This window comes from Enterobacter sp. 940_PEND (genome assembly GCF_001059415.1).
Lineage (GTDB): Bacteria > Pseudomonadota > Gammaproteobacteria > Enterobacterales > Enterobacteriaceae > Enterobacter > Enterobacter cloacae_M.
Genome location: NZ_JUMS01000117.1, coordinates 1 through 56,358, shown reverse-complemented (window position 1 = coordinate 56,358; position 56,358 = coordinate 1). Strand labels below are relative to the sequence as shown.

Below are 56,358 nucleotides of genomic sequence, written 5' to 3'. Positions count from 1 at the left end.
ATCGACCAGCACGTCGCGATCCGCAGAGGCCGGGTTGCCCGCCTTATCAGACACGGCGGCGCTGATGGTGTAGTTGCCGTCGGTAATGCCGCTCAGATCCGCGGTCGGCACGGTCACGCTCCAGCTGCCGTTTGCCTGCACGGTGGTGGTGTAGTCCACGCCGTTCAGCGTCACGGTGACGGTCTGGCCCGCTTCGGCGTTGGTCACGCCGTCAATAACCAGATCCTGCTGCGCTTCGGCCGCATTGATGATGTTGTTGTCGCTGACAATCTCGATAGACACCGTCGGCGCGGTCGCGTCCACGCTGTACTCGCGGCCTGCCGACGCGCTGTTGCCGTTCACGTTGGTGACGCTCACCTGCACGCTGGCATCGCCGTCTTTCAGGCTGCCCAAATCGGCAGACGGTACGGTCGCCGTCCAGTTGCCGCTGGCATCGACCGTCGCGGTGTACGATTTGCCGCCGAAGGTGATGGTGACGGTCTGGTTTTCTTCCACGTTGGAGGTCGAGCCGGACAGCACGAGGTCCGCGCCTTTCTCAGCCGCGTTGATCACGTCGTCCGAGGCAATCGGGTCAATGCTGATGGCGACTGCCGCCAGATCCACCTTCACGTCATGGCTGATGGAAACAGGATTGCCCGCCGCGCTCTGGCCTTCCACGGTCACGGTGACCGTGCCCGCATTCAGCGCGCTGACGTCTGCCGCCGGAATGGCCGCCGTCCAGGTGCCGTCCGCCAGCACGGTTGCGGCGTAGGTTTTGCCGTTGACGGTCACCGTTAACGCCGCGCCCGTTGCCAGGCCTTCGCTGGAGCCGGTAATAATCAGGTTCTGAGCGTGCTCAATGCTGTTGATCACATCGTCGCCCGCCACGGTATCGACGCGCAGGCCAGGCAGGTTAGCGTCTATAACGATTTCGCGCTCGCCCGTTCCGGTGTTGCCGTGGCCGTTGGTGACGCTGGCTGACACGGTCAGATCGCCGTTACCGATGGCGGTTAAGACCGTGGACGGCACGTTGACCGACCAGCTCAGATCGTCCTGAACCGTCGCGGTCCAGGTATTGCCGCCGATTGAAATCGTGACAGTGTCACCGCTCGCCGCGCCGCTCACTTTCCCGCTCAGAGTCTGCCCGGCAGCCACTTCCGCCGCGTTAATGACATCGTCCGTGGCGACCGGGTTGATGGTGACCTGCGGCAGCGCGCTGTCGACCAGCACGCTGTGGCCGGTGCTCGCACTGTTGCCCGCCGCGTCGGTTACGCTCGCCGTCACCACGTAGCTTGCTTCACCCAGCGCGGAGACGTTTGCCGCCGGAACGGTGATGCTCCAGCTGCCGCTGGTGCCGGTGGTGGCCGTATAGCTGATACCGTTCAGGGTCACCGTAATGGTGGTTCCGTCCGGCTGGTTGCTGGTGCCGGACACCAGCAGATCCTGTCCTTTCTCGGTCGCGTTGATCACGTCGTCAGCCGCCAGGGTATTGATGGCAATCACCGGCGCGGTCAGGGAGACGTCAAACTCGTGCGTAGCGCTGGTGCTGTTACCGGCTTTATCGGTGAGGGTCGCGGAGATCGTCTGCTCGCCGTTAACCAGCGCACCCACGTCCGCCGCCGGAACGCCCACGCTCCAGCTGCCGGACGCGTCCAGCATGGCGGTATAGTCTTTGCCGTTCAGGGTCACGGTAATCACGTCGCCCGCCTGCGCGCCCGTGACCTTGCCGGAGACGATCAGCGCCTGGCCGTGCTCGGCAATATTCACGACGTCGTCGCCCGCGACGATGTTGAAGCTAATCTGCGGTACGGTGGTGTCGACCAGCACCGAAGAGCCCGCGCTGGCCGGGTTGCCTGCCTTATCGGACACCGTCGCCGTGACCGCCGCGCTGCCGTCGGCGATGCCTGCCATATCCGCCGCCGGAACGTCGAGCGTCCAGCTGCCGTCCGCCTGCACCTGCGCGGTGTACTGATTGCCGTTGAAGGTCACGGTGACCGTCTGGCCCGCTTCGGCAGTAGAGGTGCCGGTCAGGGTCAGATCCTGCGCCGCCTCTGCCGCGTTCAGCATATTGTCATTGCTGATGGTGTTGATGGTCACCGTCGGCGCGGTGGTATCGACGCTGAATTCCTGCGCCGAAGACGCCGCGTTGCCGTTCACGTTGGTGACGGTTACCTGCACGCTGGCGTCGCCGTCTTTCAGGCCGCTCAAATCGGCTGCCGGAACGGTCCAGGTCCAGTCGCCGCTGGCATCCACCGTCGTGGTATAGGTTTTACCCGCAAAGGTAATAGTCACGGTCTGGCCCGCTTCCACGTTGGAGGTGGTGCCGGAAAGCAGCAGATCCTGGCCTTTTTCCGCCGCGTTGAGCACGTTATCGTCGGTCACGCTGCTGATGGTGATGGCAACAGGCGCGAGATCGACGTCCACAACGGTGCCGATGGTTACCGGGTTGCCGGAGGCATCCTGCGCGCCTGCCTTGATATCCAGCGAACCGTCCGCCCACTGGGAGACATCGGCCGCCGGTACCGCCGCCTGCCAGGTGCCGTCCGCCAGTACCGTTGCAGAATAGGTTTTGCCGTTGATGGTCACGGTCACGGTGCTGCCCGCCGCCAGATCGGTGCTGGTACCGGACACAATCAGGTTCTGAGCGTGTTCAATCACGTTGATCACGTCGTCACCCGCCACGGTATCAATACGCAGTCCCGGGAGCTGGGCGTCGATGGTGAAGTCGTGAGAAGAAGAGCCGATATTGCCGTGCGCGTTGGTCACGCTGGCGGATACGGTGAGGTCGCCGTTGCCGAGCGCGGTTAACTGGCTCTCGCTTAACGGCAGGCTCCAGCTCAGATCGTCCTGCACGGTAGCCGTGTACGTCTGGCCGCCAAGGATAATAGTGACAGTGTCACCTGCCGCCGCGTTCGTCACCTTACCGGTCAGGGTTTGCCCTGCCGCTACTTCCGCTGCGTTAACGATATTGTCGCCCGCCAGGGTGTCGATCGTTACCACCGGCAGCGAGCTGTCCACCAGCACATCGTGCGAGGTTGAGGCGCTGTTGCCTACGCTATCCGTGACGCTCGCCGTCACGGTGTAATGGGCTTCTCCCAGCGCGCTTACGGCCGAGGCCGGTACGGTCACGCTCCAGTTTCCGCTGGCGTCAGCGGTTGCGGTGTAGTTAATGCCGTTCAGGGTCACCGTAATGGTCGTGCCTTCCGGCTGGTTGCTGGTGCCGGAGAGAAGCAGATCTTCGCCCTTCTCGGTCGCGTTGATCACGTCGTCCGCCGCCAGCGTGTTGATACCGATGACAGGCGTCACGGTATTCACCACCACATCCAGCGAACTGCTTCCGGTATTACCGGACCTGTCGGTCACGGAAACGTCGATTGTCCAGGTGCCGTCAGTCAGCCCCTGCACGACGGACGCCGGCAGGCCAAGGCTCCAGTTCCCGGCCGCATCCACCACGGTGGTGTAGTCGACGCTGTTAATGGTGATGGTGACCAGATCGCCCGCCGCCGCACCGGTGACGGAGCCGCTCAGGATCTGCGCCTGTGAATGGGCGAGCTGGTTAACGGTGTTGGTGTCGGTGACAAAGTCGTTAATGGTCACCTGCGGTACGGTTGCGTCCACCAGACCCACGCGGTCCGCGCTGCTGGCGTTGCCCGCCACGTCGCTCACGGTGGCCGTCACGGTCACAATGCCGTCCGTCAGGGCACCCACGTCAGCCGCAGGCACGCTCAGCTGCCACGTACCGTCCGCCTGAACCGTGGTCTGATACGTTTTGCCGTTCAGCGTCACGGTGACCGTCTGGCCCGCTTCCGCAGTGCTGGTACCGCTTAAGGCTAAATCCTGCTGCGCTTCAGCCGCGTTGATGATGTTGTCGGCGGTCAGGTTATCGAGCGTAATCGCCGGAGGCTGCGTATCCACCGTGACCACGCGCGCGGCGTCGGCGCTGTTGCCGCTGACGTTAGTGACGCTGACGCTCACCTGCGCGCGCCCGTCGATCAGGCTTTCCATGGCGCTGGCGGGTACGGTCAGGCTCCAGGAGCCATCCTGCTGCACCTGCGCGGTGAAGGTCTGGTCGGCGAATTTCACCACCACGGTCTGCCCCGCCTCCACGCCCTGCGTCTGGCCGGAAAGGGTTAAATCACCGCCTTTTTCTGCCGCATTCAGCAGGTCGTCGCCGGAGACGGTATCAATAGTGACCGCCACGGCGTTCAGATCGAGTTCAATCGGGTGTTCAGCCGCAACGGGATTGCCCCAGGCATCTACCGCACTGACGTTAACCGTCATGCCGCCCGCCGTCCAGGCCTGCAGGTCCGCCGCCGGAACGCCGATCTGCCAGCTGCCGCTGGCGTTAACCGCGGTGACGTACTCCACGCTGTTGATGGTGACAATAATCTGTGTGCCCGCGGCCAGATGGGTGCTGGAGCCGGTGACGCTCAGATCCTGCTGCTGTTCTATGGCGTTGATCACGTCATCGCCGGAAATGGTGTTCACGCGCAGACCCGGCAACTGCGCGTTGATGTTGATATCGCGCTCGCCGGTGCCGGTATTGCCGTGCGCGTTGGTGATGGACGCGGTGAAGGTTAAATCGCCGTCGCCGAACGCCTGAAGATCCGCTGACGGAATTTTCACGCTCCAGGTCAGATCGCTACCCACCGTGGCGGTGTAGCTCTTGCCGCCCACGGTGACAGAAACGGTATCGCCCGCCGCCGCGCCGGTGACGCGACCGCTGAGGGTTTGTTCGACGCCCGCTTCGGCGTTATTGACCAGGTTGTCGCCCGCAAACGTATTGATAATGACCTGCGGAAGAACGGTATCCACCAGCAGATTCGCCTCGGCAGAACCGCTGTTACCTACGCTGTCGGTCCCGCTGACGCTGACGGTATAAAGCGTATTCGCCAGATTCAGAACGTCGGAAACCGGCACCTGGACCGCCCAGATACCGTTTTCGACGGTGGCCTGATAGCTGACGTTGTTCAGCGTCACGGTGACGGCAGTGCCGTCCGGCAGATTGCTGGTACCGGTCAGGCTCAGCGGCTGCATCGCCTCCTGGGCATTCAGGACGTTATCCTGGCTGATGGCGTCAATCGTAAATTCCGGCGGGTGTCCGCTCAGCGTAATGCCGTGCGTGGCGCTGCCGGTGTTGCCTGCCGCGTCAGTGACGGAAACCGAAAGCGTGTGGTTGCCTTCACCCAGCGCGCCCAGCACGGACGCCGGAACGCCCACGCTCCAGCTGCCGTCCGCCAGCACCACGCCGGTGAAGGTCTGGCCGCCAAGGGTCACGGTGACCACATCGCCCGCGGCGGCACCGCTCGCCTGGCCAGAAATAATGTGCGCCTGGCCCTGCTCGCTGATATTGAGGATATCGTCGCCCGCCACGGTATGTATGGTGACGACCGGCGCGGCGGTATCCACCGTGAAATCTGCCGTCACGGACGAGCCGTTGCCCGCTTTGTCGCTCACGTTAACCGTCAGGGTGTGATTACCCTCATTGAGCGCCTGCACGTCGTTCACATCAAGCGTGACGGACCAGGTGCCGTCGCTGCCCACCGTGGCGTTATAGTTTTTACCGTTCAGGGTGACCGTGACGATCTGACCGGCTTCCGCATTCGTTTTACCGGTCAGGGTCAGCGGCTGATTGTGCTCAGCCGCATTAATGATGTTGTCCTGTGCGAGGGTATCGACAGAGAGGGTTGGCGCGGTGGTATCCACGCCAATCGTCTGGCTTCCGCTGACGGTGTTACCCGCCGCGTCTTTACCGCTCACGCTAACCGTCCAGGTTCCGTCGCCCAGCGCCTGCGCGTCCGCCGCAGGCACGTTAACACTCCACGCGCCGTCTGCCCCGACTTCAGCCGCGTAGGTTTTGCCGTTCAGCGTCACGGTGAGTTCGGTACCCTGCGCCAGGTTTTTGCTGGCACCGGAAAGCGTAAAGCCCGCAGATTGCTCGCTGGCGTTCAGCACGTTATCGCCCGCCGTGGTGGCCAGCGTAATGGCGGCATCGGCGGTAGAGACCGTCACGGTGATACTGCCCGCAGAGGTGGTTTTACTGCCGTCGATCTGCACGACCGACCAGGTGTGCTCCCCGTCCGTCTGGGTCGGTAATATTACCGTCCACGTGCCGTCTGTACCGACCATGGTGCTGGCAATGGTGCTGCCGCTGCTGTCTTTGATCTGGATGGTCGCGCCCGGCTGGCCGGTACCGCTAAAGGTTGGGGTGCTGTCGTCCGTGATCTCGTTTGCGCTCAGCACGCCCTGCTTGTCACCCGCTTTATCCGACAGCAAGAAGGTCGGCGTGGCGCTTTCAACTTCTTTCGTATTATCAATGACTTTTGTTTTAGTTCCGCCGTCACCGCCGTTTGCCAGCAGCGCCCCGATGGCACCGCCGCCTAACGCCGCTCCCGCAACCCAGCCCCACGGCGCGTCGCTTAAAACGCTTTCCTGCTCGAGGAAAGGTTGAATGCTGCTAATCGGTGTGGCCTGCGCGGTTAATTCAGTCACCGCAGCGCCTGACGCTTCCCCGGCATCGGCAAAAGAAATATGCGTCAGTTCCTGACGGTCGTTGAACACCAGCTCTGACTGATTATGCGTTTCTGGATCTTCTGCGAAATAGTTATTGCAGCGAATAACGCTGCCATCTTTCATATAAATGAGGAGGTCTTTACCCTGGCGGACATAGCGCGCCACATCCTGAGCAGAGCCCTGAATTTCAATCACGCTCGGCGATGAAATAGAGACCGACAAATTTCCTTCGCCGGTTAATTTAGTTTTCTCCGCCGTTTTGCGAATGATGACATCAACAACTTTTATGTTACTCATATTCTTCTCCTTGCAGGTGTACGGATTCCTGTGGATATGTCCACCAGACGGATGTAGCTATCCCTGGGAAAAAACACCCATTATTTTCAGTCTTACTTTGCGCAATACTGCGCGTCTTTTATTAACTCAAGTCGGGTAATTTTGCGGCAGCGTTTTTCTCTATTCCAATAAGCGGCATTAAATTATCAACCGCGGAAGCATAATTAATTGCCGAACTCCAGCCGTCATACTCAGCGATTATTTTCGCAGATGTGGCCTGCCAGACATCCTGCTCAACGCTGAGCAGATCGTTAATGCTCCGCTTGCTCAGGGTGTATTCATTTTTATAAACATCGCGGGCCCGCAGAGCATTTTCCAGCTGTTGCTTCCCCGCCTCCATTCGTCCCCGTGCGCCGGTCCAGTCAGCCTGCGCGACGGAAGCTTTTTGCAGTACATCGAAACGCGCCTGATCGACCTGAGAGGAGGCCATGGCCCGCGCGCCTTCCGCCTGCCGGACGCGTGCAGAAACCGCGCCCCCCTGATACAGCGGCGCGTCGATATTGAGCTGTATCTGGTCGTCCCAGTAGGAACGGTTGTCCGATTCATAACGGGTGCGCCCCCCCTTCAGGCTTAGCGTAGGCCAGTGCTGGGACTTCGCCGTTTCCACGCCATACTGAGCCGAGCGTTCCATGTTTTGCGCGGCCATCACTGCCGGTATCAGGGAATAATCGATGCGGTTGAGCGAGTCCGGCTCCACGGCAAGATTCGCGGGCACCGGCGAATAGGCCTCTGCCTGCATCCCGGTTAATACCGCAAGCCTGGCGCGCGCGCTGTTTAAGGCGGCGTGATACTGCGCGACCGTCGCCTGCATGCCGGCAATGCGCGTGCGGGTCTGAAGCTCATCGGAGGTGGAACTCACGCCCGCGTCTGCGCGCAGCTTTGCCAGCTGTTCGACGTTTTTGAGCGCCTGCACGTTATCTATTGCCGCCTGCAGCAGATCGGAATAGCGTTTGACCTCGACATAGCTCAGCGCCGTTTTTTCCGCCACGTCCGAAAGCGTGCCCATCAGCTGGTAGCGGTAGCTATCGCGCTGGGCGGAGGACTGGCTGATGCTGTTATTGGTCTTGCCAAAATCGTACAGCAACTGCGTCAGGCTCAGCCCCCAGGCGGCTGAATTCTTCAGCGACCCGCTGGAATCGGTGGTCTGGCTGTGCCCTGTACTCCCGTTCAACGATATTTGCGGCATCCAGCCGCTGCGCGCTTCATCTATTTGTGCCTGGCCAATACCTAATTGTGCGGCCTGCTGGCTAATTGACGGATCGCGATCGATAGCAAAAAGAATACTTTCTTTTAAGGTTGTTGTTGAAACGGGGGCAATACCCACCTGCCCACTATTGGCGCAGGCAGTATTTATGGCTATCGAAAATAGTGCCATCGCGGCGGTATATCGAAGTAACATAGAATTTCTCAATATCGTCATTTTATCTCCCTGACTCTGAGTGATACTCATGCAAATACCCAAAAAGAGGTACAGATAATTAGACAAATATCTTCTTTGGTTTCCTCTCCGAATTTTAGGTAATACTCCCCATACCCATGTCCATTGGAGATGAGATCTGCCTGCGTCTTATTTCAATTAAGAATTTACTTATTTCTTAAACTGGTTAGCAGCATAACAAAATGCGGTATACCCCACTACACCCACAATGTTAACGCGGTGTTACAGATAAGAAAAAACATGGGGTTTCTGGACAAAACTCTGAAAATGGAGTTTCAAATGAAACATATAAAACCACTGTTATTTAAGGAAAATTCTTAATTCGTAATATGCACATTTTTGCGTTAATTTCAGAGCGGGTCAGACACAAAGATTTTCAAAGAAGTGTCAATTTACGTAGCTTATGGGATATATTTAAAATTAAGCGCCTTTAAAAAACTAATTAAAGCAATAAAAGCCTTCATAATTTTAATTACACAGCATTTAAACCTACCCAGTGACAGTACACTGGTTGTATAAACCAAATCGTTAAATAAAACATAACAATAACATTGTGATTAACATTCAAAACGGCTTCCTTATACCTGCTTAATAAAATTTTAATAATCACCTATGTGAATCATCACACCGCTGCACATCGTCATGGCCACAATCCCCTTCTCTCTGCGGCAAAATGCTGTATTATGCAAACTATTGCGACATTTTGCAGGAATGTACCCCGATGCACAAAACCGCTCGTCAACGCTATGTCCTGGATATCCTCAGCGAGCAAGGCCAGGCCAGCATCACTGAACTGGCCGAAAAACTTCAGGTTTCAGCGGATACTATCCGTCGGGATCTGACCGATCTGGAAAACCAGGGCCTTGCACAGAAGAACCACGGCGGAGCCATCGCGCTCAACCTCTCCGCCATGAACCGTCAGGGCCGCAACACGCTGCTGCCGGAGACCAAACAGCGCCTGGGTAAACAGGTCGCACAGCAGGTTCCGCCCGGCTCCACCCTGTTTCTGGATGCCGGAAGCACGGTGATGGCCGTCGCCACCTTTCTTCAGGGTCCGCTCACCGTCATTACTCCCTCACTGGACATCGCCCAGCATTTTAGCGACCGGGAAGATATTGAGCTGATCCTGCTCGGCGGGAAATGGGACCACAAGCAGCGACTGTTTGCCGGCAGCGCCACGCTGTCTTTGCTGTCCCGGTATCGGGCAGATATCGCCATTCTTGGGGCATGCGCCATTCATGCCGAGCTCGGGTTGAGCGCCGGTAAAGAAGCGGATGCCGAGGTTAAACGCGCAATGCTCGACGCAAGCCACGCGCACTGGATTGTCGCCGACCACCTGAAAATTAACCGCTGCGAGCCGTACCTGGTGTCCGGGTTATCCAGCATCCAACAACTCTTTTTAGATCGTCCCTGGCCTGAGCTTGGGGACCATAGCGCACTGCAGGTTACGGTGTGCGCGAATTAACGTGGAGAAGGTCATGAGTAAAGTTCAAACAATCAACATTGCGCTGATCGGGTATGGATTTGTCGGTAAAACCTTCCATGCCCCGCTGATCCAGTCTGTGGACGGGATTAAGCTGGCCGTGGTCTCTTCTCGTGATGAAGAGAAAGTTAAACGCGATCTGCCGGACGTACAGGTAGTAGCGACACCGGAAGAGGCCATTCAGCATCCTGATATCGATCTGGTGGTGATTGCCTCCCCCAACGCCACCCACGCCCCGCTGGCGACGCTGGCCCTGAACTCGGGGAAACACGTGGTCGTGGATAAGCCTTTTACCCTCGACATGCAGGAAGCCCGCGACCTGATTGCGCTGGCGGATGAAAAGCAGCTGCTGCTCTCCGTCTTCCACAACCGCCGCTGGGACAGCGATTTCCTCGGCATTAAGCAGATTATTAAACAAGGTACGCTCGGCAAGGTTAAACACCTGGAATCGCACATTGACCGCTTCCGCCCGGAAGTGCGAGTGCGCTGGCGCGAGCAGAACGTCCCCGGGAGCGGTCTGTGGTTTGATCTGGGCCCTCACCTGATTGACCAGACGCTACAGCTCTTTGGCCTGCCGGAGTCGGTTCAGGGGAATATCGCCACGCTGCGCGACGGCGCAGAAATTAACGACTGGGCGCACGTGGTCTTAAACTACCCGGAGCATAAGGTCAATCTGCACGCCAGCATGCTGGTTGCTGGCGGTACGGCACGCTTTACCGCCCACGGGGACAAGGGCAGCGTGGTGAAAGCCAGAATCGACCAGCAGGAAGCGCAGCTGCTCGCAGGGGTGATCCCCGGCAGTGAAACCTGGGGCGAAGACGGCGACAGCATGGTGTTCTTTGGGGCCGACGGCGCACCGCAGACGATCCCTACCCCGAAAGGCGATCAGCGCCAGTATTACGTCAACGTACGTGATGCGCTGCTCGGGAGAATCACCAATCCTGTCCACCCTGTTGAAGCACTGGCGGTCATGGCCGTGCTGGAAGCGGCGGTGAAGTCCTCGGAGACGGGGTCAACGCAGCCGCTGGCGTTAACTGCTGAAGAGCGTGCGCTGCTGGGTTAAAAAATAAGCCGGGTGGCGCTGCGCCACCCGGCAAGCGTTAAAGACTACGAACGCTTTTTCGGCATCATGCGCAGGAGGGTATTATCTTTCCAGAAATAGTGATGCATCAGCGCCGCCGCCGCGTGCAGGCCAATCACAAAATAGCCCAGGTTCGCCAGCGTCTCGTGCCACTCTTTCAGCATATCAACCAGGTCGAAATTAGACTCCGCCGCATGCGGCATCGCCAGGCCAAACGCAAACCAGTCGCTGCCCCGGTTATACATCATCACAATGCCAATCAGCGGCAGCGCAATAAACAGCAGATACACCACCAGGTGGCCAAGATGGGACATCCCCGTAACCATCGCTTTTGGCTTCGGCTGAATCGGCGGCGCGCGGAATTTCAGGCGAACCAGCAGACGCGTCACCATCAGCACCAGGATACTGATACCGCACGAGACGTGGATCATATTGATCGCTGGACGCGCGGTGCGCGGGAAGAAACCTTTGAACTCCATGGCGCAGTAGGCGACGATGATTAACAGAAACACCAGCCAGTGGATGCCGATTTGCAGGCTTGTATATTTAGTGCGCATGTGATTTCCCGATTAAAAACAGTTATCGCGCCAACATAATCTCCTTTCCTTAAAAATTCATTAACTTTTCTGTATGGTTTTTCAAATACTTCCTCCCGCATGAAGCATCTTCAATTGCCGCCCTGCCCGTGATGGTCTAAGCCTGGATGAGTTCAAACTGTCGCATCGACACGTTTACAGGAGAACACCATGAGTAAAATTGGCATTAACGGCTTTGGACGCATTGGGCGCCTTGTACTGCGTCGCCTTCTTGAAACCCAGGACAGCAATACCGTCGTCGCCATCAACGACCTCACCTCACCGAAAGTGCTGGCCTACCTGCTCAGGCATGATTCCAACTACGGTGGCTTCCCGTGGAGCGTCGATTTCACCGAGGATGCGCTGATTGTGGACGGTAAAACCATTGCGGTGTACGCCGAAAAAGAGGCGAAGCACATTCCGTGGAAAGCCGCAGGCGTGGATATCGTCGTGGAGTGCACCGGTTTTTATACCTCTGAAGAGAAATCACGGGCGCACCTGGACGCCGGCGCGAAGAAAGTGCTGATCTCAGCCCCTGCGGGTGACATGAAAACCATCGTCTACAGCGTGAATGACGACACCATTGACGCCAGTGACACCATTATTTCCGTCGCATCCTGCACCACCAACTGCCTCGCCCCGCTGGCGAAAGCCCTGAACGATGCGTTTGAAATAAAAGTGGGCACCATGACCACCATTCACGCCTATACCGGTACGCAGGCGCTGGTGGATGGCCCGCGCGGGAAAGACCTTCGCGCCTCGCGGGCGGCGGCAGAGAATATCATTCCCCACACCACCGGTGCCGCAAAGGCTATCGGTCTGGTGATCCCGGCGCTCAGCGGTAAACTGAAAGGCCACGCGCAGCGCGTGCCGGTAAAAACGGGTTCGGTCACCGAGCTGGTGGCGATTCTGGGCAAGAAAGTCACCGTTGAGGAGATCAACGCCGCGCTGAAAAAGGCGACGCAGGGCAATAAATCGTTCGGGTATACCGACGAAGAGATTGTGTCGTCCGATGTGATTGGCTCGCATTACGGTTCGGTGTTTGACGCCACGCAGACGGAGGTGTCAGAAGCGGGAGAGCTACAGCTGGTGAAAGCGGTAGCGTGGTATGACAACGAGTACGGTTTCGTGACGCAGCTGGTGCGGACGCTGGATAAGTTTGCGGCGCTGTAATTTGTTCCCCCTCTCCCCTGAGAGGGGTATTTACTGAATATTCAGAGAAGCGAGCGCCTGGACAACGCATCCGCGAGGACCGGATCCTGCTGCAGCTGTTTCCACGCGGCAATCACCGCATCAGGGAATTCAACGTGCGCGATAAAATCCCGCCCGGCCGGGCCATAGCCGTTAACGTCATCATACAAACGCGGCAGCTCCCCCAGAACCAGTGAAAGATAACGGTCAACGGGCCACAGTCCGCTATTGCCCGCGCTAAATTCAAGGCCCTCTTTGCCATTGTGCAGCGTTGGCGTAAACCCGGGATGGCTGATCCACTGCGGCGAAACGGGCTCATCCCGGCACACGCGGGCAAGCGTCGCCATCGTGCGGCGCTGCATCGTCGGATCCTGCACCACCAGCACGCGCCCGATCGCGCGCTGATGCTGTTTCAGCATATTCCAGCTAAAACGCGCATTCTCACCGCAGTTGGTGGAGCGATCCTCAATCCACAGGCGCGCATCGGGGATCTGCCAGAACTCCCGCGCAATGTCGGCAAGAATGCTCGCTTCGGCCCGCCCTTCGACCTGTAAGGTGTGATAACGCGGATGACTGCCGATAGCTGAATATAAAAACGCGGTTGAATGACCAATACCGCCGCTAATCAGGAGCGGGATTTCTCTCTGCGCGGCAATACGGCAGGCCGCCTCAATGGTCGGGATCACCGCGTTTCCTGCCAGGATCACCGCATCGACGTCCGGGGGCTGGCGGCTGTCGCTCAGGTCGTCCTGCGCCAGCCATTCACCGACAGTATTGATGGCCGCCAGGGTGGCATCCGGCAGGATGGGAAAATGGGGCTGAACCATGGTGAACTCCTCATTTATGTCTCTTCAGGGTAGCGGCTTCTTACCGATAACGCAGAGGCGGGCTCTGAAATCAGACGTTGTTTTATCGCCCAAATTGTCATTTTTCTGAAATAACCAGAAACATCCAAAAACAATCGGGTTGCACCTGCATATTATGCTTTTGGTTTTCCATCATACAAAACATCCTGTTGCACATGTTCTCTGCAAAAGCACCCAACGCTGCATATTTCACCGTGATCTGACCAGTTTTATCCCCCCTGCGCTTGCCAAACACAATATCCAACCCTAAGTTGCTTAACAATTTCACAACCTTTTTTATCATCACGGGTTGCACCTGAAGCGCGCCAGGTGGCACCTCTCTCAATATCAACGTAGCGGGGTTTCAGGTCATGACAGAACATGAAAGTACGACGACGGTATTACGAAAAAATAAGAAGGTGTTAATCGCCAGCCTTACCGGGAGCGCCATTGAATGGTTTGACTATTTTCTCTACGGTACGGCGGCCGCGCTGGTCTTTAATAAGATCTTTTTCCCGATGGTCGACCCGGTGATCGGACTCATTCTCTCGTATCTCTCTTTCTCATTAACCTTTTTCATTCGTCCCATTGGCGGGGTACTTTTCGCCCATATCGGCGACCGCATCGGCCGTAAAAAAACGCTCGTACTGACCCTCTCTTTAATGGGAGGTGCAACCGTTATGATTGGCCTGCTGCCCACGTATGAGATGATTGGCCTGTGGGCGCCCGCTCTGCTGATCCTGATGCGTATCATTCAGGGGATGGGCATAGGCGGTGAATGGGGCGGCGCGCTGTTGCTGGCCTATGAATACGCGCCCGAAAAACGTAAAGGCTTCTTCGGCAGCATTCCGCAGGCGGGCGTGACCATCGGCATGCTGATGGCGACCTTTATCGTCTCGCTGATGACGCTGTTCAGCGAGGAAGATTTCCTCTCCTGGGGCTGGCGCATTCCGTTCCTGCTGAGTTCGGTTCTGGTGTTGCTCGGCCTGTGGATCCGTAAGGACATCGACGAGACGCCTGATTTCAAGAAGGTAAAACAATCGGGCCAGGTGGCGAAAGCGCCTCTGCGCGATACCCTGAAACATCACTGGCGCGAAGTGCTGATTGCCGCCGGTCTGAAGGTGGTAGAAACCGCGCCGTTCTATATCTTCTCGACGTTTGTCGTGAGCTATGCCACCACGACGCTGACGTATCAAAAATCTCAGGCGCTGGAAGCCGTGACGCTGGGAGCCCTGGTGGCCACGGTGATGATCCCGTTAATGGGGCTGCTCTCGGATAAAATTGGCCGTCAACGCATGTATGCCGCGAGCGTCTTCATCCTGGGTTTGTTTATCGTGCCGTGGTTTATGCTGCTCAATACCGGAACAACCTGGGGCATTGTGCTTGCGACGGTCATCGCCTTTGGCGTGTTGTGGGCACCGGTAACGGCGGTACTCGGCACGCTGTGCTCTGAAATTTTTAGTGCAAACGTACGCTACACCGGCATTACTCTCGGTTATCAGCTGGGTGCCGCGCTGGCAGGCGGTACCGCGCCGCTGATTGCCACCGGACTGCTGGCAAAATATGACGGCGACTGGGTTCCGGTGGCCTGGTATCTTGCCGTCACGGTGGTCATTTCATTAATCGCGATTTTCTGCGCCAGCCGCGTCAAGCGAACGACCCTTCTGCAGGCACAGCCCGAACATCTCTGATCGTTGTCGGCCCGACTCTCGGGCCGCTCTTTTTCCTTAAACTTCCCTTCTACATTTGATTAACATGCGTAAATCATATTCACTTGAATTATCATTTGCGGCAGACGTAGAATCGCTAGCCCGCTAATTATTCAATTATTTCTAAGGTAAACGACGTTATGCGCCTGCCCGAACGCGACCCTTATGCTCCTCGCGAGTGGCAGCCACATGAGAAACCCGCCCTGCTGGGTTCGCCTTCCACACCCGAGCACAGTACGCCAAAACGGATTGCCTACGGCGTCGTTGGCCTGCTGGTGTGCCTGACGGGAGCGCTGGGAAATGCGGTGGTGACCGCCAATCTGCAAAACCTGCAGGGGACCTTCGGGGCCTGGTCGACCGAAATCGCCTGGCTGCCCGCGGTCTACGTCATGACCAACATCTCTATCAACCTGCTGCTGGTCAAGTTCCGCCAGCAGTACGGTCTGCGCGCCTTTACGGAAGGGTTTCTGGTGCTGTACGTGCTGGTGACCTTTTTCCACCTGTTCGTAAACGATCTCAGCTCGGCGCTGATGGTGCGCGCCGCGCACGGCATGGTGGCCGCCGCGCTCAGCTCGCTGGGGATTTACTATCAAATCCAGGCCTGGCCTGCGAAGCACCGCCTGAAGGCGCTCACCATCGGGATTACCGGGTCGTCGCTCGCCATCCCTCTGGCCCGCCTGTTTTCCACCGAACTGCTGCAGCTGGACGAGTGGCGCGGGCTCTATTTCTTCGAGCTGGGGCTGGCGCTGATCTCCCTCGCCTGCGTGATAGCCTTAAAACTGCCGCCGGGCGACAGGCGCAAGGTCTTTGAGAAAAAAGACTTCATCACCTTCTTTTTAATGGCCCCCGGAATGGCCCTGCTCTGCGCCGTGCTCTCGTTGGGCCGCCTTGACTGGTGGTTCGAGGCGCCGTGGATCGGCTGGTCGCTGGCGCTATCGCTGGTGCTAATTGTGGCTGCCATCGTCTTTGAACATAACCGCGCCAACCCGCTGCTGAACACCCGCTGGCTGTCGAGCGGCAGCATCGTCCGTCTGGGGCTCATCATGCTGCTGATCCGTATCGTGCTGGCAGAGCAAAACACCGGGGTCATCGGCTGGCTGCAGTACGTGGGGTTGCAGAACGAGCAGATGACCCACCTGGCGTGGTCCATTTTCGCAGGGATCGTCTGCGGGATTGTCACCAGCTGCCTCACGATTAAGCCGACCAAACTGGCGTGGCCGATTATCACCTCCCTGGCGCTGATGATTGTTGCCTCGCTGCTGGACAGCCAGTCCAACAACCTGACCCGGCCGGATCAGCTGATGCTAAGCCAGTTTCTGCTGGGCTTCGGCAGCGCCTTCTTCCTGGCACCCGCCATGCTGGCCGCCATTGGCGGGGTGATCGCCGACCCGCGCAACCTGGTCAGCTTCTCGGTGATGTTTGGCATGAGCCAGAACCTCGGCGGCCTGCTGGGCTCCGCGATCCTCGGCACCTTCCAGACCTGGCGCGAGAAGTACCACTCCAGCCTGCTGGCGGACCAGCTCACCACGCTCAATCCGCTGGTCAACGAGCGTATCCAGCTTTACACCCAGATGTACCGGAGCCTGATTGGCGACAGTTCGCTGCTGGGAACGCAGGCGATCACGCAGCTGCAAACGGTCACCGCGCTGGAGGCGAATATTCTGGCTTACAACGATACTTATCTGCTGACGGCGGGCATCGCTGCCGCCACGCTGGTCTGGATTTTATGGCGCTTGCTGCGCCTGCGCATCACTGCCCGTATGGCGCTTAAAAACGCCACCGGCAACAAATAATTGAAAGAGTTCTGGAGAGTTTATGAGTCAGCAGGATGCCGCCAAAGAGCAGGCCAACACCCGCAAAAATGTGCGCATTGTTTCCGTTTTCACCGCCGCTGCCATCGGTATTGTCGGCGTGCTGGTGATCCTTTACGCATGGCAGCTGCCGCCTTTCACCCGCCACGCGCAGTTTACCGACAACGCCTACGTGCGCGGTCAGACGACGTTCATCAGTCCCCAGGTGAATGGCTATATCACCGAGGTGAAGGTTCAGGACTTTGTGCAGGTTAAAAAAGGCGACCTGCTGCTGCAGATTGATGACCGTATCTATCGTCAGCGCGTGCATCAGGCCGAGGCACAGCTGGCGATGAAAATTGCCGCGCTCAATAACAACCTGCAGCAGCGTAAAAGCGCCGAAGCGACGATCGCCAAAAACGACGCCGCGCTGAAAAATGCCCGTGCCCAGAGCCTGAAAACCCAGGCGGATTTAAAACGGGTGAAAGAGCTGACGGCTGACGGCTCGCTTTCCATTCGCGAACGCGACGCGGCGCTGGCCAGCGCGGCCCAGGGCAGCGCCGACATCGAGCAGGCCAAAGCCGCGCTTGAGATGTCGCGTCAGGATCTGCAGACGGTAATTGTGAACCGCGGCGCGCTGGAGGCGGATGTCGACAATGCGAAAGCGGCGCTGGAGCTGGCGCAAATTGACCTGCAAAACACCCGCATCATCGCCCCGCGCGACGGCCAGCTCGGCCAGATTGCCGTGCGTCTCGGGGCGTACGTGACCGCCGGGACCCATCTCACCACCCTTGTGCCTCCGCAGCACTGGGTGATCGCCAATATCAAAGAGACGCAGCTGGCGGAGCTGCGCGTCGGCCAGCCGGTAAAATTCACCGTCGATGCCCTGAACAACAAAGCGTATCAGGGCCGCGTGGAGAGCATCTCGCCGGCAACCGGAGTTGAATTCAGCGCCATCACGCCGGACAACGCCACCGGCAACTTTGTCAAAATTGCCCAGCGTATTCCGGTGCGCATCGAGGTGCTCGGCAAGCCTGAGGAGTCCGCCCTGCTGCGTCCGGGAATGTCGGTGCAGGTGACCATTGATACGCGGGAGGGCAAACAATGACCCTTCGCCCTATAGCCGGTCTGGTGCTGGCGGTGACGCTGGCCGGATGCCAGTCCGTCGACGTAAAACCGGCGCAGTCGACGCTGCAAATCCCTGCGCAGTGGCGCGCCGATTCCGGTCCTGCCAGCCCGGCGGAACAGCTCTGGTGGCGCAATTTCCATGACAACAACCTCAACCGCTACGTGGATCGGGCGCTAAAAAACAACAGCGACGTGCTGATCGCCCGCGAGCGAATTAACGAGTATCAGGCGCGGGTCTTTGCGGCCGACGGCAGCCTGTTTCCCTCGCTCGATGCTGGCGTAACGGGGACGCGCGCCCGTTCGCAATCCGCCGCGACCGGGCTGCCGGTCTACGGCACGCTGTACAGAGGTAGCCTGACGGCGAGCTATGACGTGGATATCTGGGGCGTCAACCGCAGCACGGCCAATGCCGCCGAAGCCTCGCTGGAGGCGCAAAAGGCCGCCGCTGCCGCCGCGGATTTGACCGTCGAGTCTTCCGTTGCGTCCGGGTATGTCACCCTGCTCTCGCTTGACGAACAGCTGCGCGTGACCGAATCCACGCTGAAATCGCGCGAAGAGGCATTTAACCTCGCGAAACGTCAGTTTGAGACGGGCTACAGCTCGCGTCTGGAGCTGATGCAGTCGGATTCCGAACTCCGCTCAACGCGAGCGCAGGTTCCCGTGCTGCAGCATCAGATTGCACAGCAGGAGAACGCCCTCAGCCTGCTGCTGGGAAGCAATCCCGGCGCGGTAGCGCGCAGCGAGAGCTTTGAGACGCTAACGCCGCTGACGCTGCCGTCACAGCTGCCTTCTACGCTCCTGAACCGTCGGCCGGATATCGTTCAGGCCGAACGCCAGCTGGTTGCGGCGGACGCCTCGCTTGCCGCGTCGCGCGCGAGCCTGCTGCCGTCGATCAACCTGACCGCAACAGGATCGATACAGGATCGCACCCTGTCCGGCCTGCTGGACAACCCGCTTCAGCTCTGGAGCGTCGGGGGCAGTATTCTCGCCCCGCTGCTGAACCGCCAGGCGCTGAATGCGCAGGTGGATATTTCCCAGTCCCAGCGTAACCAGGCGCTGTACGCCTATGAAAAAACCGTGCGTAACGCGTTTGCCGAAGTGAACAACAGCCTTGATGCTATTACGCGCTATCAGGAACAGCTGACCGAGCTGCTTGCCCAGCAGGAGGTGGCGCAGGAGACGCTGCGCATTGCGCAGAATCGTAATCGCAACGGCTACTCCTCCTATCTGGACGTGCTGGACGCGCAGCGCACGCTGTACTCGGTGCAGACCAGCGTGGTGCAGGTGAAAAATAACCTGCTGCTGGCGCAGATCGATCTGTACAGGGCGCTGGGCGGCGGCTGGGAGAGCGCGTGAACCGCCTTGCGCGCTGATGCCCTCACCCCGACTCTCTCCCACAGGGAGAGGGAGAAAAATCCAAGGAGTCAAACTATGCAACAACAATGGTCTGCAGTAGATAATTACATGATTTCTTCGCTGATCCCTGACGATGACGTGCTGAGTCAGGTGCTGGAAAACAACAAACGCGCCGGGCTACCCGAACACGATGTTGCGGCCAATCAGGGGCAACTGCTGGCGCTGTTCGTGCGTATGACCCAGGCAAGACGCATTCTTGAGATCGGTACGCTGGGCGCCTATAGCTCAATCTGGATGGCGCGCGCCCTGCCGCCGGACGGAAAGCTGGTTACGCTCGAGGCTGACCCGACGCATGCCGATGTGGCCCGCCAGAATATTCACCTCGCGGGGCTGAGCGATCGCATTGAACTGATTGAAGGCCCGGCGCTGAGCTCGCTGGAGAATTTCGGTGACGTTCCGCCGTTCGACCTGATCTTTATCGATGCCGATAAGCCCAACAATCCCGGCTATCTGGAGTGGGCGCTGCACTATTCACGTCCCGGCACGATAATCATTGGCGATAACGTGGTGCGCGATGGCGAAGTGATTAACGGGCAAAGCGACGACGCGCGCGTGCTGGGGGTACGGCGTTTTATCGAGATGATTGGGGATAACCCGCGCCTAACCGCCACCGCGCTGCAAACGGTGGGGGTTAAGGGATGGGATGGGTTTACGCTGGCAATCGTGAACGGATGAAAATTGTGCGACCTGGTGCCCTCACCCCAACCCTCTCCCACAGGGCTGAGTAATCCCCACAAAATAATGCCAGCACGGACGCCCCCCTCTCGGCCTGCAGGAAACGCCTCAGCGATTTACAGCCGGACCAGGGCGTTGCTGTAAGTCTTCAATCTTTCTGAAACAACGTTATAGCTTCTGTTTAATCATTACTGGGGATTCCTCAGTCCACAGAGAGAGGGAGAAAACCGGGCAAGAGTTTTAACCGGAAATCTGCTCCATCGCCTGCAGAATACGCTTATCCGAAATCGGATACGGCGTACCGAGCTGCTGGGCAAAGAAGCTGACGCGCAGCTCCTCTATCATCCAGCGGATCGCCTGAACGTCTTCATCTTCGCGGCGCGCCGGCGGCAGCTTGTTTAGCCACTGCTGCCACGCCTGCTGCACGCTCTCCACTTTCAGCATCTGCGCGCGATCGCGGTGCGGGTCGATAGCCATTTTTTCCAGACGTTTTTCAATCGCCTGAAGATAGCGCAGCGTATCGCCCAGACGCTTAAAGCCGTTGCCGGTCACGAAGCCGCGATAGACCAGCCCCGCCATCTGCGCCTTCACATCTGAGAGCCCCAGCGCCATGGTCATATCCACGCGCCCCTTCAGGCGCTTGTTGATATTGAACACGGCGGTAAGGATCTGCTCGACCTGTTTGGCAATCTCCACCACGGTGTCGTTCAGCTCCGCGCGTACCTTTTCATGGAGCTGAGCAAAGCCCTCTTCCGTCCAGACCGGACCGCCCGCCTCGTGGATCAGCTTGTCCACGCCGCAGGAGATGCAGTCGTCAATCAGATCCAGCACCTTGCCGTACGGGTTAAAGTACAGCCCGAGCTTGGCCTTGTTCGGCAGCTTCTCGTGCAGATACTTGATCGGCGACGGGATGTTGAGCAGCAGCAGGCGACGCAGCCCGCGCCACATCATCTGCTGCTGTTCCTGCGGATTATCAAACAGTTTGATCGCCACGCTGTCGCGCTCGTCCACCAGCGCAGGCCAGGCTTTGACCTTATAGTTACCGCGCTTCTGTTCGTAGCTTTCCGGAAGCTGACCAAAGCTCCAGATATGCAGCCCGCTCTGCTCGATACCGTCGTCCGCCACCGCAGACAGCGTTTCCTGAACTTTGCCTTTCAGCGCCTCTTTCAGCTCGCTCAGCGAACGCCCTTCCAGCAGCTTTTTGTTTTTATCATCCACCACGCGGAAGCTGATTTTCAGGTGATCGGGCACCTGATCCCAGTTCCAGTCTTCACGGTCGATGGTGGTGCCGGTCATGCGTCGGAACTCACGCTCGAGCGCGTCCAGCAGCGGCAGCTCCAGCGGCGTGACGCGGCCTAAAAAGGCTTCCGCATAGTTTGGCGCAGGCACAAAGTTACGGCGCACCGGTTTCGGCAGGGATTTAATCAGCGCAATCACCAGCTCGCGGCGCAGGCCGGGGATTTGCCATTCAAACCCGCCCTCATCGACCTGGTTTAGCAGCGGCAGCGGAATATGAACGGTCACACCATCCGCGTCGGCACCCGGTTCAAACTGATACGTCAGGCGCAGCTTGAGGTTGCCCTGATGCCAGAAGTTCGGGTAGTCGAGCTTGCTGACCGACTCCGCCCCCTCTTTAATCAGCATGCTCTTTTCGAAGTTGAGCAGGTCCGGCGTCTCTTTGCTGGCCTTCTTCCACCAGCTGTCGAAGTGGCGGGCGGAGATGACATCGTGGCTGATGCGCTGGTCGTAAAACTCAAACAGCGCCTCATCGTCCACCAGAATGTCGCGGCGGCGGGACTTGTGCTCAAGCTCCTCCACTTCCGCGCGCAGCTTCAGGTTTTCGCGGAAGAAGACGTGGCGCGTCTGCCAGTCTCCCTCCACCAGCGCGTGGCGGATAAACAGCTCGCGGCTGAGCGCCGGGTCAATCTGGCTGTAGTTGACCTTCCGCGCGGCAACCACCGGCAGGCCGTAAACGGTCACCTTCTCGGTCGCCATTACCGCGCCCTGCGCGCGCTCCCAGTGCGGTTCACTGTACGAGCGCTTAAGCAGATGCTGCGCCACCGGCTCCACCCATTCCGGATCGATACGCGCGGCAATGCGCCCCCACAGGCGGCTGGTTTCCACCAGCTCCGCGACCATGGTCCATTTCGGCGGCTTTTTGAACAGGCCGGAACCGGGGAAGATGGAGAAACGGGCGTTGCGCGCGCCGGTATACTCCTGCTTTTCGGCGTCCTTCATCCCAATGTGGGACAGCAGGCCGGTCAGCAGCGCGATATGAATCTCGCGGTACTCCGCCGGCTCGCTGTTGACCGGAATGCCCAGCTCTTTCACCACCTGGCGCAGCTGGGTGTAGATATCCTGCCACTCGCGCACGCGCAGGTAGTTGAGGAAATCCACGCGGCACTGGCGGCGGAACTGGTTCGAGGAGAGCGCTTTCTGCTGCTCGCCGAGATAGTTCCACAGGTTTACGAAGGCGAGGAAATCGGACTCTTTGTCGTGGAAGCGACGATGCTTTTCGTCAGACGCCTGCTGTTTGTCCATCGGACGCTCGCGCGGGTCCTGAATGGAGAGCGCCGAGGTAATGATCATCGCCTCGCGCACGCAGCCGTGCTTTTGCGCTTCCAGCACCATACGGGCCAGACGCGGATCCACCGGCAGCTGGCTGAGCTGGCGGCCCAGCGGCGTCAGCTTGTAGACCGTCGCCTGCTCGTCGGTGGTAATGGCGCCGAGCTCTTCCAGCAGACGCACGCCGTCCTGAATGTTGCGTTTGTCCGGCGCTTCGACGAACGGGAACGCGGCGATATCGCCCAGCCCCAGCGCGGTCATCTGCAGGATAACGGACGCCAGGTTGGTGCGCAGAATTTCCGGGTCGGTAAACTCCGGGCGCGACAGGAAATCATCTTCGGAATAGAGACGAATACAGATCCCTTCCGACACGCGGCCGCAGCGGCCTTTACGCTGGTTAGCGGACGCCTGGGAGACCGGCTCAATCGGCAGCCGCTGGACCTTCGTGCGGTAGCTGTAGCGGCTGATGCGCGCCGTGCCCGGGTCGATCACGTATTTGATCCCCGGTACGGTCAGCGAGGTTTCCGCCACGTTGGTCGCCAGAACGATGCGTCGCCCGCCGTGCGGCTGGAAGACGCGGTTCTGCTCGCTGTTCGAAAGGCGCGCGTAAAGCGGCAGGATCTCCGTGTGGCGCAGGTCGCGCTTGCTGAGCGCATCGGCGGTATCGCGAATTTCGCGTTCGCCGCTCATGAAGATCAGGATGTCGCCCGCGCTTTCGTTGCCCAGCTCGTCAACGGCGTCGAAGATAGCCTGCAGCTGGTCGCGCTCGGTATCATCCGCCTCTTCCACAATCGGACGATAGCGCACTTCCACCGGATACGTGCGTCCTGACACCTCGATAATCGGCGCATTGTTGAAATGCTTTGAGAAGCGCTCAGGGTCGATGGTCGCGGAGGTGATGATGATTTTCAGATCCGGGCGACGCGGCAGCAGCTCTTTCAGGTAGCCGAGCAGGAAGTCGATGTTCAGGCTGCGCTCGTGCGCTTCGTCAATGATGATGGTGTCGTACTGCATCAGCAGGCGATCCTGCTGGATTTCCGCCAGCAGAATACCGTCGGTCATCAGCTTGACCATGGTGTTATCGCTAACGTGGTCGCTGAATCGCACCTTGTAACCGATGCAGCCGCCCGGCTCCGTCTGCAGCTCTTCGGCAATACGGTTCGCCACGGTGCGTGCCGCCAGTCGACGCGGCTGGGTGTGGCCTATCAGCCCTTTTAGCCCGCGTCCCAGCTCCATACAGATTTTCGGCAGCTGGGTGGTTTTCCCCGAGCCGGTTTCCCCCGCCACAATCACCACCTGGTGGTCGCGGACGGCCTCAAGGATGTCCTGTTTTTTCTGGCTGACGGGCAGGTTTTCCGGGTAGGTAATCGCCGGGCGCGCGGTTTCGCGCAGCACAACTTTCCCTGCTGCCTGTTCAATCTCTTTCGCCATCTCCTGGTAAATGGCCTGTTGAGCATCAGGATTTTTAACCTTCTTAACGCCGTGCAGACGGCGGGCGAAGCGCTGTTTGTCGCGCAGCATCAGAGAATCGAGCTGTTGCAGGAGCATCGGGAAGGTCAATTTTTGTTGTTCTGTCATAGCGTTAAAGGGCACTACACGCCCTGATAAACTCTCTTTTTAATGATTGCTATAGAGTACCACAATGACGCCTTTCGCGCCTTATTCAAAAAATTCGAACATAGGCTTCGATATATTGCGCTATCTCTATGGCAGGATTGTGAATAGAGTGTCAACAAGCAACGGGGCAACCCCCTTCAATCAAATGCAAAAACAGGAATCACCCATGAGCAAAGTATTAGTTTTGAAATCCAGTATTCTGGCAGGGTACTCTCAGTCTGGTCAGCTGTCTGATTACTTCGTTGAACAGTGGCGTGAACAGCATTCCGCTGACGAAATCACCGTGCGTGACCTGGCTGCAAACCCAATTCCTGTGCTGGACGGCGAGCTGGTTGGCGCGCTGCGCCCAAGCGATGCACCGCTGTCTCCACGTCAGCAGGAAGCTCTGGCCCTGTCCGACGAGCTGATTGCTGAGCTGCAGGCGCACGACGTTATCGTCATCAACGCCCCAATGTACAACTTCAACATCCCTACCCAGCTGAAGAACTACTTCGACCTGGTGGCGCGCGCTGGCGTAACCTTCCGTTACACCGAGAACGGCCCTGAAGGTCTGGTGAAAGGCAAGCGTGCGATCGTACTGACCAGCCGTGGCGGTATCCATAAAGACACCCCAACCGACCTGGTTGCGCCGTACCTGAGCCTGTTCCTGGGCTTCATCGGCATCACTGACGTGAACTTCGTGTTCGCTGAAGGTATCGCTTACGGTCCGGAAGTGGCGACCAAAGCGCAGACCGATGCGAAAGCCGCTATCGACAGCCTGGTAGCAGCCTAAGACTTCACCCTCTCACCGCCTGGTGGGAGGGTTTTTCTTTTCCCCGCATTTCGTTATCATCCGCTCCCACTCTCCAGCCGGGCGGCCTGATGTCAGCGATTATTGATTCTTTTATTGCCCCACCGTGTCACGACGACATTCAGATCCTCTGGCAGGATGAACATCTGCTGCTGATCGATAAGCCTTCCGGTCTGCTCAGCCTCTCGGGCAAAAATCCTCAAAACCTTGATTCCGTCCATTATCGTCTGGTCCAGACGTTCCCCGGCTGCACGCTGGTACACCGTCTGGATTTCGGCACGTCCGGGCTAATGGTGGTTGCGCGCAATAAGGCCATCAACGCGGCGCTGTGCCAGCAGTTCAGCCAGCGCAGCGTGGAGAAGGTCTACAGCGCCCTGCTTTGCGGCCATGTGGAAAACGACGAGGGAATAATAGACGCGCCGATTGCCAAAGACCCGGCGCTGTTTCCGCTGATGTCGATTTGCGCCATCAACGGAAAACCCGCCCGCTCCCGCTATCGGGTCGTGGAACGTTTTTATCAGGGTACGGGACTGCCGTTAACGCGGGTGATACTGACGCCGGAGACCGGGCGAACCCATCAGCTGCGTATTCACTGCCAGCAGCTGGGGCACCCGATTCTGGGCTGCGACCTGTATGGCGGTCTTGAAGCGCTGGGGGCTGAGGAAACGCCCCGGCTGATGCTGCATGCAAGCGAGTTGAATTTTATTCATCCCGTGAGCGGAGAGCCGGTTAACGCCCGTCACGCCGCCCCGTTCTGAATGCGGTTTACCACATCAAATCGTCAGGGATTTTGAAGTCCGCGTACGGATCGTCTTCGTCCTGCTCTTCCTGGCTGAGCGCGCTGTTTAACACGATGCTGTCGGCATCGCGCTGGGCAATTTTATCGGCCACCACCGCCGGAATAATCGCGTATTCACAGTCGCCGCTGGCGTTGATGACCAGACGGGCAATCGCCAGACGGCCGTTGATCAGCTGAGCCTGAGTTTGCTTGTCGACGTCGATTTTTTTGATCAGATTACCGTCGGTGAAGTTAAAGGTGATGTTGCCTTTCGCCACGGTGATGCGGTTCATCTCAATCAGTTGCTTCACCTGCGCCTTAAACTCTTTCGCCAGCACGGCCTGCTTCTGCTGCTCGCTCAGCAGCTTGTCGCGCTCGATCTGCGCTTTCTTGTTCTCTTCTACCGCTTCCCGAGCCTCGCGCGCCTGAACGCGTGATTTCTTTGCCGTGCGCTGCACTTTCGCCGCTTTTTTGCTGCTGACCAGGCCCGCTTTCAGCATCTGCTCTTGTAAGGTGAGTTTTGTCATGATTGTTTCTAAACCGATTGGAAATTTTGGGGATTATAGCGGGAATTGCGGAGCCTGTGCCAGAGAAGTAGGCATGGCGCTTTGTCGCCTGAGCTTTGTTTATTCTTTATTCAGCGTTTACTAACGTTACGGCCGCAAGACTGATTAAAAAATGTCAGGTCATTTTCTTAAAAAAAAATCAGCAACTCATAAATATGATGTGAGTTGAATATCTGTACCCGCTTCAGGCGTAGGCTGCTTTTCTCTTATTAAAAGAGTAAGGAAAAAATATGGCCTTAAAAGGAACAATGCTGCTTAACGATGCTGACTATGCGCCTTTTAACCTGCACGGCGTTGGCGTGTTTATGGCCCATTCCGGGCAGGGAATTTACAGAAACAATGGATTATGTGGTGCTGTTAAAGGCTCAGGTCCAATTCCCCCTGGGAAATACTGGATTGTTGACAGAGGGACTGGAGGTTTCTTTTCAGGGGTTAAAAGCGAAGGTTCAGGATCGGTGGAACAAGGTTAGATCCGGGGCAGAATTTGGCCGCGATGAGTGGTTTGCTTTATACAAGGATGACTGGGGTATCGATGATGGCACCTGGATTGATAACGTCTATCGGGGTTTGTTTCGGCTGCATCCGGGTACGCTATCTGAGGGATGTATCACGATTGCCCATGATTCTGATTACGCATTGATCCGCAATGCTCTGATGAGTACGGAACTTATTCAGGTTCCCTGTATGCGTTCACTGATGGCACGCGGCTGGGTTGAGGTGATTGAAAGTGGCTACACCAACACTTGTCCGTAAATGGGGCATCAGGCTATTCAAAACGGTCTGGTTTCTATGCATCAGCATTATAGTAGGCCGCATATTGGGACCCGCTGAACGCTATCTTGATCATGACGTGGCCTCATCTATATGTGATTTTATTTATGGCGACGTGAATGCTGAAACAATATATGACACATATACCAATATCGATATTTTAATTGTACTGACCCTCGCCACGGTTATTTATCGCTTAACAACACTGCTCCTCAAGAAAATAAGGAAATAAAGAATGCCAATTCCTCCCTACATGTGGCTAAAAGACGATGGTGGAGCAGATATTAAAGGTTCCGTTGATGTTCAGGACCGTGAAGGTAGCATTGAGATCATAGGGCTGAGTCATGGCCTAAACCTACCGGTAGACAGCGCTAACGGCAAGATCACCGGCACGCGTCAACACTCATCCATGCGGATTGAAAAGGAAGTTGATAGCTCCACGCCCTATCTCTATAAAGCAGCATCTACCGGTCAGGCGCTTAAAAGCGCTGAAATAAAGTTCTATCATATCAATGATGCCGGACAGGAAGTCTGTTATTACACCGTCTTGATGGAGAACGTAAAGGTTACGGGTGTTAACTGCAGCGTGCCGAACGTGAAGATCGCTGCCAACAATAAAATGAACCATGTTGAAAGCGTAAGTCTGCAGTACGAAAAAATCACCTGGCGCATTGTCGACGGCAACATCATGCACAGTGACGCCTGGAACGAACGTCCTACAGCATAACGCTAAGGGGCGCGATGCCCCTTACTCTTCCTATCCTGGCATGTGCGCAACACTGTTCATGAACTTCGCTCATGTTGCATTGAAATTAAGTCACTTCCCCTGCGCCGCGGGCTCAGGCATAAATTATGCATCGGTAACTTCTTGGCAACATGAACTTAGGATGCATAACCACAATGAGCAAAGCTTTCACATATACCCTTAAGCGCAGTTGCTTCGATGAGAATTACAACCCGTCAGAAAATACGCGTACGACCACCAACTTTGCCAACCTGGCGCGCGGGGAAAAGCGTCAGGAAAACCTGCGCAATACGCTGGTGATGATCAACAACCGCTTTAACGCCCTGGCGCGCTGGGATAACCCAAACGCCGATCGCTACGCGGTTGAGCTGGAAATTATCTCTGTCGATTTGAACATTGGCGCGGAAAAACCGTTCCCGGCCATTGAGATTCTGCAAACCACCATTGTCGACAAGAAAAACAACCAGCGTATCCCTGGCATCGTCGGAAATAACTTCTCTTCTTACGTGCGGGATTATGATTTCAGCGTGCGCCTGCTGGAACACAACAAGAACCAGCAGCACTTCAGCATTCCGGAAAAGTTTGGCGAACTGCACGGCAATATTTTCCGCCACTTTGTGAATTCGCCGGAATACAAAGAGAACTTCAGCAAGGGTCCGGTGATCTGCCTGAGCGTCTCCAGCAAAGATACGTATCGCCGCACCGGTAACCAGCATCCTGTGCTGGGCATTGAATATCAGCCGGATGGCGAGTCGCTGACGGAACAGTACTTCGCGAAGATGGGCCTGAAGGTTCGCTATTTCATGCCGGAAAACAGCGTGGCGCCGTTCGCGTTCTTCTTTACCGGGGATTTGCTGAGTGACTACACCGATCTGGAGCTGATTGCCACCATCAGCACGATGGAGACGTTCCAGAAAATCTATCGCCCGGAAATTTATAACGCAAACTCGGCGGCGGGACTGTGCTACCGACCGGATCTGAACCAGCAGGATCACTCCTTAACCAAAATTGTTTATGACCGGGAAGAGCGTAGCCGACTGGCGATTGAACAGGGTCGCTTTACCGAAGAATACTTCATTAAGCCTTACCAACACATTCTTGAGCAGTGGTCTGATAACTACACGCTTTAATTCATCAAAAAAGGTCTTTTATTATGAAAACATTGCTCCCGACTTCAACGGCTGGCAGCCTGCCTAAGCCGACCTGGCTTGCGCAACCTGAAACGCTCTGGTCCCCCTGGAAATTACAGGATCAGGAACTCCTGGCGGGTAAACAGGACGCGCTGCGCCTGTCCCTGGATGAGCAGATCCGCGCGGGTATCGATATCGTCAGCGACGGGGAACAGACCCGCCAGCACTTCGTCACTACCTTTATTGAACACCTGAGCGGTGTGGATTTTGAAAATCGCCAGACGGTGCGCATTCGTAACCGCTACGACGCCAGCGTGCCGACCGTGGTTTCTGCCGTTGCGCGTCAGAAACCGGTATTCGTGGACGATGCGAAATACCTGCGTCAGCTCACGGACAAGCCGATCAAATGGGCCCTGCCCGGGCCGATGACCATGATCGACACCCTTTACGACGCCCACTATAAAAGCCGCGAAAAGCTGGCCTGGGAATTCGCCAAAATCCTCAATCAGGAAGCGCGTGAGTTAGAGGCCGCAGGCGTGGATATTATCCAGTTTGATGAACCGGCATTTAACGTCTTTTTTGACGAGGTGAACGACTGGGGTATCGCCGCGCTGGAGCGCGCCATTGAAGGGCTGAAGTGCGAAACCGCGGTACACATCTGCTACGGCTACGGCATCAAAGCCAATACCGACTGGAAAAAAACGCTCGGCTCAGAGTGGCGCCAGTACGAAGAGGCCTTCCCTAAGCTGCAGACCTCTAATATCGACATCATCTCACTGGAGTGCCACAACTCCCGCGTGCCGATGGATCTGCTGGAGCTGATCCGCGGTAAAAAGGTGATGGTCGGCGCGATTGATGTGGCAACCAACGCCGTTGAAACGCCGGAGGAAGTCGCCGATACGCTGCGTAAAGCGCTGCAGTTCGTCGATGCCGACAAGCTTTACCCGTCAACCAATTGCGGCATGGCCCCGCTTTCACGCCAGGTGGCTAACGGCAAGCTGAAAGCACTCAGCGCCGGCGCAGAGATTATCCGCAAGGAGCTCGGCGCGTAATCCCTTACGTTTGCCAGTAGAGCGGCGTGCCGAAAAACGCCACGTAATAATCTATCACCGCCCTGACGTTCAGGGGCGGATGACGTGCGTTAGGATAGATCGCCGCAATATTAAGTTGCTCCGTGTTGATGGCGCACGTCATTTCCGGCATAAGGGCAACCAGCTCCCCCCGCTTCAGCCTGTCGCCAATCAGCCAGTCCGGAAACAGGACGATCCCCATCCCACCCAGCGCGGCAATGAGCAGCGACTCCGCATTATTGGACGTCATCAGCGGCGCGACGGGATAATGCACCCAATTTTCCCCTTTGCGACGCACGAGCCAGCGGTTAGGCCCGGACGAACCGCGATAGACCAGACATTTGTGCTGGCTCAGTTCGGTCGGGTCGGCCGGAATGCCGTGTTGACGCAGATACGCGGGCGACGCGGCAAGGTGGTAGCGCTGCTGCCCAAAAACACGGCGTGGAACGTCGAATCCGTCAGCGTGCCGATGCGGAAGATGAGATCGGCGGCATCCCGGTGCGGGTCGATAAAGTCATCGGTCAGCGTCAGCTCAATGGTTAACCGTGGATAACGCTCGGCCAGACCAGCCAGTCCGGGCGCAACGTGTCTCTGTCCAAAAAATACCGGCCCATTTATGCGAACCGTGCCGGAGGGTTCGGTCGAACGTTCGTCCAGCTCCCGACGCGCCTCTTCGAAGTTATCGACCATCGCCCGGGCATAGCGGATAAACAGATGCCCGCTTTCCGTAGGGATCACCGCCCGGGTATTGCGATAGAACAGCTGCTGGCCGAGCGCGTCCTCAAGCTGATGAACAATGCGCGACACCTGCGAGGCAGAAATTCCTTCTCGTCGCGCGACGACGGAAAAGTTCTGCGTTTCATAGACGGCAATAAACAGCAGCAGTGAGCGAAGGTTCATGCTTCCGGCATCTGACATTAATGCATTTCCTGCAAAGGTGTTTCCTGCATTATGGCATTTTTCTCACGGGTCTACCGACGTAATCTTCTTCGCCTGAAAACGGAGGATGCGTAATGCAGTTTATTTTGATTTTACTGGTGATTGCCGGCGGGATGGGCCTCTCCGTCGAGGCGGGGCTGCTGGGGCCATTAGGGGGAGAAGTGGGCGATTTATGGGCGACGTTCAGCATTTTTGGCGTCGGCGCCGCGCTGACGTTTCTGCTGATGCTGTTTTTCAGCCCGCGTAACAGCCCGTCGTTTTTCGCCCAGCCCGGCTGGCAGCTGCTCGGCGGCGTGCTCGGCCCTGTTTACGTGGTCATTCTGACTATCGCCACGCCGACCATCGGCATCGCTCTGACGATGATTGGCATTCTGGCTGGTCAGGTTTTTAAAAGCCTGATCATTGACCACTTTGGCCTGCTGGGTACGCCGCACAGGAAGATAAACGCAAAACGTATCGTGGCGCTGGTTTTTATTATTGCGGCACTGGTTCTGGTCGCACAGGGGTGATGATATGACGCTGATAATGATTCTTCTGGCCGTCTGCGGCGGCGCAACGCTGAGCATTCAGGCCGCGATTAACGGGCAGCTCGGCAGCAGCGTGGGCGTTTTCAAAAGCGCGTTTCTGACATTTTCCGTCGGCGCGCTGGTGACCGCCCTGCTCATTTTCTTCTTTGAGCCTAAGCAGGCGGTCACGCTGCTGGACGTGCCGAAATGGCAGCTCCTCGGGGCGATGTTCGGCGTGCCTTACATTGTGATCATGGTCGTGGCGGTGCAGCGCATCGGCACCGCCGTCGCTACGGTGGCGGTGATCTTCGGCCAGCTCGCCATGAGTATGCTAATTGATAACTTTGGCTGGTTAAACAATCCCGCTATTCCGTTTTCGCCGAGCCGTCTGGGCGCGGTGGCTTGCCTGGGGATTGCCCTGTGCTTCATTTACTCCAGCAGCAAAACCGGCAATGTTCGCGACTAAGCTTACGTCTTCCGGGTGAAAAACAGCGTCACCGTGGCGACGGTGACGCCAAATTTCTTCATCTCGGTTTTATTAAACAGATGCGTCTCATCCTGCAGGTACATCCAGTCGTCGAAGTTCAGTAGCCAGGTGCTGCCGTTGGCCTTCACGTTCATGCTGTAATGCCAGTTAAAGGCGTTGCCTGCGGACTGTCCCGTGGCAACCCCTTCAATATCCCCTGCCGTACCCTCGTAGCGATCGTTCCCCACGCGGCGGATGTGCCAGACCCGCTGCTGCTTCTCGCCGTCGTCGTAAACGAAGTGCTCGTTGAGCGTCAGCGTATCGCCGATAACGTCCCCGGCAATCTCAACGTGAAAGCGGCGGATCTGCTTGCCGCTGCGATCCTGCACCATCCCCCACGCTTCGGTTTTGCCCTGGAAGTAGTGGAAGATATCAAGCCGCGGCTCCTGCTGGCGATACTCGGTCACTTCAGTGCTACAGCCCGCCAGCAGCATCGTGAATGCCAGCGCCATCATCAGGATACGTTTCATTTTTGGCCTCCGATTAACTGCTGACGCAGCTCAGGATATTGCGTGCGGGGATCGAGCCAGATGGCCAGAAAACGGGTGCTGAACGCTTCCGACTGACGCGGTCCAAGTGGAATAAACGATGTTTGCGCCGCTGACGCGCGATACCAGAACTGTCCCTGCTTATCGTTGAGAACAAACGCCAGCTGTGAGCCCGGGCGGACGTCCGGCCAAAGGGACTGGAGCATCCGCAGCCAGGCTTCGCTTTGAGGCTCCTGCGCCAGAATCCCCTGCGCTTGCCACTGGTCGCGGGTCGCCTCAACCAGATCATCGCGATCGATGTCCCGCGCATAGGTAATAATCAGCGCCTGATCCTGATTATCCCGACCGTAACGCCCGTCCGGGGTGCGCAGCTGAGAGGTATAGACCGTGAACGGACCCCAGGTGAGCGTGGCGTCACCCACCTTCCGCCAGGCAAGCCAGTCGGCGGCCTGGGCAACCGGAACAACCAGCGTCAGCCAAAGCAGCAAAACCACAGATCTCATTTTTGTCTCCCCATCAGCAGGTGGAAAAACAGCATCAACACCAGCCAGCCCGGCGCCATCCAGCTCACGACGATAAAGGTCGGCTCCAGAAATGTGATGGCTCCCAGCCGCTCGCCAATCAGGTACGCCACCGGCCCGCCCACGGCGGCCAGCAGGGTCAGCAGCCAGCCGGGTAGCGTGGTGGTGCGCGTCAGCTGCGTCCAGACGGTGGCGAACATCAGCCACAGTGCCACCATCCAGAGCGGCATCAGGGAGTCGCTCGTGAAGGCAATCAGCCCCGTCAGCGCCCAGAGCGTATCCAGCAGGCTGCCCGCCGCCGCCAGACCAATGGCGTAAAAACGGTATACAGGCGGCAACAGCAGGCACGCCAGGATCGCCAGAGCGATCCAGATAATCAGGCCCTGTTCGCGAAAGAGCACCACCAGCGCCCAGTAGAGATCGAACGCGACGGCCAGCAGGAAGACCTGAATATGACGTCTCATACGCGCTCGGCGGTCAGCTGCACCACGCTAATGGTGCGGGCGTTAAACCCGGCTTCGCAGTAGCCAAAATAGTACAGCCACATGCGGCGGAAACGTTCATCGAAGCCGAGCTTTTCAATCTCCTGCCAGGCGTGGACAAAGCGCTGCCGCCAGTGGGCCAGCGTGCGGGCGTAGTCCGGCCCCATGTCGAAGAGATTGCGCACCACGAAATCGGTGTGGCGCGTCATCAGCTCGTTCATCGCGGTAATGCTCGGCAGGAAGCCACCGGGAAAAATGTAGCGCTGGATAAAATCGACGCTTTTGCTGTAGTCGCGATAGCGCTGGTCCTGAATGGTGATGGCCTGAATCGCCATCCGCCCTCCGGGGCGCAGCCGCGCCTGACAGGTCCGGAAGAACGTGGGCAGATAGCGTTGCCCGACGGCTTCAATCATCTCTATTGAGACCAGCTTGTCGTACTGTCCGGTGAGGTCGCGATAGTCGCAGAGCAGCACCTCAACGCGATCCTGCAACCCGGCGCGGGCGATCCGCTCGGTCGCCCAGCTATATTGCTCCTGCGACAGCGTGGTGGTGGTCACCCGACAGCCGTAATGACGGGCCGCGTATTCCGCCATCGCGCCCCAGCCGGTGCCAATTTCCAGCAGATGATCGCCCGGGTTCAGCGCCAGCTGGTCACACAGGCGCGCCATTTTGGCCCGCTGAGCCGCCGTGAGATCCTGCTCGTCAGCCGTAAACAGCGCGCTGGAATAGAGCAGCTCTTTATCCAGAAAATGGGCATAAAATGTATTGCCCAGATCGTAATGGGCGGCAATATTTTCGCGCGCCTGCGCGCGGGAGTTACGCCGCGTCCAGTGACGTATCCGCTCCAGCGGCCTGCCGAGCAGACGGAAGCCGTTTTCCAGACGACCAAGCACCTCGCCGTTGAGCGCGAGCAGCTCCAGAAGCGGCGTCAGGTTCGCGGTTTCCCATTCGCCATCCATCCAGGCCTCTGCCGCAGCAAGGCTCCCGCCCGTTAACACGCGCCAGTAGACGCCGGGAGAAAGAATTTGCACATCCGCATGCAGCGCGGAGGACGTCTCGCCAAAATGAAAGGTCTGCGCCCCTTCACGCAGCGTGAGCGAGCCGCCGCGGATACCGCTTAACAGACGAAACAGCAGCCATCGCGCGATGCGGACGTTGCGCGGAATATCGGGTTCTAACGCAAAGACGGGATCGGTCATGAGCGTTCACTCCTGCTGACGGGATGGTTATACAGCGGCACGCGCTTGAGCCACAGGCGCAGCGCCTGCCAGTAAATGGCAAAAACGGTTTTCAGGGTCATGAGCGGAATGCGCAGCAACAGCGAGCGCAGCGCGGGGCGCGTCAAAGGCTCCCGGCGCAGCGCGAGCGTGGCGTCAAAGACCTTCGCTTCCTGATGATTTTCAATGTGCATATGCAGCGTGTTATCCGGGTCGTTAAAGCGCCAGTGGTAGATCATGTCCATCGGGTTGAAGGGGGAAACGTGAAACGCTTTTTCCGTGGGCTGCGCATCCTGTCCGTTGACGGCATAGTAATGACGTTCATTCCACGGCGTGTTGCGGACCTCCGCCAGCACCCAGCGCAGCGTCCCCTTCCCGTCGTAGCAGTAGTAAAAGTTGACCGGATTGAAATGAAAGCCGAAATAGCGCAGCTGCGTCAGGAGCATGACCCGCCCGTCCGGACGTTCCCCGGTCAGGCTCTCCAGCCTGCTCAGCACGTTTTCTTTGAGCGGCGTACCGAGCGGGTAGTCCGCATCGTGAAACGAAGCGGCGGCAAAGCGATTGCGCCGCACGCCGACGGACGAGAGCTGCGGCAGTTCATCGAGATCCAGCCAGGCCATAAAGACGCTGTAGCTGAATTCGTGGGTTTTCGGCTGAAGGCGGCGGTGGCGTAACACGCCGTGGTAGAGGCAGCTGTTCATCTCAGTTCCCCTCTCCGGCCGCTATCGCGTTGACCACGTCCAGCGCGCTGCGCACGCCATCTTCATGAAAGCCGTTGTACCAGTAAGCCCCGCAGTACCAGCTCCGGTTGTGACCGTTGATCTCGCCGCGCCGCGCCTGCGCCCGCCAGCTTTGCGGGTTAAACAGCGGATGTTCATAGACAAAGCGTTGCACAACGAAGCGTTCATCTACAGGCGCGTCCGGGTTGAGGGTAACGCAGAACAGCGGACTGCCCGCAGGCAGCCCCTGCAGGATGTTCATGTTGTAGGTGACGCAGGCGCTGGCCTGCTCCTGCTCGCTCAGACGGTAGTTCCAGCTGGCCCACGCGCGCTGCCGCACCGGCAGCCAGCGCGGATCGCTGTGTAAAACGACCTCGTTGCGCTGCCAGCCGATATCGCCCAGCACCTCGCGCTCTGCGGGCGTCGGGTCATCAAGCATCGCCAGAGCGCTGGCGGAGTGGCAGGCAAAAATCACCCGATCGAAGGTATGGCTGCCGTTTTCAAGCTGGAGCGTAACCCCGTGCTCGTGGCGGCTCACCCGCTGCACCGGTGAATTGAGACGCAGATTCAGACGGTCGCCCAGCTTGTCGAGCATGGCGCGGATATACTCCCGCGAGCCGCCCGGCACCACGTACCACTGCGGGCGATGGGTGATATCCAGCAGCCCGTGGTTCTGGAAGAAACGTAAGAAAAGCGGCAGCGGGAAACGCTTCATCTCCTGCAGCGACGAGGACCAGATCGCGGCGCCCATCGGCAGAATGTAGTGGCGCGCCAAAAACGGCGTGAAGCCGTGCTGTTCCAGAAACGTTTGCAGCGTGGCGTTCGGATCCACCTCCCCGTCCAGCGCCTGTTTTGCCAGGCGGTTAAAGCGTACGATCTCGCCCAGCAGCCGCCAGAATGCCGGATTCACCAGGTTTCGGCGCTGGGCAAACAGCGACGTCAGGGTGTGACCGTTGTACTCCAGCCCCGTCGCCGGGTTGTGCACCGAAAAGCTCATCTGCGTTTTTTGCCCGCTGATGCCCAGCTCGCTGAGCAGACCCATAAAGCGCGGATAGGTGCGATCGTTGTAGACGATAAACCCGGTATCAATCGCGTATGTACCCTGCGGCGTTGAGACGTCAACCGTTGCGGTATGGCCGCCGGGCGTGGCGCCCGCTTCAAACAAGGTCACCTGATGGTGCCCGGCCAGGCGCCAGGCGCAGGTTAGCCCGGCGATGCCGCTGCCGATAATTGCGATGTTCATGAACGCACCATCCTGCGCAGCAGCGCGCGCTGAAGAAATGCCGGTAATCCGGAGAGCGCACGCAAAATAAAGCCGAACCCGGCGGGGAACGCGATATGCATTTTCTCTGCCGCCAGTCCGGTACGGATCGCCTTGACCGCCTCGTCAACGCTCACCCTGCCCGGCATGGCAAAATCGTTTTTGCGCGTCAGCGGCGTATCAACAAAGCCGGGAGAAACCACCGTGACGGCAATACCTTTGGGCTCCCAGTCCAGGCGCAGACTCTCGGCGAACCAGCTCAGGGCCGCTTTGGACGCGCCGTATGCCTCTGCCCGTGGAAAAGGCAGCCAGTGGGCCATGGAGCTCACCAGCACCACGCGGTTGCCAGAGGCCAGCTGCGGCTGCAGCGCGTCAAGACAGTTCACCGGTCCGAGGAAATTTGTCGCCATCACCCGCTCCACCAGCGCCGCATCCACCACGCCCCCATCGAGGTATTCGCAGGTGCCGGCGCAGAGAATAATCAGATCGGCATAGCAGCCGGTCAGCGCCTGGCGGCAGGCGTCCCTGTCGGTCATATCGAACAGGCGAACGGTGAGATTGGGGCAGATCTGGCGCAGCGCGTCGAGGCGCGCCCGATCGCGACCGCAGGCAATCACATGGTAGCCGTCAGCGGCAAAGGATTTCGCCAGCCCGGCGCCAATCCCCGAGCTTGCACCGGTGATCAGTACCGTTTTCATGATTTGACCCTCCGCTTCACACCGCGTACCGCCCAGCCAAGCAGAGGAAGATGTTCGTAGATCATCTCTCCCGCATCGTAATAGTCCCGCTGACGCGTGATGAGATCGCTTTCCGTGTCCACCACCGAACATCCCGGCAGTTCGAGCGGCTCTCCCCCGGCAATGCGCGGATGCGACCAGTGCATTACCCAGGTCACAGCAAACCGGTTCCCGCTGCACAGCGGCGTATCGATGGTAAAACGGCAATGCTCGACGTTGGCCAGCAGATGGGTGAAATAGCGCTGAAGCGCGAAAATCCCGTCATGCTCGCCAAACGGATCGATAAGCGTGGCATTCGAATGGTAAAGCCCCACCAGCGCGGACGGCGGCTGGCTATCCAGTGCGGCGTAGTACTCAACAAACCGACTCACGACAGAGGGCAAAGTGCTCATGGGTCACATCCTGGCTGTAAACAACGTGGCGTAATCGCATAATTAAAACTTACACAATTAATGTTATTTGTCCAAGTTTGTGGTGATTTATTTTTTATTTTAGATATATGTCAATGGCTTAGTAATAGGCAAAAGAGTGAATTCTGTAGGCCGGGTAAGGCGTAACCGCCACCCGGCTTTAACTTTCAGGATATCCTTAAGGCAAACTCGCCGGTCTTCTTCCAGGCTTATCCTTTTTATTCATAAGGATGCCCGCATGAAACGTTTCTTTCTCTCCCTTTTCTCCAGCCCGGAATCCTTACTGCAGGTGATGAGCCAGCAGGAAATCATTGAAGCCGTCGAAGATGGCGATCGCATCATTATCGACCAGGACGGGAACGCCTCGGTGAACTACAAAAGCAACGAGGTGCGGCAGGATTTTCTGCGTCACGTCAACATGCTGAAGAGGGCCTGATATGGGAACGGCGATATTTATGGTGCTGATGGTATGCGGGTACTGGTACACCAGCCGCGACCTGTCGACCCGCTTTAAAATCAAGCGCTCCTTTGGCTGGGACGTCTATTTTCTTGTGGCGCTGTACGGCTGTATTTTTGTTCTGCAGGGCGTGATTGCCACCGGTCTGCTCTGGCTGCTCCTGCTCGCCCTTTCTGCGGCCAACAACGCTTTTCACTTTGCCTCTCCGAAATATACCGACTGGCAAATCGACTTTATGAACTGGAGCTTTTTAGGCATTCAGGCGCCGGTGGTCGTGATGCTGGCGTTTGCCATCCTGTTTTGCCTCTACCGCTCTAACTGGGCAGGCAGCGCCAGGCTGGACGGCGAAAGCCGGAAAAAGCTCTACAAACGTCTGGCGCAGTCGAGCGGTATTGAACAGCTGCTGTATCAGTGTATGGAGCAAGGCGAACTGGCGCAGGTCACGCTGCGGTCGAGGCGGATTTACGTCGGCATGATCCACACCGCGACGCTGGAATATGAAAAAACGGCCAATATCGTGCTGATCCCGATGTTAAGCGGGTACAGAGACGCGAAGACGATGAACTTTCGCATCGAGAATAACTACAGCAGGTGGTATGCGGAGCATGACGTCACGCTCGACTCCGAACATCGCAGCGCCATGTCATTCCGGAAGGTGATTTTACTCAATCAGATTGAGAGCCTCTCGCTGTTCGATCCCGCCAGCGCCAGCGCGCTATCGCTGGCACAGCGCGAAGAGAGCTCTCGCCCTAAAGAGACATCCCCATAATTCTGAGAATGCTCTGCTGTGAAGCGGTTTCGAAAAGGACGTTATTAACGCAGAGCATGCCCTGCTTCTGGTAGAACCGGTACGCTCCCGCATTCTGCTCAAGCACTTCCAGCCAGAGATAGTCTTTCCCCCTGCTCCGGGCCATGTCGGTGATGCTGTTGAACATCACCAGGCCATAGTTCTTGCCGGTCTCGGCGGGATCGAGGTAGAGCTTGTTGAGGAGAACCCCCTTCTTGTCCGTTTCCGGGAGCAGGGCTTCCCAGGTCACTTTCATGAATCCCACTGGCCGATCGGTCTCGGCAACATACCAGGAAACAGCGGTCTCTTTCAGACTCTGTTCAAGTACGGAAAGCGCGTACTCGCCGTCGAGAAAATCCTTCATCTCTGCGTCTGACACCCACAGATGCTGAAAATGGGCGGGATAGATTCGGTATCCCAGCTCGCTTAAAAGCGTTGAATCGGCCCCGGAGGCCTGGCGAATTCGAAGAGTCATGGAAAGTCTCCCTGGTAATCACCCGCGTTGGGCATTTTGAAAGAGGTCCCAGCGGTTGCCATAAATATCTTCAAACACCACCACCGTACCGTACTCTTCCTCACGAGGTTCTTCGCAGAAATGAACGCCTTTGTCTTTCATGGTACGGTAATCGCGCCAAAAATCGTCCGTCTGAAGGAAGAGGAAAACTCTGCCGCCGCATTGATTGCCGATAAAGCTTTCCTGCCTCTCGTTAGAGGCGCGAGCCAGCAAAATATTGCAGTCGCTTTCCGGGTTGGGTGAGACGACCACCCAGCGTTTACCCGGTTGCGGCGTATCTTCTACGAGGGTAAAACCCAGCTTATCTGTGTAGTATTCAATGGCACGATCGTAGTCATCAACCACAACAGCCACGCAGCCAAGGCATCGCTTCTGTGTTCTCATTTTTCGTTTCCTTTGCATAAATGGGTTACGGGCAACGCTATCCCATTGCAGCGTGCTGGCCGCCGGGTTTACTGGCTTGCGTAAGCCTCGCGCTTTTCTGCCCATTTCAGCATGGCATCAAGCGCCGGACATAATGCCTGACCCCAATCGGTGAGGCGATACTCCACTTTCGGTGGCACTTGAGGGTAGACCATCCGCGAAACGATACCATCGGATTCAAGTTGCCTGAGCTGCTGCGCCAGCATCTTCTGGGAAATACCGGGGATCAGTTTTTCGAAATCAGAGTAGCGCTGCACTTTTCCGTCGAAAAGATGAAAAAGAATAATTAATTTCCAGCGGCCTTCCAGCAGCCGTAACACTTGCTCCACGCCGCTCGCGGCAGATTCCGGACTATATAACTTACTCATAATTCAGTAGCTCACTTTTTCGTGCGTACTTGTCAATTTCTCAGTCTATGTTGAATATACCTGTACTGTAAATAACGGGAGTGCAAGGTTATGTCATTAGATATTGATTTTAAAGGCAAACGCGTGCTTGTTACCGCTGGCACGAAAGGTCTCGGGAAAGCGGTCGTCGGGCTTTTAAAACAACTCGGTGCAACGGTATTCACCACTGCGCGCCACGAGCCGGACGTAGATATAGCAGATACTTTCGTCGCCGCGGACCTTACGACGGTCGCTGGATGTGCCGCTGTCGCATCTGCGGTTCAGGAACAGATGGGAGGCGTAGACGTGATTATCCATGTTGCGGGCGGTTCAACCTCGCCCGGTGGCGGTTTTGCTGCGCTTGGCGAAGAAGAGTGGCAGCAGGAGCTTAATCTTAATTTGTTGCCTGCAGTACGCTTAGATCGCGCCCTGCTTCCCGGTATGCTCGCGCAGGGAAATGGGGTGATTATTCACGTGACGTCTATTCAGCGCGAGCTGCCGTTACCGGAATCAACAACGGGTTATGGGGCGGCTAAAGCAGCCCTCTCAACCTACAGTAAAAGTCTTTCAAAGGAAGTCTCACCGAAGGGCGTTCGGGTGGTGCGCGTTGCGCCCGGCTGGATCGAAACTGAAGCGGCAGTTGCACTGGCGGAGAGGCTGGCAAAGCAGGCAGGAACAGACTACGAAGGCGGTAAGCAGATTATTATGAAGGCGTTAGGTGGAATACCGCTCGGACGCCCTGCCAGACCGATTGAGGTAGCCAACCTCATCGTCTTCCTTGCTTCATCGCATGCTGCGAGTATCACCGGTACTGAATTTGTGATTGATGGCGGCACCATTCCGACAGCGTAACGCGGATGCTTAATCGGCTCGGTGCGCGAGTTGATTAAGCACCGGGGAATATCACCGATCGGACAGTTTCTCCAGGCCCTTTTTTAACGCATGTTTTACCGCTTCTGAATCCATGCCCATCTGTGCATGAATAATTGCGCCGTCAATGAGCAGCATGATTTCATTGACGACGCGCTCATCAGCACTCTTCGTCAGCAAGGCAATAATTTTCTTTGTTTCTGACTTATGACTGCGGCATATCTCTTTTATCTCGCTTTCAATATCTTCCGATTTCGCCTCTGCGCTGGCGTTAATAAACGCGCAGCCGTGGAAATCGGGCGAAATAAACCATTCGTAAAGCGTTGCAGATATCGCATCAGCAGGTATTTCGCCTTCATCGAGATGTCGACGCAGCGTGGATTCAAACCAGTTAATCCATATTTCATGCCGATAGTGCAAATAGGCGAGAATAAGCAAGCTCTTACTCGGAAAATGGCGATAGAACGTCACCTTGGTCACTTTAGACGCTTTAATCAGCGTATCCACACCCGTCGCCCTGAAGCCCGTGGAATAAAACAGATCGTGCGCCGTGAGTAATATCTTATCTCTGACGCTGATTTTTGTATCGTTACCTGCGGGTTCTGTTTTCACTTTTGGCTAGCCTCAAAAAGAATGTTGACAGCGTTATTTCACAGGCATAGATTACCGCAAGTAGACAGACCTGTCTACATAATATAACGCTGAGGTAATCGCAATGAACACACGTCCTCCTTTACCGCCCTTCACTCGTGAAAGCGCCATCGAAAAAGTCAGACTGGCAGAAGATGGCTGGAACAGCCGCGACCCGGCGAAAGTCGCGCTTGCCTATACGCTGGATACCCAATGGCGTAACCGCGCAGAGTTCGCCACCAACCGTGAAGAAGCCCAGGCGTTTCTGGAGCGGAAATGGAAAAAAGAGCTGGACTATCGTCTGATTAAAGAGCTCTGGGCATTTACGGAGAATCGGATCGCGGTGCGCTATGCCTATGAATGGCATGATGATTCCGGCAACTGGTTCCGCTCTTACGGCAATGAAAACTGGGAGTTTGAGCCGGACGGATTGATGAAGCGCCGCTTTGCCTGCGTAAACGATATGCCGATCAAAGCCTCTGAGCGGCTGTTCCACTGGCCGCTGGGCAGACGCCCGGACGATCACCCGTCGCTGAGCGATCTTGGCTTATAGGATTTTTGCATCACTCCGGGCCGCCCCGGAGTGATGACCTTACAGCGTGCCCAGCTGTTTCATCAGCGTCAGGTTGTCCTCAATATGCCAGTTAGCTACGATCTTACCGTCACCAATCTCATAAATATCCGTGGCGATGAAATCTATTTTCTGCCCCTGTCCTTTCAGCTTGCCAAATGTTCCGGTGAAGGTGCCGTGAAAATGTAAATGCGAAACCACGCGATCGCCTGAAATAATCATTTGCTCAACGTCACAGCGTAAATCAGGCACGGCTGCACGAAACGCACGGGAAGCTAACATAGCGCCTTCCGGCCCCTGCTTACGCCCTTCCGGAGGCGTTTTATCAATAAAGCCTGCCGCCAGGGCATTACGCGCCAGGGTTTCATTACCCGTGTTCCAGAATGAAGCATATTCTCTGGCGACGGCTTCATTCGTCTTTAATTTTGCCTGCGGCAGGCTGTTGTCCACAATTAGCTGCTTCGGCTGCAGCCATTCCCCCTGCGCGGAAATCGCATTGCCCGACAGACCTGCAAAAATAACCATCGCTACAGCCGAATGAAAATACGTCGTATATTTCATGATATCTCTCAATAGAGTATTACATTACCCGCAGTCGATTTCCTGCGGTTCAAATCAGAGAGGGTCAGTTAATTAACGCCCCGCCCTCAATATCAATGACCGACCCCGTGACAAAGGGATTATCAATGGCGAAAAGATACCCTTGAGCGATGTCCTCCGCCCTTCCCCAGGCTTTGGCCGGCAGGGTTTCCGCCGCGCCAGCGAGCATTTTTTCCCGCGCGGCGGCGTCCATGCCCGCGTACGCTTCCGTGTCGGTCAGCCCCGGACTCACGACGTTGACGCGCAGCGGTGAAAGCTCTTTCGCCAGCACTTTTGTCGCGGCCTCAATGGCGGCATTCATCGTCGTTTTAACAATGGCGCCCGCCACGGTGCGACGCGCCACGAACCCGCTGGTGAACGTCAGCGTACCGCGGGGGGCGATGTTCCCGCCGAGATAGCGGGCAACATTGATGCTTCCCCAGAATTTTGTATCAAAGGCCAGCCTTGCCGCGCGGAGATCCAGCCCGGAAAGAAGCCCTCCCGGAGCCTGTGAACCCGCCGTAACGACAATATTATTGACCTCACCCAGCGTTTCACCGAGTGCGACAAGCTCTGCCTCACGGCTGATATCCAGCACGAAGGTATGAACAGACGCGGCGTGGGCGCTCAGCCGTTGCCGCGCAGCGTCCAGCTTCGCGCCGTCGCGGCCCGCAAGAATAATCTCCTCGCCGCGCCCGGCAAGCAGGCTGCCCACGGCGAAACCGATGCCGGAAGCGCCGCCGATAATTAAGGTTTTACGGGTCATAACGTTTCCTCCTGCTGGGTGTAAATGGGGTAATCGGTATATCCAGTCGCGGTGCCGCCAAACAGCGTAGCGGGGTCGCGGACCTGGGCCAGAGGCAGCTGGTGCGCCAGCCGGTGGGGTAAATCCGGGTTGGCAATAAACGGCCGTCCGAAGGCAATCAAATCGGCATAGCCGGCAGCAAGGATCTTTTCCGCTTTTTGAAGGTCATAGTTCCCCGCGACAATAAGGGTTCCGCTAAAGGTCTCGCGAAGCGATTGCCGGAACTGCTCAGGTACCTGCGGCGCATCGTCCCAGTCGGCTTCCGCCAGGTGGATGAACGCAATCCCTTTTTGTTCACACCAGGCCGCGAGAGCGAGTATGGCTTCAGTCACCTGCGGATCGTTCATCCCGCGCTGGGTAATAAACGGGGAAAGGCGAATGCCCGTACGCTCGCGGCCAATGGCCTCGGCAATGGCGCTTAGCACCTCCTGAGCAAAGCGGATCCGGTTCGCCAGCGTGCCGCCGTACTCGTCCGTGCGTTTGTTGGAGGTTTGACGCAGAAACTGGTCGATCAGATAGCCGTTTCCGCCGTGAACCTCCACGCCGTCGAACCCGGCCTGAACGGCATTCAGTGCCGCCTGACGATAGTCCGCGATGATGCTGTGAATGTCCTTACGCGAGAGGGTTCTCGGCTGCGGGCAGTCAACCATTTGGCCTTCGCCCTTTTCGTTCACCACCCACACCTGCGCGTCCGGCGCCAGTGCTGACGGGGCGACGGGCTGACCATCCTGATGAAAACTGGCGTGCGACATTCGCCCGACGTGCCAGAGCTGCGAAAAAATCACCCCGCCCGCCTGATGCACGGCGCCCGTCGTGAGCTGCCATCCTGAAACCTGCTCAGACGAATGGATGCCGGGCGTCCATGAGTATCCCTGTCCCTGAGGCGAAATCTGGGTGGCTTCCGTGATAATTAATCCGGCGCTGGCCCGCTGCCGGTAATACTCCGCCATCAGCGCCGAGGGAATATTTCCCGGCTGTAGGGAGCGCGCGCGGGTCATCGGCGCCATAACGATACGGTTTTTCAGGTCCTGCTGACCCAGCCTGTAGCGTTCAAAAAGTGAGATACGTTGCATGTTTTCATCCCTTATGGTTTGGATGAAATCACTTTACAGGCGGCATCTGGTTTTGATAATTACGCTAAAAGCAGATGCACTTTTCGGAAAATATGAATAATGGGTAAACTCGAAGACATGGCGTTACTGGTGGAAGTTGCCGAGGCCGGGGGTCTTTCTGCCGCCGGGCGACGCCTGTCGCTTTCTCCCGCCACCATGACGGCCAGGCTGAAGGCGATTGAGGAGCGTTACCAGACGCGCCTGTTTCACCGCTCAACGCGATCGATCGCGCTGACCCGCGCCGGGGAAGAGTTTTACCATGCCGCGCTGCGCGTGCTGGAAGAAGTGCATCACGCCGAGTCGTTACTGGCGCAAAAGGAAGGCGTGCTCAGCGGCAACATTCGCCTTTCTGCGCCCTCGGACTTTGGCAGACAGTATCTTAGCCCCGCCGTCGTGGAATTCTCACGACGCCATCCCGACGTTAAATTTTTCATCTCGTTAAGAGAACACGTTGAGGACCTGGTCGCTAACCGGCTGGATATGAGCGTGCGTTTTGGCAACCTGCCGGACAGCAGCCTTGTCGTCAGAAACATCCGCCCGAACCATCGGGTGCTGGTCGCCTCCGGGGAGTATCTTAACGAACGCGGCATCCCCGCCACGTTTGCCGATTTAGCTCAGCACCGGTGCCTGGCGCTTGAGTCTCAGGGCGTGGTGATGAACGAATGGCGCTTTGAAAAAGATGGCGAGGAAAGCGTCGTTCGCGTAGAGCCAGCCATGGTGTGCGACGACGGGGCTTTACTTCGCCAGTGGGCACTCAGCGGAGCTGGCATCGCGGGGAAATCGTGGTGGGACGTCAAAGACGATGTTGAAACCGGAAGGCTCACTGTACTGTTTGCCGACAGCTTCACCGGCTTTAGCCGATACGATCGCAAAGATGTCGGCCTGCAGCTTGTTTACCCCCAGCGCAAACTGCAGCCGCTTCAGGTCACGGCTTTTAGCCAGTTTTTTCTCGACTGGCTAAAAAAGCAGTAAAATTAAATCGCGTCAGGCATCTGCGGTTAATTTCTCGCCAAAATAAGAGATGGCGCGCATTTCGCTGACAACCTCAGGACTACTCTGTGTGCGGTTTTCAGGAGGTAAAAAATATGAAAAAGCTTCTGATCTGTTGTTTGTTTGGTAATACCGCAAACTCTCTCGCCAAAAAGATGCAGTCTCTGGCAGAACGCGAAGGCTATCCGCTGATGATTAGCGCTGTTGGGCTGGATAACTTCCCCAGCGTCGCTCCCGCTTTCGATGGTTTCCTCATCGCGCCGCACATTCAGTACAAACTCGATGAGATAAAAGAAACGGTGGGCAATACGCGTTCACTCGCCATTATTGAGAGCGTGCCCTATGCCTCTCTCGACGCGAGGAAAGTATTGAATTTCGTGAAGGAACAGATGCCTGAACTGGCTGCCTGACAGATAAGGCCGCATCGGTTTTGCGGCCTCCTCTCACCCGGCGATCAAAACGTGTCGACGCAAGGCTGGCCGACCTTATTTAGGGCGTTTTTCAACCTGGCTCTGAGTTCAATTAACGCCGCTTCTTTCTCTTCAAGCTGCTGCAGCTTGCGGCGCAGAGAAGCCTGTTTTTGCTCAGCGGTAAATTTGTCGTCAACCCAGACAGCTAAAACCTCAGCAATTTCGGCTAAGGTAAAGCCCAGCATTTTGGCATGCTTGATCATGTTTAAACGCTGTAAATCGACGGCGGAATAAACTTTGTAGTTATTGCTGCGATTGGGCTGCGGGATATTCTCTAATAGCCCCTGTCGCTCATAGTAACGCACCGTCTCTTTCGACAATCCCGTTTTCGCACACAGTTCACCAATTCGCATCGCGTCGCCCTCCCCCTGGAAAAATCACGCTTGACCGTGTACCTAAGTGCACGGTTTATCCTGTGCGTCATACATTAGGGAAACGGGATTAAAGATATGAATTCTTTTGATTATACAGGAAAAACAGCGCTGATTACCGGAGCATCTTCGGGCATAGGCCGTGATTTTGCCAGGCAGCTCGCCGCCCGAGGCGTGGCCTTGATCCTCGTCGCCCGCAGCGAGCCAAAGCTGTAGGCGCTTGCCGCAGAGTTGGTCAGAAAGCACGGCGCCTCCATCACGATTATCGTGCAGGATTTAGTGAAGCCGGAAGCCATTCCCCATATTGTGGAACGGCTTGAAACCTTAAGACGCGTCCCAGACATTCTGATTAATTGCGCCGGGTTCGCCACCTACGGGCCATTCGAAAAGCTGTCAATCGACAGGCAGCGTGATGAGATTAACGTAAACTGCATGGCCCCCGTGGAGCTGACTCACGCCCTGCTGCCGGGAATGCTGCAGCAGGGCTCCGGGGTGATTATTAACGTTGCCTCAACGGCCGCGATGCAACCGGATCCCTATATGGCGATTTATGGCGCAACCAAAGCCTTTCTGCTCTCGTTTTCGAACGCGCTGTGGGGAGAATATCGCTCAAAGGGCATCCGCGTCCTGGCGCTTTGCCCCGGCGCAACGGATACGGCCTTTTTTGATGTGGTGAATGCTGAGGAAGCCTCGGTAGGTAAACGAATGCCCGCTCACAAGGTGGTCACCCTGGCGTTGAAGGCCATGGAGAGTAACCGTAGCTACCTGATTACCGGATGCGGTAACTGGCTTCTGGGGCAGCTACACCGGTTCGTGACGCGCAGGCGTCTGGTGCTTATCGTTGAAAAAATATTGCGCCCGCGCTCGGCTTAAGCAAAAACGGCTCTGTTCAGCGCAAGGGAGTTGCGCTGAAATCCTCGCTTATCGCAGACAGATAGATGCCATAGTGCACGAAAAACAGTGATACACTTACCGCATCTGGTTGATCGTCCCGTCTGAACGTTTCATGATGAATGACGGTAACCAAATCTCAAAATGGTCACTCGTTGTTAATCGAAGCCCGTCACGCTAAGCTTAAATAATGACTAAAAATATTAATCCCCCATCAGCACGTGGTCCCCTTGACCACGCTGTCAGAGAGCAAATCGTCGAAGCGGCTTTTGAGCACTTCGGTCACTACGGCTATGAAAAAACCACCGTCGCCGAACTGGCTAAATCTATTGGTTTTTCAAAGTCCTACATCTATAAGTTTTTCGATTCCAAACAGGCTATCGGCGAGGTGATCTGCGCTAACCGCCTGGAGCTGATCATGGCGGCAGTGCTTTCCGCCATCGAGGATGCGCCGTCAGCAAGCGAAAAATTACGCCGCCTTTTCAAAGCGCTCACCGAGGCGGGAAGCGAGCTGTTTTTCCACGACCGCAAGCTATACGACATCGCCGCCGTCGCCGCGCAGGAGCAGTGGCCGTCAACCCAAAAATATAGTGAAAGTCTGATGAAGCTGATCGAGAGCATCATTATCGAAGGCAGGCAGGCCGGCGAGTTTGAAAGAAAAACGCCGCTGGATGAGGTCACATTTGCCGTCTACATGGTGATGTGTCCTTACATTAACCCCGTTCAGCTGCAGTACAACCTCGAAATGGCCCCCACGGCAGCCGTGCTACTCTCTTCACTGATTTTAAGAAGCCTGGCCCCCTAATTTGTGACCATTGACAATTTTGGTCACTAGTCAGAGAATGCGGATACCGTCCTGTTACGTCAAAAAGGTTTCCCATGCTCAGGCTCACTTCAGCCCGCGTTGCCGTTTGTCTCCTGCCGTTTGCCCTGGTGGCGTGCGGCGATATTTCCGCGAGTGACGATCCGCGCACAAAGCCACCGCTTGTCAGATCCGCCTCCGTCGAGCTTGCGAACAATAGCGCCCGCGCCTTCACGGGCGTGGTGGTCGCAAGAACGCAAAGCGATTTAGGTTTCAGAGTCCAGGGAAAAATCCTTGAGCGGCTGGTCGACACGGGGCAGACCGTCAAACAGGGCCAGCCCCTGCTGCGCCTGGATCCGTTTGACCTGAAATTACAGGCTCAGGCGCAGCAGCGCGCGGTGGATGCGGCTCAGGCGCGCGCGCGCAAAGCCACCAGCGATGAGGCGCGCTATCGTGGACTTGTGGCGTCCGGCGCGGTGTCTGCCTCGGAGTATGACCAGATCAAAGCGGCGGCCGACACGGCCAGGGCCGATCTCAGCGCCGCCCGGGCGCAGGCCAGCGTGGCGCAAAACGCCACGGGCTATGCCGTACTGCTGGCGGATTCAGACGGCGTGGTCATGGAGACGCTCGCCGAGCCGGGTCAGGTCGTCAGCGCCGGACAGGTGGCGATCAGGCTCGCCAGAGCGGGACAGCGTGAAGCGCTCGTCCAGCTTCCGGAAACGCTGCGTCCTGCCGTCGGCAGCGAAGCGCAGGCCACGCTGTATGGCAATGAAAAACATCCTGTCACCGCAACGCTGCGCCTGCTGTCTGACTCGGCCGATGCCGCGACCCGCACGTATGAAGCCCGCTACGTGCTGGATGGCCTGCTGGCGAACGCGCCGCTGGGGGCGACCGTCACGCTGAACATTCAGGACAATAAAGCGGAAGGTCAGGTCATGCAGGTCCCGCTGGCTTCACTCTATGATGCAGGAAAAGGTCCCGGCGTCTGGCGCATTTCCGCCCAGCCGGCAAAGGTCGCATGGACGCCCGTCAGGGTGCTGAGCGTGGGTGAAGATGCGGCGCAGGTCACGGGCGGCGTGAAGCCCGGTGAGAAGATTGTTGCGTTAGGTGCCCATCTTCTGCACGAAGGTGAGGTCGTCAGGCTTGCCGAGCAACGCAATGCCGCCCTGGCGGAGAATACGCCATGAGCGGAAGCCGCTTCAACCTGTCGGCGCTGGCCGTCCGCGAACGTTCCATTACGCTGTTTCTGATCGTTCTGGTTACGATTGCCGGAATTTACGCCTTCTTTGGGCTCGGACGCGCGGAAGATCCGCCCTTCACGGTAAAGCAAATGACGGTGATAACCGTCTGGCCGGGCGCCACCGCGCAGGAAATTCAGGATCAGGTCGCCGAACCGCTGGAAAAACGCCTGCAGGAACTCAAATGGTATGACCGTACCGAAACCTATACCCGTCCCGGCATGGCGTTTATCACGTTGTCATTGCAGGACAAGACCCCGCCAGCCGAAGTGCAGGAGGAGTTCTATCAGGCGCGTAAGAAGCTTGGAGATGAATCGCAGCGTCTTCCGGCGGGCGTCATCGGCCCGATGATCAATGACGAATTCTCGGATGTCACCTTTGCCCTCTTTGCTCTGAAAGCGAAAGGCGAACCGCAGCGGCAGCTGGTACGCGATGCCGAAGGCCTGCGCCAGCAGCTTCTGCACGTTCCCGGCGTGAAGAAAGTGAACATTATCGGCGAACAGGCCGAGCGGATTTACATCTCCTTCTCCCACGACCGTCTGGCGACGATAGGGCTCTCACCCCAGGATATTTTCAACGCCCTCAACAGCCAGAACGCGTTAGCCGCGGCGGGCTCCATTGAGACCCGAGGCGCGCAGATTTTTATCCGCCTGGACGGCGCGTTCGATGAACTTCAGAAAATCCGCGATACGCCTTTTGTGGCTCAGGGCAAAACGCTCAAGCTGTCCGATGTGGCAACGGTTGAGCGAGGCTACGAAGATCCCCCGACGATGCTGATACGCAATCAGCATGAGCCCACCCTTCTGCTGGGCATCGTGATGCGTGAAGGCTGGAACGGTCTGGCGCTGGGAAAAGCGCTGGATGCGGAAACGGCGAAAATAAATGACAGCCTGCCGCTGGGCATGTCCCTGACCAAGGTCACCGACCAGTCCGTGAATATTCGCTCGTCGGTCGATGAGTTCATGATCAAATTCTTCGTCGCCCTGCTTGTGGTCATGGTGGTGTGTTTTATCAGCATGGGCTGGCGCGTGGGTGTTGTCGTTGCGGCGGCGGTCCCGCTGACGCTGGCGGTCGTATTCGTAGTGATGGAAGCCGCGGGGATAAACTTTGACCGCGTTACGCTGGGCTCCCTGATCCTCGCCCTCGGCCTGCTGGTTGATGATGCCATCATCGCCATCGAAATGATGGTGGTGAAAATGGAGGAAGGTTACGACAGAATCAAAGCCTCGGCCTTCGCCTGGAGCCATACCGCTGCGCCCATGCTGGCCGGTACCCTGGTGACGGCCATTGGCTTTATGCCGAATGGCTTTGCCCAGTCGACCGCAGGGGAATACACCAGCAATATGTTCTGGATTGTCGGCCTCGCCCTGATTGCATCGTGGTTTGTCGCGGTGGTGTTCACGCCCTATCTTGGGGTGAAGATCCTGCCGGCGATCCCTAAAGTAGAAGGGGGTCATGCCGCCATCTATAACACGCCTCGCTATAACCGTTTTCGCCAGCTGCTTGCCCGCGTTATCGCCAGAAAATGGCGGGTAGCCGGGTCGGTGGTCGCCATTTTCATTCTTGCCGTGCTCGGTATGGGGCTGGTTAAAAAACAATTCTTCCCGACCTCCGATCGCCCGGAAGTACTGGTTGAGGTGCAGATGCCATACGGTACCTCGATTGAGCAAACCAGCGCCGCAACCGCAAAAATCGAAGCGTGGCTGGGCCAGCAGCCCGAAGCCAAAATTGTCACGGCCTATATTGGTCAGGGTTCGCCCCGTTTTTATCTGGCGATGGCGCCTGAACTGCCCGATCCGTCTTTTGCGAAAATCGTGATCCTGACGGACAGCGAGACGTCGCGCGAGGCGCTCAAGCTCCGGCTGAGAGAAGCTGTCGCCAACGGCCTTGCCCCCGAAGCCCGCGTACGGGTAACGCAGCTGGTGTTTGGCCCGTACTCGCCCTTCCCGGTTGCCTGGCGCGTGTCGGGGCCGGATGTCGAACAGGTGCATGACATCGCTGGCAGGGTGAAAGCCGTGCTCCAGGCAAGCCCGATGATGAGAACCGTCAACACCGACTGGGGCTCACGCGTTCCTGTCCTGCATTTCACCCTCGATCAAAACCGCCTGCAGGCGACCGGCTTGACCTCCAGTGCCGTTGCCGATCAGCTTCAGTTTCTGCTCTCAGGCGTGCCCGTCACCTCCGTGCGGGAAGATATTCGCTCGGTTGAGGTTATTGGCCGCGCGGCGGGAGACATCCGTCTCGATCCGGCAAAAATCGAGGGTTTCACCCTTGTCGGCAATGCGGGACAGCGCGTTCCGCTGTCGCAAATTGGCAAGATTGAGATCGGTATGGAAGATCCGATCCTGCGCCGCCGCGATCGCACCCCGACGATTACCGTGCGGGGCGACATCGCTAACAATCTTCAGCCACCGGATGTGTCGGTCGCCGTCATGAAGCAGCTCCAGCCGATTGTTGATGCGCTGCCGCCCGGGTACCGAATAGACATGGCGGGTTCGATTGAGGAATCGGGTAAAGCCATGCAGGCAATGATTCCGCTGTTCCCGATCATGATTGCCCTGACGCTGCTGATCATCATTTTGCAGGTGCGCTCAATCTCGGCGATGGTGATGGTGTTCTTAACCGCGCCGCTGGGGCTGATTGGCGTAGTGCCCGTGCTGTTGATTTTCAATCAGCCGTTTGGCATCAACGCGCTGGTCGGCTTGATCGCCCTTTCCGGCATTCTTATGCGCAATACGCTGATCCTGATCGGTCAAATCGATCATAACCAGAAGGACGGTCTCGAGCCGTTCCAGGCGGTGATTGAAGCGACGGTCCAGCGCGCGCGCCCGGTCCTTCTGACCGCCATAGCCGCCGTGCTGGCGTTCATTCCCCTGACGCATTCGGTGTTCTGGGGCACGCTGGCTTACACGCTGATAGGCGGCACGCTGGGCGGGACGATCGTCACCCTCGTCTTCCTGCCCGCGATGTATGCGATCTGGTTCCGGATCCGTCCTGCGGAACAACGAGTGCAGCACCGTGCAGAAAACGTGTAAACTACCATGAGTAGATAACACTTCTGAGGAAAGCATGGTTGTTAAGCGCTTAAGAAAAGAGGACCGCCGCGTGCAGCTGCTGGAGGTTGCGCGCGGAATCGTTCGTCAGCAAGGTACGGAGGCGCTGACCCTTGGCTACCTGGCCGAACGAGCCAACGTGACCAAGCCTATCCCCTACGATCACTTTGGCGATCGTGAAGGGCTGCTGATGGCGCTGTACCAGGACTATAGCGACCGGCAGCTGGCGAAATTCCGCGAGACGCTGGCGGTCGACAGCAAAACGCTGGAGAAGACGATCCGCTTTTTCAGCGCCGCCTATATCGACTGCGCCATTAGCGCCGGGCCTGAGACCGGGCCGATTGCTGCCGCGCTGTCCGGATCCCACGCGTTGCAGACGTTTCGTGAAGCATGCGTGGCCGAATGTGCCGACTGCCTGCGTACCGCGCTTTCCCCGTTTGTCGCGCTGAAAGGCGTTCAGGGAGAAGCGGTACTGACGGCCATTATTGGCGCCGCGGAGGCGCTCAGTACTGCCGCTGGCAACGGCGTGCTCGCCCGGAACGTGGCGGAAGATACGCTCAGCGGCGCCATGACCGGCGTGCTGGAGACCTACGTGAATAGCACAAAATGATCGCTGGGGGCGGATTGACACCTAAGTTACCAATAGTAATATAGGCGTCAATTCTCACCCATTCGAGGTCGCTATGTCTGCTACAAATGCCATTAATAACGCACTGATCGTGACGGCTCATCCTGTCGACAATTCGTTATCCCATTCGCTGGCAGCCCGTATTGCCGGAAAATTACGCGAGCAAGGTACGCAGGTTGAAATTGCCGATCTGCATGCTGAAGGGTTTAATCCGGCGATGACCCGCGCCGATCTCGATTTGTATCACGGCGATCCGAGCGCCCTTCCTGAAGATATTCTGCGCGAGCAGCAGCGCGTCGAGCGAGCGGATATGCTGGTGTTTGTTTTCCCCGTGTACTGGTGGTCGGTCCCCGCGCTGTTGAAAGGCTGGTTCGATCGCGTATTAACCCTGAACTGGGCGTATAAGGTGGCCGACGATGGCCGGATCGTGGGCAGCTTACGCGATGTTCCCGTCCGCCTGATTGCCACCGGCGGCAGCGATCTCACCGGATTCGACAAACACGGCTATTCGACGGCGATTCAGACGCAGATAATCGAAGGCGTGTTTGGCTTCTGCGGGCTGAAGAACGTTAAGCTCGATATTCTTTACCAGGCAGACGCGGCGACGCCTGAGCAGGTGGAGGAGTTCCTGAAGGGGCTAGAGGACCTTAAATAATCCCGGCTATTCAGTCAGCAAAGGCGTGCACAGCAGGTTACGAGCCTTTGCTGACAGCTTCCTGCCGCTTGATCTTACCCCTACTCAAGTTGGTGTCTTGAAGCAATGAGTTAAGCAACGCTATAACTAACGTGATAATTCCGCATATAGCGGAATGAATAAACAAAGGTCATTCCATGTATCAGTCAGTTCAGCCAACAACCACCCTCACCACCACCGGCACCTTCGGCGGCGTGGGCGTATCTGTAGCGAACTACTGACAAACAGAACCTCAATCCCCGTCAGCCTGGACGGGGAAATACCTCTCCGTTCACCGCCCTCTGAATGGAGAAAGAAAATGATTTCTGACAATGCTCTCTTAATTATCGACATGCAGCAGGGCCTCTTCCGGGGCCCGGTCTCACCCTGTTCCGCCGATGCCGTTCTGGCAAATATCCGTTTGTTAATAGCCCACGCGCGCCACGCTCAGGTACCCGTCTTTTTTGCCCGCCATGTTGGACCAGACGACTCCCCCTTCTCAGAGAAGGGGCCGTTAACGCAGCTGATACCCGAGCTGGACGTGAAGGAGCAGGATGTTGTTTTCACCAAGCGCCATCCCAACTGTTTTCGGGATACCGAATTGCTGCGTGAGCTTAATCAGAGAGGCATCAAACAGCTGGTCATTGCCGGGATGAAAACAGAATTTTGTGTCGACACCACCTGCCGGGCCGCGCCGGAGCTGGGCTTCAGGACGATATTGATTTCAGATGCGCATACCACAATGGATAACGCACATTTATCCGCCACTGACATCATTGCGCATCACAACAGCACGCTGGCCGGCCCGTTCGTGATGCTGTCGACTGCTAGCGGCTGGCATTTTAATACGGTCAGTTGAGTTAGCGGGATCGTCTCTTTCTATCCCGGCGCGCCTTTCCGCGCGTCGGGAAAAGTAGAGAAAATTACAGGGTAAAACCTCCGTCACCCACCTGCGCCTGGGCGTACCATTTCATCAGCTCCGCACTACCGGGCGCGTTCTCAGCCGGTGACCATGGGGCGGTATCGTGCTCCGGAACAGGCTGATAGCCGCCGTGTTTTACCTCGAAAATGACGCCGCCTTTATCCAGCGACAGCACGGCATGCCAGGTACCGGCATCCATCTCCAGCACTTTGCAGTCTTCACCTAACACCACGCGCTGGGTCACGTTACCGCTGTCATCAAAATTCAACACCAGAAAGCGACCGCTCAGAGCCGTCAGCAGTTCAAACGTGTGCGGGTGGCGATGAGGGCGAACATAGGTACCAGGCTCCATCGCGATAGCCAGGCGCTGTACCGGGTCGCTCAGCTCGGGATGTAAATTGCGGTGCGCGCGTAAGCGAGGAGAATTGGCAGCCTGCTCGCTTTGTTGCAGCAGGTCACTGAACGTAATTTGTTTCATATACACCTTTGTGAATAGAGTCAGCGGGCGGCAACCCGATTGCCGCACGACGTTATACCATTCTGGACGGTCGATGAGCGATGGCGTTTGTGAAACAAAACGCTGCAACGTGAGGAGGTGCATGCTCGCACTTCAAAGCGCAACATTGAGTAAAACTCACATTAATTCCCACTATTTATCGTTTTTATAAAGTGACGCAACTGAAATACCATCCATTCACCCCTGGGATAGAAAAAATAAATATTACCAAGCCTGTATGGAGCACCTATGACACTCGATGTTTTATTCCCTGTAATGAATATCATCTCGCCTCATAAATTTAGCGTCCAGGCAAATGTGCATGAGTTGATAACGTTACTTTCAGCAGAAAAGGAAAGCTCAGAAGCGCTATCGCCTTTCATCCATCGACTGCATCTTTTGGCTTTCGCCCAAAGCAATCCGGGTAACGCCGAAGAGCTGCTCTCAGCACACTTGCCAAAAGAAGATGGGATCCTTCCGCTGCTAGACTTTGCGGACTGGCCAAAGGTGCGTTACGCCGCGTCAGGCGAAGTTCAGACGCGTGAATCGCAGGAGTATTTCCGTGAAATGACGTCGGCTGCCAATCTGTTACGCGCTGCGCTGATCGCTGCTGAACGCGCAAAGGGGACTCCTGCGCTTTATAGGTAATGACTCCAACTTACTGATAGTGTTTTATGTTCAGATAATGCCCGA

The 56,358-nt window shown here is 57.1% G+C and carries 53 protein-coding genes and 3 pseudogenes (1 of these 56 only partly in view); 31 read left to right on the top strand and 25 right to left on the bottom strand.

Features of this window, described 5'->3' with window-relative positions; translation table 11 throughout:
- Positions 1-6,789: part of an Ig-like domain-containing protein coding region (locus tag ADJ24_RS16775; RefSeq protein WP_048703016.1), annotated on the bottom strand (this coding region is incomplete at its 3' end). 824 nt of the annotated region lie to the left of the window's left edge; the window shows 6,789 of its 7,613 annotated nt.
- Positions 6,790-6,910: 121 nt separating this feature from the next.
- Positions 6,911-8,248, bottom strand: coding sequence for a TolC family outer membrane protein (locus ADJ24_RS16770; protein ID WP_023311645.1), 1,338 nt, complete (start codon positions 8,246-8,248; stop codon positions 6,911-6,913).
- A gap of 739 nt (positions 8,249-8,987) precedes the next feature.
- On the opposite strand from ADJ24_RS16770, the gene ADJ24_RS16765 reads away from it, so the two are divergent.
- Both ADJ24_RS16765 and ADJ24_RS16760 read left to right on the top strand, forming a co-directional pair.
- Positions 8,988-9,731 carry a DeoR/GlpR family DNA-binding transcription regulator gene (locus ADJ24_RS16765; protein ID WP_023311644.1) on the top strand — a complete coding sequence of 248 codons (744 nt, stop codon included), beginning with the start codon at positions 8,988-8,990 and terminating at the stop codon, positions 9,729-9,731.
- Between the two features lie 13 nt (positions 9,732-9,744).
- Complete coding sequence (locus ADJ24_RS16760) at positions 9,745-10,812, top strand: oxidoreductase (RefSeq protein ID WP_048703013.1); 1,068 nt, start codon at positions 9,745-9,747, stop codon at positions 10,810-10,812.
- Between the two features lie 44 nt (positions 10,813-10,856).
- On the opposite strand, the gene cybB is transcribed toward ADJ24_RS16760, so the two are convergent.
- On the bottom strand, positions 10,857-11,387 hold the full coding sequence (gene cybB / locus ADJ24_RS16755) for a cytochrome b561 (protein ID WP_023311642.1): 531 nt from the start codon (positions 11,385-11,387) through the stop codon (positions 10,857-10,859).
- A gap of 189 nt (positions 11,388-11,576) precedes the next feature.
- Here cybB and gap point away from each other — a divergent pair, with 189 nt between their 5' ends.
- Complete coding sequence (gene gap / locus ADJ24_RS16750) at positions 11,577-12,578, top strand: type I glyceraldehyde-3-phosphate dehydrogenase (protein WP_023311641.1); 1,002 nt, start codon at positions 11,577-11,579, stop codon at positions 12,576-12,578.
- 41 nt (positions 12,579-12,619) lie between these two features.
- Here the strand turns inward: gap and ADJ24_RS16745 are convergent, their stop codons facing one another.
- Both ADJ24_RS16745 and ADJ24_RS16740 read right to left on the bottom strand, forming a co-directional pair.
- The gene (locus ADJ24_RS16745) at positions 12,620-13,423 is read right to left on the bottom strand and encodes a YdcF family protein (protein ID WP_023311640.1); all 804 of its coding nucleotides are present in this window, start codon (positions 13,421-13,423) and stop codon (positions 12,620-12,622) included.
- 97 nt (positions 13,424-13,520) lie between these two features.
- Positions 13,521-13,748 (bottom strand): hypothetical protein, encoded by a 228-nt coding sequence (locus tag ADJ24_RS16740; RefSeq protein ID WP_125387027.1) that lies wholly within the window; start codon positions 13,746-13,748, stop codon positions 13,521-13,523.
- A gap of 64 nt (positions 13,749-13,812) precedes the next feature.
- Here ADJ24_RS16740 and ADJ24_RS16735 point away from each other — a divergent pair, with 64 nt between their 5' ends.
- The 5 genes from ADJ24_RS16735 to ADJ24_RS16715 all read left to right on the top strand — a co-directional run bounded on the left by ADJ24_RS16735 (position 13,813) and on the right by ADJ24_RS16715 (position 20,159).
- Complete coding sequence (locus ADJ24_RS16735; protein WP_023311638.1) at positions 13,813-15,132, top strand: MFS transporter; 1,320 nt, start codon at positions 13,813-13,815, stop codon at positions 15,130-15,132.
- A 158-nt stretch (positions 15,133-15,290) separates the two neighbouring features.
- Complete coding sequence (locus tag ADJ24_RS16730; RefSeq protein ID WP_023311637.1) at positions 15,291-16,943, top strand: MFS transporter; 1,653 nt, start codon at positions 15,291-15,293, stop codon at positions 16,941-16,943.
- A gap of 22 nt (positions 16,944-16,965) precedes the next feature.
- Positions 16,966-18,048, top strand: a complete 1,083-nt coding sequence (locus ADJ24_RS16725; RefSeq protein ID WP_023311636.1) for an HlyD family secretion protein — start codon at positions 16,966-16,968, stop codon at positions 18,046-18,048.
- Entirely contained in the window at positions 18,045-19,424 is a 1,380-nt protein-coding gene (locus ADJ24_RS16720; RefSeq protein ID WP_023311635.1) for an efflux transporter outer membrane subunit, read from the top strand. The genes ADJ24_RS16725 and ADJ24_RS16720 overlap by 4 nt, the downstream gene beginning before the upstream one ends.
- Before the next feature lie 75 nt (positions 19,425-19,499).
- Entirely contained in the window at positions 19,500-20,159 is a 660-nt protein-coding gene (locus ADJ24_RS16715) for an O-methyltransferase (protein WP_023311634.1), read from the top strand.
- A gap of 240 nt (positions 20,160-20,399) precedes the next feature.
- Here ADJ24_RS16715 and hrpA read toward each other — a convergent pair whose 3' ends face one another.
- The gene (hrpA, locus tag ADJ24_RS16710; protein WP_032668252.1) at positions 20,400-24,302 is read right to left on the bottom strand and encodes an ATP-dependent RNA helicase HrpA; all 3,903 of its coding nucleotides are present in this window, start codon (positions 24,300-24,302) and stop codon (positions 20,400-20,402) included.
- A 205-nt stretch (positions 24,303-24,507) separates the two neighbouring features.
- Between hrpA and azoR the strand changes: the two genes are divergently transcribed.
- Both azoR and ADJ24_RS16700 read left to right on the top strand, forming a co-directional pair.
- On the top strand, positions 24,508-25,113 hold the full coding sequence (gene azoR / locus ADJ24_RS16705) for an FMN-dependent NADH-azoreductase (RefSeq protein WP_008502313.1): 606 nt from the start codon (positions 24,508-24,510) through the stop codon (positions 25,111-25,113).
- Between the two features lie 89 nt (positions 25,114-25,202).
- Positions 25,203-25,889 (top strand): RluA family pseudouridine synthase, encoded by a 687-nt coding sequence (locus tag ADJ24_RS16700; RefSeq protein ID WP_023311632.1) that lies wholly within the window; start codon positions 25,203-25,205, stop codon positions 25,887-25,889.
- Positions 25,890-25,896: 7 nt separating this feature from the next.
- On the opposite strand, the gene ADJ24_RS16695 is transcribed toward ADJ24_RS16700, so the two are convergent.
- Positions 25,897-26,436: a DUF2058 domain-containing protein gene (locus tag ADJ24_RS16695; protein WP_023311631.1), complete on the bottom strand. Its 540-nt coding sequence runs from the start codon at positions 26,434-26,436 to the stop codon at positions 25,897-25,899.
- Positions 26,437-26,705: 269 nt separating this feature from the next.
- Between ADJ24_RS16695 and ADJ24_RS16690 the strand changes: the two are divergent.
- The 5 genes and pseudogenes from ADJ24_RS16690 (at position 26,706) to ADJ24_RS16675 (ending at position 30,173) form a co-directional block, all read left to right on the top strand.
- Positions 26,706-27,228: pseudogene (locus tag ADJ24_RS16690) on the top strand (DUF2778 domain-containing protein).
- Positions 27,203-27,478: a hypothetical protein gene (locus ADJ24_RS24455; protein WP_072196664.1), complete on the top strand. Its 276-nt coding sequence runs from the start codon at positions 27,203-27,205 to the stop codon at positions 27,476-27,478. Before ADJ24_RS16690 ends, ADJ24_RS24455 begins: the two are co-directional and overlap by 26 nt.
- 3 nt (positions 27,479-27,481) lie before the next feature.
- A complete protein-coding gene (locus tag ADJ24_RS16685) occupies positions 27,482-27,973 on the top strand; it encodes an Hcp family type VI secretion system effector (protein ID WP_023311629.1) in 492 nt (163 codons plus the stop codon).
- A gap of 173 nt (positions 27,974-28,146) precedes the next feature.
- On the top strand, positions 28,147-29,121 hold the full coding sequence (locus tag ADJ24_RS16680) for a DUF1852 domain-containing protein (RefSeq protein ID WP_023311628.1): 975 nt from the start codon (positions 28,147-28,149) through the stop codon (positions 29,119-29,121).
- Positions 29,122-29,144: 23 nt separating this feature from the next.
- Entirely contained in the window at positions 29,145-30,173 is a 1,029-nt protein-coding gene (locus ADJ24_RS16675) for a methionine synthase (protein ID WP_023311627.1), read from the top strand.
- 4 nt (positions 30,174-30,177) lie between these two features.
- On the opposite strand, the pseudogene ADJ24_RS16670 reads toward ADJ24_RS16675, so the two are convergent.
- Positions 30,178-31,109, bottom strand: a pseudogene (locus tag ADJ24_RS16670) (LysR substrate-binding domain-containing protein).
- 95 nt (positions 31,110-31,204) lie between these two features.
- Here ADJ24_RS16670 and ADJ24_RS16665 point away from each other — a divergent pair.
- Together ADJ24_RS16665 and ADJ24_RS16660 are read left to right on the top strand one after the other, a co-directional pair.
- On the top strand, positions 31,205-31,639 hold the full coding sequence (locus ADJ24_RS16665) for a DMT family transporter (protein WP_023311625.1): 435 nt from the start codon (positions 31,205-31,207) through the stop codon (positions 31,637-31,639).
- Between the two features lie 4 nt (positions 31,640-31,643).
- The gene (locus ADJ24_RS16660) at positions 31,644-32,102 is read left to right on the top strand and encodes a DMT family transporter (RefSeq protein WP_023311624.1); all 459 of its coding nucleotides are present in this window, start codon (positions 31,644-31,646) and stop codon (positions 32,100-32,102) included.
- Between the two features lie 2 nt (positions 32,103-32,104).
- On the opposite strand, the gene ADJ24_RS16655 is transcribed toward ADJ24_RS16660, so the two are convergent.
- Genes ADJ24_RS16655 through ADJ24_RS16620 form a run of 8 tightly spaced genes read right to left on the bottom strand, consistent with a single transcriptional unit; the run spans position 32,105 to position 37,979 of the window.
- Positions 32,105-32,632, bottom strand: coding sequence for a DUF3833 domain-containing protein (locus ADJ24_RS16655; protein WP_023311623.1), 528 nt, complete (start codon positions 32,630-32,632; stop codon positions 32,105-32,107).
- Positions 32,629-33,153 carry a hypothetical protein gene (locus ADJ24_RS16650; RefSeq protein WP_023311622.1) on the bottom strand — a complete coding sequence of 175 codons (525 nt, stop codon included), beginning with the start codon at positions 33,151-33,153 and terminating at the stop codon, positions 32,629-32,631. The genes ADJ24_RS16655 and ADJ24_RS16650 overlap by 4 nt, the downstream gene beginning before the upstream one ends.
- Complete coding sequence (locus tag ADJ24_RS16645) at positions 33,150-33,635, bottom strand: DUF2878 domain-containing protein (RefSeq protein ID WP_023311621.1); 486 nt, start codon at positions 33,633-33,635, stop codon at positions 33,150-33,152. Before ADJ24_RS16645 ends, ADJ24_RS16650 begins: the two co-directional genes overlap by 4 nt.
- Positions 33,632-34,852 (bottom strand): SAM-dependent methyltransferase, encoded by a 1,221-nt coding sequence (locus ADJ24_RS16640; protein ID WP_023311620.1) that lies wholly within the window; start codon positions 34,850-34,852, stop codon positions 33,632-33,634. The genes ADJ24_RS16645 and ADJ24_RS16640 overlap by 4 nt, the downstream gene beginning before the upstream one ends.
- Entirely contained in the window at positions 34,849-35,571 is a 723-nt protein-coding gene (locus ADJ24_RS16635; RefSeq protein ID WP_023311619.1) for a DUF1365 domain-containing protein, read from the bottom strand. The genes ADJ24_RS16640 and ADJ24_RS16635 overlap by 4 nt, the downstream gene beginning before the upstream one ends.
- A gap of 1 nt (position 35,572) precedes the next feature.
- A complete protein-coding gene (locus tag ADJ24_RS16630) occupies positions 35,573-36,832 on the bottom strand; it encodes an NAD(P)/FAD-dependent oxidoreductase (protein WP_023311618.1) in 1,260 nt (419 codons plus the stop codon).
- Positions 36,829-37,548, bottom strand: coding sequence for an SDR family NAD(P)-dependent oxidoreductase (locus tag ADJ24_RS16625; protein WP_023311617.1), 720 nt, complete (start codon positions 37,546-37,548; stop codon positions 36,829-36,831). Before ADJ24_RS16625 ends, ADJ24_RS16630 begins: the two co-directional genes overlap by 4 nt.
- The gene (locus tag ADJ24_RS16620) at positions 37,545-37,979 is read right to left on the bottom strand and encodes a nuclear transport factor 2 family protein (RefSeq protein ID WP_023311616.1); all 435 of its coding nucleotides are present in this window, start codon (positions 37,977-37,979) and stop codon (positions 37,545-37,547) included. Before ADJ24_RS16620 ends, ADJ24_RS16625 begins: the two co-directional genes overlap by 4 nt.
- Positions 37,980-38,235: 256 nt before the next feature.
- Here ADJ24_RS16620 and ADJ24_RS16615 point away from each other — a divergent pair, with 256 nt between their 5' ends.
- Both ADJ24_RS16615 and ADJ24_RS16610 read left to right on the top strand, forming a co-directional pair.
- The gene (locus tag ADJ24_RS16615; RefSeq protein ID WP_023311615.1) at positions 38,236-38,433 is read left to right on the top strand and encodes a hypothetical protein; all 198 of its coding nucleotides are present in this window, start codon (positions 38,236-38,238) and stop codon (positions 38,431-38,433) included.
- Position 38,434: 1 nt separating this feature from the next.
- Positions 38,435-39,223 (top strand): hypothetical protein, encoded by a 789-nt coding sequence (locus ADJ24_RS16610; RefSeq protein WP_023311614.1) that lies wholly within the window; start codon positions 38,435-38,437, stop codon positions 39,221-39,223.
- Here ADJ24_RS16610 and ADJ24_RS16605 read toward each other — a convergent pair.
- From ADJ24_RS16605 to ADJ24_RS16595, 3 genes are all read right to left on the bottom strand, one after another.
- Positions 39,204-39,716, bottom strand: coding sequence for a GNAT family N-acetyltransferase (locus ADJ24_RS16605; protein ID WP_023311613.1), 513 nt, complete (start codon positions 39,714-39,716; stop codon positions 39,204-39,206). The genes ADJ24_RS16610 and ADJ24_RS16605 overlap by 20 nt on opposite strands.
- 18 nt (positions 39,717-39,734) lie before the next feature.
- Positions 39,735-40,139: a VOC family protein gene (locus tag ADJ24_RS16600; RefSeq protein ID WP_023311612.1), complete on the bottom strand. Its 405-nt coding sequence runs from the start codon at positions 40,137-40,139 to the stop codon at positions 39,735-39,737.
- A gap of 68 nt (positions 40,140-40,207) precedes the next feature.
- Entirely contained in the window at positions 40,208-40,546 is a 339-nt protein-coding gene (locus ADJ24_RS16595; protein WP_023311611.1) for a winged helix-turn-helix transcriptional regulator, read from the bottom strand.
- Between the two features lie 90 nt (positions 40,547-40,636).
- Between ADJ24_RS16595 and ADJ24_RS16590 the strand changes: the two genes are divergently transcribed.
- Positions 40,637-41,416, top strand: a complete 780-nt coding sequence (locus tag ADJ24_RS16590) for an SDR family oxidoreductase (RefSeq protein ID WP_023311610.1) — start codon at positions 40,637-40,639, stop codon at positions 41,414-41,416.
- A gap of 51 nt (positions 41,417-41,467) precedes the next feature.
- Here ADJ24_RS16590 and ADJ24_RS16585 read toward each other — a convergent pair whose 3' ends face one another.
- On the bottom strand, positions 41,468-42,046 hold the full coding sequence (locus ADJ24_RS16585; protein WP_023311609.1) for a TetR/AcrR family transcriptional regulator: 579 nt from the start codon (positions 42,044-42,046) through the stop codon (positions 41,468-41,470).
- A 103-nt stretch (positions 42,047-42,149) separates the two neighbouring features.
- Between ADJ24_RS16585 and ADJ24_RS16580 the strand changes: the two genes are divergently transcribed.
- Positions 42,150-42,617 carry a DUF1348 family protein gene (locus ADJ24_RS16580; protein WP_023311608.1) on the top strand — a complete coding sequence of 156 codons (468 nt, stop codon included), beginning with the start codon at positions 42,150-42,152 and terminating at the stop codon, positions 42,615-42,617.
- A 39-nt stretch (positions 42,618-42,656) separates the two neighbouring features.
- Here ADJ24_RS16580 and ADJ24_RS16575 read toward each other — a convergent pair whose 3' ends face one another.
- The 3 genes from ADJ24_RS16575 to ADJ24_RS16565 form a co-directional block, all read right to left on the bottom strand.
- Entirely contained in the window at positions 42,657-43,196 is a 540-nt protein-coding gene (locus tag ADJ24_RS16575) for an ester cyclase (protein WP_023311607.1), read from the bottom strand.
- 64 nt (positions 43,197-43,260) lie between these two features.
- Positions 43,261-43,980, bottom strand: coding sequence for an SDR family oxidoreductase (locus tag ADJ24_RS16570; protein ID WP_023311606.1), 720 nt, complete (start codon positions 43,978-43,980; stop codon positions 43,261-43,263).
- Positions 43,977-45,092: an alkene reductase gene (locus tag ADJ24_RS16565; protein ID WP_023311605.1), complete on the bottom strand. Its 1,116-nt coding sequence runs from the start codon at positions 45,090-45,092 to the stop codon at positions 43,977-43,979. Before ADJ24_RS16565 ends, ADJ24_RS16570 begins: the two co-directional genes overlap by 4 nt.
- Positions 45,093-45,191: 99 nt before the next feature.
- Between ADJ24_RS16565 and ADJ24_RS16560 the strand changes: the two genes are divergently transcribed.
- Positions 45,192-46,103 (top strand): LysR family transcriptional regulator, encoded by a 912-nt coding sequence (locus tag ADJ24_RS16560; RefSeq protein WP_023311604.1) that lies wholly within the window; start codon positions 45,192-45,194, stop codon positions 46,101-46,103.
- Between the two features lie 113 nt (positions 46,104-46,216).
- On the top strand, positions 46,217-46,531 hold the full coding sequence (locus tag ADJ24_RS16555) for a PTS sugar transporter subunit IIB (RefSeq protein ID WP_023311603.1): 315 nt from the start codon (positions 46,217-46,219) through the stop codon (positions 46,529-46,531).
- 44 nt (positions 46,532-46,575) lie between these two features.
- Here ADJ24_RS16555 and ADJ24_RS16550 read toward each other — a convergent pair whose 3' ends face one another.
- On the bottom strand, positions 46,576-46,944 hold the full coding sequence (locus ADJ24_RS16550) for a MerR family transcriptional regulator (RefSeq protein WP_023311602.1): 369 nt from the start codon (positions 46,942-46,944) through the stop codon (positions 46,576-46,578).
- 96 nt (positions 46,945-47,040) lie between these two features.
- On the opposite strand from ADJ24_RS16550, the pseudogene ADJ24_RS16545 reads away from it, so the two are divergent.
- The 7 genes and pseudogenes from ADJ24_RS16545 to ADJ24_RS16515 all read left to right on the top strand — a co-directional run bounded on the left by ADJ24_RS16545 (position 47,041) and on the right by ADJ24_RS16515 (position 55,106).
- Positions 47,041-47,835 (top strand): annotated as a pseudogene (locus ADJ24_RS16545) (SDR family NAD(P)-dependent oxidoreductase).
- A 208-nt stretch (positions 47,836-48,043) separates the two neighbouring features.
- Positions 48,044-48,658, top strand: a complete 615-nt coding sequence (locus ADJ24_RS16540; RefSeq protein ID WP_023311599.1) for a TetR/AcrR family transcriptional regulator — start codon at positions 48,044-48,046, stop codon at positions 48,656-48,658.
- 74 nt (positions 48,659-48,732) lie between these two features.
- Entirely contained in the window at positions 48,733-49,842 is a 1,110-nt protein-coding gene (locus ADJ24_RS16535) for an efflux RND transporter periplasmic adaptor subunit (RefSeq protein WP_023311598.1), read from the top strand.
- A complete protein-coding gene (locus ADJ24_RS16530) occupies positions 49,839-52,928 on the top strand; it encodes an efflux RND transporter permease subunit (protein WP_048703004.1) in 3,090 nt (1,029 codons plus the stop codon). Before ADJ24_RS16535 ends, ADJ24_RS16530 begins: the two co-directional genes overlap by 4 nt.
- A gap of 34 nt (positions 52,929-52,962) precedes the next feature.
- On the top strand, positions 52,963-53,556 hold the full coding sequence (locus ADJ24_RS16525) for a TetR/AcrR family transcriptional regulator (RefSeq protein ID WP_023311596.1): 594 nt from the start codon (positions 52,963-52,965) through the stop codon (positions 53,554-53,556).
- A 73-nt stretch (positions 53,557-53,629) separates the two neighbouring features.
- On the top strand, positions 53,630-54,229 hold the full coding sequence (locus tag ADJ24_RS16520; protein WP_023311595.1) for an NAD(P)H-dependent oxidoreductase: 600 nt from the start codon (positions 53,630-53,632) through the stop codon (positions 54,227-54,229).
- Between the two features lie 337 nt (positions 54,230-54,566).
- Positions 54,567-55,106, top strand: a complete 540-nt coding sequence (locus ADJ24_RS16515; protein ID WP_023311594.1) for a cysteine hydrolase family protein — start codon at positions 54,567-54,569, stop codon at positions 55,104-55,106.
- Positions 55,107-55,170: 64 nt separating this feature from the next.
- Here ADJ24_RS16515 and ADJ24_RS16510 read toward each other — a convergent pair whose 3' ends face one another.
- Positions 55,171-55,647: a WbuC family cupin fold metalloprotein gene (locus ADJ24_RS16510; protein ID WP_023311593.1), complete on the bottom strand. Its 477-nt coding sequence runs from the start codon at positions 55,645-55,647 to the stop codon at positions 55,171-55,173.
- A 267-nt stretch (positions 55,648-55,914) separates the two neighbouring features.
- On the opposite strand from ADJ24_RS16510, the gene ADJ24_RS16505 reads away from it, so the two are divergent.
- Positions 55,915-56,313, top strand: coding sequence for a hypothetical protein (locus tag ADJ24_RS16505; protein ID WP_048703019.1), 399 nt, complete (start codon positions 55,915-55,917; stop codon positions 56,311-56,313).
- Positions 56,314-56,358 lie beyond the last annotated feature (45 nt).

Bases quoted from the DNA above. Each gene is read 5' to 3' on its own strand.
- ADJ24_RS16510 (WP_023311593.1), bottom strand. From the start codon at position 55,647: ATGAAACAAATTACGTTCAGTGACCTGCTGCAACAAAGCGAGCAGGCT.
- ADJ24_RS16660 (WP_023311624.1), top strand. From the start codon at position 31,644: ATGACGCTGATAATGATTCTTCTGGCCGTCTGCGGCGGCGCAACGCTG.
- ADJ24_RS16685 (WP_023311629.1), top strand. From the start codon at position 27,482: ATGCCAATTCCTCCCTACATGTGGCTAAAAGACGATGGTGGAGCAGAT.
- ADJ24_RS16640 (WP_023311620.1), bottom strand. From the start codon at position 34,852: ATGACCGATCCCGTCTTTGCGTTAGAACCCGATATTCCGCGCAACGTC.
- ADJ24_RS16505 (WP_048703019.1), top strand. From the start codon at position 55,915: ATGACACTCGATGTTTTATTCCCTGTAATGAATATCATCTCGCCTCAT.
- azoR (WP_008502313.1), top strand. From the start codon at position 24,508: ATGAGCAAAGTATTAGTTTTGAAATCCAGTATTCTGGCAGGGTACTCT.
- ADJ24_RS16650 (WP_023311622.1), bottom strand. From the start codon at position 33,153: ATGAGATCTGTGGTTTTGCTGCTTTGGCTGACGCTGGTTGTTCCGGTT.
- ADJ24_RS16675 (WP_023311627.1), top strand. From the start codon at position 29,145: ATGAAAACATTGCTCCCGACTTCAACGGCTGGCAGCCTGCCTAAGCCG.
- ADJ24_RS16525 (WP_023311596.1), top strand. From the start codon at position 52,963: ATGGTTGTTAAGCGCTTAAGAAAAGAGGACCGCCGCGTGCAGCTGCTG.
- cybB (WP_023311642.1), bottom strand. From the start codon at position 11,387: ATGCGCACTAAATATACAAGCCTGCAAATCGGCATCCACTGGCTGGTG.
- ADJ24_RS16735 (WP_023311638.1), top strand. From the start codon at position 13,813: ATGACAGAACATGAAAGTACGACGACGGTATTACGAAAAAATAAGAAG.
- ADJ24_RS16730 (WP_023311637.1), top strand. From the start codon at position 15,291: ATGCGCCTGCCCGAACGCGACCCTTATGCTCCTCGCGAGTGGCAGCCA.
- ADJ24_RS16515 (WP_023311594.1), top strand. From the start codon at position 54,567: ATGATTTCTGACAATGCTCTCTTAATTATCGACATGCAGCAGGGCCTC.
- ADJ24_RS16520 (WP_023311595.1), top strand. From the start codon at position 53,630: ATGTCTGCTACAAATGCCATTAATAACGCACTGATCGTGACGGCTCAT.
- ADJ24_RS16560 (WP_023311604.1), top strand. From the start codon at position 45,192: ATGGGTAAACTCGAAGACATGGCGTTACTGGTGGAAGTTGCCGAGGCC.
- ADJ24_RS16655 (WP_023311623.1), bottom strand. From the start codon at position 32,632: ATGAAACGTATCCTGATGATGGCGCTGGCATTCACGATGCTGCTGGCG.
- ADJ24_RS16765 (WP_023311644.1), top strand. From the start codon at position 8,988: ATGCACAAAACCGCTCGTCAACGCTATGTCCTGGATATCCTCAGCGAG.
- ADJ24_RS16570 (WP_023311606.1), bottom strand. From the start codon at position 43,980: ATGACCCGTAAAACCTTAATTATCGGCGGCGCTTCCGGCATCGGTTTC.
- ADJ24_RS16550 (WP_023311602.1), bottom strand. From the start codon at position 46,944: ATGCGAATTGGTGAACTGTGTGCGAAAACGGGATTGTCGAAAGAGACG.
- ADJ24_RS16600 (WP_023311612.1), bottom strand. From the start codon at position 40,139: ATGAGAACACAGAAGCGATGCCTTGGCTGCGTGGCTGTTGTGGTTGAT.
- ADJ24_RS16615 (WP_023311615.1), top strand. From the start codon at position 38,236: ATGAAACGTTTCTTTCTCTCCCTTTTCTCCAGCCCGGAATCCTTACTG.
- gap (WP_023311641.1), top strand. From the start codon at position 11,577: ATGAGTAAAATTGGCATTAACGGCTTTGGACGCATTGGGCGCCTTGTA.
- ADJ24_RS16665 (WP_023311625.1), top strand. From the start codon at position 31,205: ATGCAGTTTATTTTGATTTTACTGGTGATTGCCGGCGGGATGGGCCTC.
- ADJ24_RS16530 (WP_048703004.1), top strand. From the start codon at position 49,839: ATGAGCGGAAGCCGCTTCAACCTGTCGGCGCTGGCCGTCCGCGAACGT.
- ADJ24_RS16575 (WP_023311607.1), bottom strand. From the start codon at position 43,196: ATGAAATATACGACGTATTTTCATTCGGCTGTAGCGATGGTTATTTTT.
- ADJ24_RS16630 (WP_023311618.1), bottom strand. From the start codon at position 36,832: ATGAACATCGCAATTATCGGCAGCGGCATCGCCGGGCTAACCTGCGCC.
- ADJ24_RS16725 (WP_023311636.1), top strand. From the start codon at position 16,966: ATGAGTCAGCAGGATGCCGCCAAAGAGCAGGCCAACACCCGCAAAAAT.
- ADJ24_RS16580 (WP_023311608.1), top strand. From the start codon at position 42,150: ATGAACACACGTCCTCCTTTACCGCCCTTCACTCGTGAAAGCGCCATC.
- ADJ24_RS16605 (WP_023311613.1), bottom strand. From the start codon at position 39,716: ATGACTCTTCGAATTCGCCAGGCCTCCGGGGCCGATTCAACGCTTTTA.
- ADJ24_RS16535 (WP_023311598.1), top strand. From the start codon at position 48,733: ATGCTCAGGCTCACTTCAGCCCGCGTTGCCGTTTGTCTCCTGCCGTTT.
- ADJ24_RS16770 (WP_023311645.1), bottom strand. From the start codon at position 8,248: ATGACGATATTGAGAAATTCTATGTTACTTCGATATACCGCCGCGATG.
- ADJ24_RS16645 (WP_023311621.1), bottom strand. From the start codon at position 33,635: ATGAGACGTCATATTCAGGTCTTCCTGCTGGCCGTCGCGTTCGATCTC.
- ADJ24_RS16540 (WP_023311599.1), top strand. From the start codon at position 48,044: ATGACTAAAAATATTAATCCCCCATCAGCACGTGGTCCCCTTGACCAC.
- hrpA (WP_032668252.1), bottom strand. From the start codon at position 24,302: ATGACAGAACAACAAAAATTGACCTTCCCGATGCTCCTGCAACAGCTC.
- ADJ24_RS16720 (WP_023311635.1), top strand. From the start codon at position 18,045: ATGACCCTTCGCCCTATAGCCGGTCTGGTGCTGGCGGTGACGCTGGCC.
- ADJ24_RS16555 (WP_023311603.1), top strand. From the start codon at position 46,217: ATGAAAAAGCTTCTGATCTGTTGTTTGTTTGGTAATACCGCAAACTCT.
- ADJ24_RS16715 (WP_023311634.1), top strand. From the start codon at position 19,500: ATGCAACAACAATGGTCTGCAGTAGATAATTACATGATTTCTTCGCTG.
- ADJ24_RS16625 (WP_023311617.1), bottom strand. From the start codon at position 37,548: ATGAAAACGGTACTGATCACCGGTGCAAGCTCGGGGATTGGCGCCGGG.
- ADJ24_RS16700 (WP_023311632.1), top strand. From the start codon at position 25,203: ATGTCAGCGATTATTGATTCTTTTATTGCCCCACCGTGTCACGACGAC.
- ADJ24_RS16620 (WP_023311616.1), bottom strand. From the start codon at position 37,979: ATGAGCACTTTGCCCTCTGTCGTGAGTCGGTTTGTTGAGTACTACGCC.
- ADJ24_RS16610 (WP_023311614.1), top strand. From the start codon at position 38,435: ATGGGAACGGCGATATTTATGGTGCTGATGGTATGCGGGTACTGGTAC.
- ADJ24_RS16680 (WP_023311628.1), top strand. From the start codon at position 28,147: ATGAGCAAAGCTTTCACATATACCCTTAAGCGCAGTTGCTTCGATGAG.
- ADJ24_RS16695 (WP_023311631.1), bottom strand. From the start codon at position 26,436: ATGACAAAACTCACCTTACAAGAGCAGATGCTGAAAGCGGGCCTGGTC.
- ADJ24_RS16595 (WP_023311611.1), bottom strand. From the start codon at position 40,546: ATGAGTAAGTTATATAGTCCGGAATCTGCCGCGAGCGGCGTGGAGCAA.
- ADJ24_RS16565 (WP_023311605.1), bottom strand. From the start codon at position 45,092: ATGCAACGTATCTCACTTTTTGAACGCTACAGGCTGGGTCAGCAGGAC.
- ADJ24_RS16635 (WP_023311619.1), bottom strand. From the start codon at position 35,571: ATGAACAGCTGCCTCTACCACGGCGTGTTACGCCACCGCCGCCTTCAG.
- ADJ24_RS16590 (WP_023311610.1), top strand. From the start codon at position 40,637: ATGTCATTAGATATTGATTTTAAAGGCAAACGCGTGCTTGTTACCGCT.
- ADJ24_RS16745 (WP_023311640.1), bottom strand. From the start codon at position 13,423: ATGGTTCAGCCCCATTTTCCCATCCTGCCGGATGCCACCCTGGCGGCC.
- ADJ24_RS16760 (WP_048703013.1), top strand. From the start codon at position 9,745: ATGAGTAAAGTTCAAACAATCAACATTGCGCTGATCGGGTATGGATTT.